Genomic DNA, 56,123 nt, shown 5'->3' with positions numbered 1-56,123 from the left:
TAGACCGAGGCTCACAGGGTCTCTATGCTTGCGCGACCCTCTGTAGGAGCTGGCTTGCCTGCGAAGCAGTCCCAGATAGCGGTGAAGTCTGGGACCGCTTTGCAGTCCTTTCGCGGTGGTTCGTCACACGACAAGCCACGCTCCTACAGGAACAATGCCGTCCGCCCTTCAAGGACATCCATGCGAATCATCGAAAAGAGCGCCAACCTGGTGCGCAGCCTTACCCCGGCCGAGGACGACCTGCTGCGCGGCTTCAACCGCGGTACCCTGGAAGGCCCGCGGCTGCTGCAGGCCAACCAGTTGCTGATGAAGATCCGCGCCGCCGGTCACTGGCTGGCCTGCGACTGCCAGGCCAGGGCCATGCCGGTGCTCAATGTCACCCTCAACAGCCATACCGGCACCCTGTTCCTCAAGAACAACCCCGGCACCGCCGAGCACGCCGACGATTGCCCGTTCATCAAGGACGAGCGCGACGGCACCGAGCAGGACGACCCGGACACCCCGCCCGCCGCCTGGCTGGCACCGGACACGCCACTGCGGCTGATCGGTGATTTCCGCCGGGCCAGCGAGGAAACTGCCGCGGGCAACGGCAGCGGCGACAAGCGCGAGCAGCAGCGCCTGCTCTCGCTGCTGCTGACCTGGATCGAAGCCAGCGGCCTCAACGTCTATGCCACCCACCTGAAGAAGGACCTCACCGGGCAATTCGCCGAACTGCGCGGTGTCGCCGGACGCTACCCGCTGATCGAGCGGGTACCGGCGAGCAACTACCTGGAAACCCGTCTGGACATGAAGCACATGATGATGCTCAAGGCGCGCCTGCGTGAGTCCACGGTGTTTGGCAACCACCGCCGCCACGGGCTGCTGCTCGATTGCGTCAGCCAGATCAAGGCCCGCAAGGTCTGCAACGAGCGCAGCGAGGACGGCTTCGACTTCCAGGGGCATCACCTGCTCTGGGGCGGTAGCCGCACCCCCGGTCCGCTGCTGGCCCTGGCGATCTATTCGCCGGCCAGCGCCGGCAGTCACTTCTACGAACTGATCCATGTCGCCAGCGTGCCGGTGCTGTCACGCGCCCAGCTGTTCCCGGTGTACCGCGACGAAGAGCGTGAGCCGCTGAAGATGCTGGTGTCGCTGATCGACTGGATGGCCAGCAAGGGCGTGCGGGTGATCATGCGCCGGCCGGTGATCGGTGGCCGGGTGATGGATGAACTGGTGCTCAGTTCGGACCAGGACCGGGTGCTGTCGGTGTCGCTGACCGAGCAGCCGCTGGGGCCGGAGCCGGAGGTGGAGAATTTCCGCCGCTACGCCGACTTCAAGAGCCTGGACACCTTCCGCAAGTACGTGGCCGGCTTCTTCATGCGCGGGCGGGAATAGACCTGCAGCGAAGCGCCATTGGTCGCCGCGGGGATCATCCCGATCGCACCTTGCGCCAGCGGGTGCGACCCAACCAGGGGTATCCCTCGCGAAAAAGGAGTTCGACCATGAAGCGCACAGCCTTCGCCGCGCTGCTCTTCAGCGCCGTGCTCGGCGGCCATGCCCTGGCCGATACCGGGCCGACCAACCCCAATCCGCCGACGCCGGGCACATCGGGCACGGGCTCCGGCGTACCACCGGAAATCCCCGTCCCGGGCAGCACCGATCCGCGCCTGCAGGGCAGCGACCCGGGGCGCCAGGGTGGCGCGACCACCGACGGCACCGATCGCAGCCGGCCAGCAACGCTGATGGATGGCAGCGGCTCCGAGCGCGGTAGCGAGCGCAAGGGCACGGATTCGGGTACTGGCTCGAGTGAAGGCAAGTAGATCTCAAGCCCGGACCAAAACCCAGTGGGCGCTGGCCGGGCGACACGCCTTGACGCTCAACGGCTCCGCCGGCAGAGAGCATTGGCAGTTCCCCCTCCAAAGCCATCAATCAATCCGCAACGGACGAGAGAGTTGCATGGTTATCAGATAGCGTTCCTCATCAGGCCGCTTCGAGTAATCGAAGCGATCTGCGTAGAGCTGGATTTCGTATTGATCCCCGGCAATCCAGTAAGTAGCTATCTTTCCATTCTCTCGTAATGCAGCCCTCCATTCGGGCGTATCTTCAAACACCGGAAACTCATCGGCACGAGTAGGCTGCCAGCCACTTCTGCGCCATTGATCTTGAAGCCCCAGAAGCACCTGCATCGTGTCTTCAAGCAAAAGTGGTTCAATTTGGGGGGATAAACGTACATTTCGTACTGTACCGGTTGGAGTGAACGCAACAATGAAGAAACGCGCTAATGGCGTGACGAAACCGTATTCCCTGTCAGCCAAACGCAATCGAGCATCCGTTCTCGGCATTTGATACCAATAAGTATCAGGTAGCACATCCGCTATTTCGGCAGTCGATCGTCTTTGCATGTCAATCCATGGTTCCCCGATGATTACCGAAATTTCTGGTTCATCCTTGAAAGCCGGGAAAAAAAACAATATAAGTACAGCAGTCATTGCAATCAAGACAAATAAAAAACGCCTAGAAATCGCAGCTCTAAAAATACGCATTACTGTACGCCACCTCCGCTGGCGATACTCTTTATAGATTTTTCGACCAGCCCCCGACTGGAGCTATGCAGCAGGTCATGAAATTGGTTTGCTGCTCGTATAACGAATTGCATCCGTTGCTCTGGATTAGCCAGGTTCGCAATTGGACTATCTTCGAACCCTACAGTACGCCCGTCATCTAGACCTCGACATTGCCCCGCAAGTGTCAATTCTACTGGCTGAGCAACACCGCTAGGAAAACCAGTGATATAAGAAGCCTGATTCCCCTGCAAGAGCAACACAAATACAGTGTCATTGTAAATGATACGCTGCAATACATTTACCTGCTCATGATACGCCAGCAACTTTACACCCCCAGGCAAATCTCCACTCTCAATACATTAAAACGCTAAAATTATCTCATCATAAGGCTTTCCAAATGGAAGCTTGCTTTCCGATACAGGCCAATAAATCCCCTTATTATGAGGCCATGTAAGCAATTGACGACGAATCAAGCACTTTTTCAACTCCTTGAGCCCACGCTTTGCATAAAACGCATGCAATGGAAAAATATCCAGAAACAAGGCCGTATTCCCCAGCACCAGCATCTCGTGTACGTACTGGAAGCCCCTTTGCATCTGCTTATAGAACTCCGACTGCGCCTTGTGCATACCTTCGCGTCCGGTCTGCTTCGCCACTTCTGAAGCAGTCATCCCGAGGCTCCAGGTATGGGAAACATCCTTGGTGTACATCGGATTCTGGCTGGCCACCTCCTGATACTGGCGAAGCGCTTCGTCGTCGGTGTAGCTCAGGCTGAATCCGAATGCGTCCACGCGCCGGGTACTGTCCAACATCCGCTGTGCCGCCTCGTCCTCGGCCTGCATCTTCATGACGATATCGGAAGCATGCAGCAGCCCACAGCCCACCTGCTTGGAGGCAAAGGCCGCCAGTCCGGCCCATTGAAAGCGATTGTCATGCAGCCAGAGGCGCGCGTAGGCGGCGTTGATAGCGCGGTTGCGCTCTTGAGGGTCGTGAATCAGCCGCCCACCCGGTGCGATGATCTCGTAGGCCTCGCGTTGATAGTCGAGCCAGACACTTTCGCATGTCGCAAAATCGACTTCGTAGGCAATGCCTTTACCCTCGTTCTCGGTATAGAGAACCTTGAGTTCGGACATCTGCTTGGACCCATACAGCCCCTGGGTATCGCTTTTGTGATCCTTGAAGCACTTCATCTTCGTCCCTCGATAGTCGTTCAAGGGGCGAGACTTTATTTTCAAGCGGATAATGACTCAATCGATTTTGCTGTAGAAAAACATCATGAAAAACATTCCTCACCAGCAAAATTTCACACCGAAAAAAGTAAAATCAGAATAATAAACAGCTTGTTTATTCAAATACCCTTGAAACCATCAAGCCAAGCGATAAACAACAAGACTGACTGCAAATTCCGCAGCCAGTCCGAGGAATTTTCCTACAAAAACTGGTTTCACCTATCGCATGCTCGGCCACCCCTGAAACGCCGGCACCACCGCCACACACCCCGGCAGTTGCCGACACGCCTTGACGCTCAACGGCTCCGCCGGCACCGAAAGCAGCACCGTCAGTACCACGGACACAAGAATCAGCAAGGGAACGCTATAGGCAAGAAGGCTTCTTGTTTTCATTGTCGGCTTTCTCCAGACCTGTGCTTCAGTGGCAAAAGCCCGCCAGACGCTGACGGGCCCTGGCTATTTCAACGCTCGTCGACCGTCACGAACTCGCGCCGCTCGGCCATGCTCGCCGGCACCTGCTCTTCATCGGTGAAGAACTGCTCGTACCACTCGCGCAGCTGGTAGACCGGTCCGTCGCTCTCGGCCAGCACCGGCCTGTCGATGCGGATCTTGTGCTTCCAGATATCGACGTCCTGGTAGAACGAGTCGCGGTTGCCCTGGACATAGGCCTTGGCCACTTCGCGGTTCTGCTCCTCGCTCCATTCCGGCACGCGCTTGACCATGCAGCCGAAGCGCAGCTCGAAGCTGTTGGGGCCGACCGGTACGTGGCTGTTGAGCAGGATGGCGTGGATGCGCACATCGCCGAACATCGAGCTGAGGTGGGTCAGGTGGGTCGCCGGGCCGTAGTAGGCCGATTCGGCGATCAGGTCGCCGCCCAGGCGCTCGGAGTCGCCATGGAAGATCTGGTGGCCGATATGCCCTTCGAAGATGTTCGAGAAGTACTTGGTCGGGGTGCCGTGCACCGGGCCGAAGTGCTGGGCGTCCACCAGGTTGTCGACCAGCTCGCGCGGGTTGGTCTCGATCAGCATGGTGTCGATGTTCCACTCATGAATCCATTCCGCGCTGTCCATGACGTCCAGGTGCGGGATGACCACGCCTTCCTTCGGCGGGTTGCCTTCGGGGTTGTTCCAGATGAACAGCAGGTCGTTTTCCTCGCAGGTCAGCCAGGCCCGGGTCTTGGCCTTCGGCGGGATGCGCTTGCAGTAGGGAATGTCCACGCACTTGCCGGCGGTATCGTATTTCCAGTGGTGGAACGGGCAGACCACACGGTCGTTCTCGATGGTGCCCTGGGACAGGTCGGCGCCCATGTGCGGGCAATAGGCATCGAGGATGCTGATGGCGCCCGCGCTGGTGGCGAACGCCACCAGGCGGGTGCCGAAGATGTTCAGGGTGTGCAGCTTGCCGTCACGGTAGTCGGCCGCATTGCCCAGGCAGTGCCAGCCGCGGGCGTAGCGGTGGGTGCGCTGGGCGCTGTCGAGGGAGATTTCTGCGAGTTTCGTCATTTTGTTGTTGTTCCTCGGGTGGAAACTCTTGGATGGCTTAACCCCAATAAAAGGGGGTGTATTCATGGGGGCATGATTGGGCAGAAGCGGCACTGCCTTCATCCTCCAATTGGACTAGGCGAGGTGGCGGGAGCTGAGTGCCCATGGGCCTGCCTTGCAGGCCTTCGCGAGCCAGCTCGCTCCCACCGGGAGGGCTGCAACCAGGCCCTTTACTGGCCGAAACGCCGCGCCGCCTCCGGGCCGAAGTCCTTCGGACTGAAGCCCGGGCGGTTCAGCTGGTAGCCGTTGCGCTGTTCGTTGATCAGGTTGAAGGCCAGGTAGGAGCCGGCGTTGAGGTCGTGGTACAGGCCCACCCCGGCCTGCTGCGCCTGGGTTTCGTAGGCGTAGAAGTAGTTGACCATGGAGGTGCGCCACAGCTCGCCACGGTTGTCGTAGTTGTCGGCGAGCATCGGGAACCAGGTGTCTTCGTCGATATACAGCTTGCGCTTGCCGTACAGGTGGCGGTAACCCGGCTTGAGGGTGCCTTCCAGCTCCCAGACCCGGTGCTTCTCGTAGCGCATGGCGTCCGGGTTGATATGCCCGGGGGTCAGCAGGTCGGCGTACTTCAGGCTCGGCGAGTGCAGGCGATAGGCGTTGTAGGGGATGTACATCTCGCGCTTGCCGACGATCTTCCAGTCGTAGCGCTGGCCGGAACCGTTGAACAGGCGCACCTCGTCGACGGTGATGGAACCACCGCTACCGGGGAACGACATGTCGAAACCATACCCCGGCGACTGCCGCACGCGACGGGTGCCCGGGTCGTAGCGCCAGGCCTGGCGCGGTTCGGTCTTGTCGTTCCAGAACTCGGTGCCGGTGTTGATCTCGCCCTTGTCGCGCTGCGGCAACAGGGTTTCGTTGAGGTAGAACGACGAGTTGCCCTGGGTGTCGCCGATCTTGCCCGGCTCCAGCGGCGGCGCCAGGTTGCGCGAATGCACCCGGCCCCAGTTGATGTTGCCGTCCTTGAGCACGTAGGCGTTGTCGGAGATGTATTCCTCGGTCCAGGCCCGCAGGGTGAAGGTCGAGGCGTTCTTCAGCAGTTCCAGGCCGCTGCGCGGTACCGGGAACGGCGTGCCGCCGGTCTTGCCGACCACGCCTTCGCCGTCGTCCACCAGCCTGGCGATGGCGGCGTTTTCCCGGGTCGCCTGGCACACCGCGTCGTTGTAGCGGAAGTCGCGGTGGCTGGGGTAGATCGGCATCCTGAAGGTGCTCGGGTACAGCTTGAACAGCGCCTTCTGCCCGTCGGAGAGCTGGTCGGCGTACTGCGCCAGGTTGCTCGCGGTGATCACGTACAGCGGTTTCTCGTCCGGGTACGGGTCGACCGGGTGGTTGCCGGTGCCCTTGAAGTCCACCTGGGGCGGCACACCCAGCCATTTGCCGGCGTACGGGGGGATGCTGCCGTCGGCATTGCCGCTCTTGTCCGCGCCGAGGCAGGTCAGTTCGCTGCCCAGACGCGCCACGTCTTCAGGGGCGGCCTGGGCCGGGCCGATGATGACGCTGCCCAGGGCTGCCGCCAGGGTGGCGCTGCGCGTCCACCAGGTCAGGCAACGGGGGGCGAGGATACTGCCGGTCATTGTTGTTCTCCTTGGATTACCGATAGCGGGAGCCCAGTATCGGCAGGGGCTGGAGCCGGCAGCATCGTCCGTGCGGACTAACGCATTTTTACCTGCCGCCGCACCCGCCCGAGGTGCTGGCGCCAGCCCTTCAAACCGCGCTCGCCGGCAGCGGCAGGCTGCCCGCCTGACCGAGGGCGACCACGCTGTTGAGCATGATCCGCACCAGCTCGGTCTGCCGGCGCACGCCGGTCTTGGAGAAGATCGAGCGCAGGTGCGCCCGCGCCGTGTTGCGGCGGATGTTCAGCAGCTCCGAGGCCTCCTCCAGCGACAGGCCGTTGGCCAGTTCCAGCGCCAGGGCGGTTTCCGCCGGGGTCAGGTGATAGAGCTGCGAGGTCACCACATTGCTGACCAGCGACTTGCCCACCGCATCGCGCACATAGACCATCACCGTCGGCTTGCCCTTGCCGTCGAGCAGTTCCTGGGACGGGATCAGTTCCACCACCACGCCCAGATTGACCTGCCCGGACGGCCGCGACACCGACATGGCTTCCGCGCCCTGCCCTGCGCCGTCGCCCTGGCGGGCACGGGTAAAGGCATTGCGCACCAGGCGGCTGAGTTCGCGGTTGTCGCTGGGATAGGTGGCCTCCAGGCGCCCGCCCACCAGCTTGAGGCCATCGTTGCTGTCGAGGATTTCCCGCGCCACCGGGTTGAGCTGCAGGACGCTGCCGCTCTCGTCGAGGACGATGGTGGCCACCGCCAGGCGGCTGATGGTCTGGCTGTACAGGCTGCCCAGGGACTCGCTGCGGTCCAGCAGCGAATGCATGTGCAGGGCCCGGCGCAGGTGCGGCATGAGCATCGCGCACATGGCCCGCTCGGCCTCGCCGAAACGCGCCTGGTCGCGCTGGCGATTGATGCGCAGGCGCAGGATGCCGCCGTCGGGCATGCCGATATCGACGCCGAGCATCTGGTGGCAGCCGTAGGGCTCGCAGTACAGCAGGTAGAAGGATGAACTCAGCCACTCGGCCTCGCTCATCAGATCCTCGATGGTGAACACCCGGTCGACGGGCAGCCTGTCGAACAGGGTGGACTTGGCGTAGTAGGCGTAGTGGTTGACCCCGCCCTCCTCCAGCTCGACATCGCCGGCGACCATCATCGGCGACAGGAACGGCTCGTCGGCGACACGCAGGATCAGGGTGACGAAATTGGCCTGGAACAGCGCGCGCAACTGCTGCAGGGCCTCGCTCATGCGCGGCGTGTCCAGCGCCGCGTCGTATATGGTGCCGATCAGCCGTTCGTAGTCGGCCAGCTCCAGCCCCATCGCTTCCAGGACCCGGGCATTGGGCATCGTGGTCTGCATGGTCAGTCCCCCACGGGCCCGGCCTCGCGGAGCCCGCATCATTGTTTTTATCGTGGTGACGTGCGCGGGCGGTTTCGCCTGACGGAAACACCCGGCGGCGTGATAGCAGGCTTCAGCGGGTGGCGGCAAGCGCGCCGGCGTCGCGGCCCTGGTAGACGCCGCGTTCGCCGGCGACCAGCAGGTGGCGGGCGTTGAGCACCACCGCCGAGGTCAGGGTGCCGAGGCCGAGGCGTTGCGAGCGGTCCTGCACGGCGCCATGGGCGTCGAGACGGATCAGGCGGCTGCCGGCGCCGACCAGGACCAGGCCCTGGTTACCCGGCAGCAGAGCGTGACCGTAGATCGGCTGGTTGCTGCCGACCTCGACGCGCTGCCAGCTGTCGCCGAAGTCGCTGCTGAGAAAGACATGGCCGCGCATGCCGTAGGCCAGCCAGCGCTGGGCGGAAAGCCGCACCACGCCGAACAGCGAGCCGTTGTAGAAGGCGTCGAGGCGCTGCCAGTGCTGCCCGCCATCACTGGAGCGCAGCACCAGGCCCTGCTCGCCCACCAGCATCTGGCGGCCGTCGCGGCCACCGTCGAGGCCGTTGAAGTGAGCGCCGTCGCCGGGCATTTCCCGCACCGTCCAGTGTTGCCCGGCGTCGCTGGATTCCAGGTATTTGCCGTAACTGCCGTAGGCCACCACGTGCTGGCCGTCGCTGCTCCAGACCCCCAGCAGCGGCTCGCCGAGTTCACTGTCGTAGCGCATTTCCCGCCAGCTCTGGCCGCCGTCCTCGGAGCGCAGGATCCAGCCATCATGCCCCACCGCCACCAGCAGGCCGGGCGCGAGGCGGGTGATCGCGGTGAGGGTCGTCTCGCGACCGCCGCCGACCTGGCTGGCCTGCCAGGTCAGGCCACCATCGTCGCTGCGCAGGAGGGTACCGCGCTCGCCCACACCCAGCAGTTGGGCGCCGTCGGCGAGCAAGGCATTGACCTGGACCCGGTCGGCGTTGATTCCGCTGTTCATCAGGGGCACCGGCTGGCGCGGGGCAAAGGCGAAGGCCACCGCGGCGATGACGATGGCGCTCATGACGTAACCGATCAGATTGCGCATGACAGGCTCCCGGACGAGAGATGCGGGCACGGTGCAGGCTTCATCGGGTGATCCTCTTGGTTTTGTTGTCGGGGGATCATCCGACCGGGTGGTCATGCCGGGCATCGTCCAAATGGGGTAGCCGGGCTCTGGCGTAGCTTTCCAGGCGGGCGACTCCGATTGTGGGAGCTCGCTCCCACAAAGGTCCGGAGCAAAATCGGGCTCAAGGCAGTTCGAACAACCCCGCCGCCCCCATGCCGCCACCGATGCACATGGCGACCACGACGAAGCGCACCCCGCGCCGGCGTCCTTCCAGCAGCGCATGGCCGACCATCCGCGCCCCGGACATGCCGAACGGATGACCGATGGCGATGGCACCGCCATTGACGTTCAGGCGCTCCGGCGGGATCTCCAGGGCATCACGGCAATGCAGGACCTGGCAGGCGAACGCCTCGTTGATCTCCCACAGGCCGATGTCCTCACTGCGCAGGCCAAAGCGGCGCAGCAGCTTGGGCACCGCCAGCACCGGACCGATGCCCATCTCCTCCGGCGCGCAGCCCGCCACGGCGATGCCGCGGTAGATGCCCAGCGGGGTCAGCCCGCGGCGCCTGGCCTCGCTGCGGCTCATCAGCAGGCAGGCGGCGGCGCCATCGGAAAACTGCGAGGCGTTGCCGGCAGTGATGAACTCGCCGCGTTCCACCCACTGGCCGTCCTTCCACACCGGCTGCAGCGCCTGCAGGTCCTCCAGGCGGGTAGTGGGCCGGTTGCACTCGTCACGCGCCACCCGCACCCGCTCGTGGCCGGCGGGCTGGCCGTCCTTGTCGAACAGCAGGCGCTCGACCTCGATCGGCACGATCTCGTCATCGAACAGCCCGGCACGCTGCGCCGCCGCGGTGCGCTGCTGGCTGTGCAGGCTGTATTCGTCCTGGGCGGCGCGACTGATGCCATAGCGCCGCGAGACGATCTCGGCGGTTTCCAGCATGGGGATGTAGGCTGCCGGCACCACCTCCAGCACCGCCCTGGACTGGGCGCGGTAGGTGTTCTTGTGCTTGGTCTGGGTCAGCGACAGCGACTCCACGCCGCCACCGACGGCGACGTCCATGTCCCCGGCCATGATGCCGCGGGCCGCCACGCCGATGCTCATCAGCCCCGAGGCGCACATGCGGTCCAGGGCCATGCCCGGCACGCTGTCCGGCAGGCCCGCGGTATAGGCGCAGAGCCGGCCGATGTTGTAGGCCTGGGTGCCCTGCTGCACCGCGGCGCCCATGATCACGTCCTCCACCGCGGCGGGCTCGACGCCGGCGCGCGCCACCACCGCGCGTACCACATGGCCGCCAAGCACCGGGGCCTCGGTATCGTTGAAGGATCCACGGAAGGACTTCGCCAGCGCGGTACGCGCCGTCGAGACGATTACGACTTCATTCATGACAGTTCACTCGGACAGGGGATTGAAGGTGTAGCGGCTGATGGTGTCGATCACGCAGCCCGGACGGCTTTCGCCCTCGATCTCGATACTGACCCGGACCACCACCTGGACCGCCTCGCCCAGTTCCTCGACACGCAGGATCAGGCCATGCCCGCGCACGCGCGAGCCGACCCGCACGGCGGCCGGAAAGCGCAGGCGGTCGGCGCCGTAGTTGACGCCCATGGCCATGTTTTCCAGGGTCATCAACTGCGGCAGGAACAGATTGGCCAGGGACTGGGTCAGGTAGCCGTGGGCGATGCACGCGCCGAACGGGCCGCTGGCGGCACGCTCGGGATCGACGTGAATCCACTGGTGATCGCCGGTGGCCTCGGCGAACAGGTCGATGCGTTGCTGGCTGATCGGCAGCCAGTCGGTATGGCCGAGGTCCAGGCCCTGGGCGTCGAGCAAGGCCCGGGCGCTGCTGAAGACGTGGCGCATGGCGATCTCCTTCAGGCCTGTTGCGAACTGACGGAGAGCACTTCGCCGACCATGTACGAGGCATAGTCGCTGGCGAGGAACATCATCACATTGGCCACCTCCCAGACCTCCGCGGCGCGGCCGAAGGCTTCGCGCCCGGCCAGACTGGCCAGCAGTTCTTCGCTGGAGGCCTTCTTGAGGAAGTCATGCAGGGCGATGGACGGCGACACCGCGTTGATGCGCACGCCGTGCTCGGCGGCTTCCAGGGCACTGCAGCGGGTCAGCGCCATCACCCCGGCCTTGGCCGCGGCGTAGTGGGCCTGCTCCTTCTGCGCCCGCCAGCCGAGCACCGAGGCGTTGTTGACGATGGCCCCGGCGCCGCGCCGCTGCATGTGCGGGAGCATGGCGCGGGTCATGCGGAAGGTGCCGGTGAGGGTGACGTCGAGCACCCGCGTCCACTCCTCGTCGCTCATCTGCACCACGGCCTTCTGCCCGCCGAGGCCGGCATTGTTGATCAGCACGTCGACACCGCCCAGTCGCTGCTCGGCGGCCGCGACCAGGGCCTGGACCTGCGCTTCGACGGTGACGTCGCACAGCTGGCCGTGGATGGCCTCCAGGCCGGTTTCCGCCTTCAGGCGCGCGACCGCCTCGTCCAGGCGACGCGGATGGACATCGGAGATCATCAGCGCCCGGCAGCCTTCCTCGGCACTGCGCCGGGCCGCCGAATAGCCGATGCCGGCACCGGCGGCGGCGGTGATCAGGACCGACTTGCCGGCCAGCAACTGGTGACCGGGTACATAGGGGGGAGCTTGTTTCACTGCGAATGCCTCCAGGAGAAAGAACCCGCTCAGGTATACGGCGGGCGGGCGGGAGGCACATCGTCAAAACGGGGTATGGGGCACAGCGTTCGCGCTACATGGGCGATCGGTGGGGAAATCTTTTGCGGATAAAACCGGGGGGACGTGGTCTAACGTCCATCAGCCGGTATCTGAGTCCAAAGGAGGTGAATCCCCATGCCCGCGGCCATCTCTCCCCGACCACAGACACTGCAGATCGATTTCACCCGCGACACGCTGTTCGGTGTTTCGACCCAGAGCGCCGAGTGCCAGGTGCAACTGGAAGCCCTGAATATCAATGGTCAACCGGGTGTGCAACTGCAGGTCACCCCGCCCCTGCCGCCACGCCTGGAGCATGCGCATACCCTGGTCTTCAGCTGGCGCGGACACACCTGCCGGGGCATCGTGCAGTCATCCCGGCAGTGTCATGACGGCAGCCTGCAACTGCGTCTGGAACTGCAGTGAAGGGCTAGCGTCCGGTCATCAGGCGCGCCGCGGGTCCGGATTTCAGCGCCTGCTGCTCGCGCTCATGACGTACCCGCGTCACCAACTCCGCCAGTGCCCGGCAGTCGGGCAGCGAGCTCAGGTGGACATCGCTGACAGTCATCGCCGCGCGCTGGGCGTCGGCGGGAAAATGCAGGGTCAGGGTCAGGCCGTCGGCGCAACTGACCTCACAGTGATCGGGGAGGAACGCCCCCTCGATCAATTGGCGCAATTCAAGATCGCACACACCATTCATGGGCATGATTCAACCCTCCGGATGAAAAGGATGGCCGTCCAAGTCAGAACCTGCCCGGCGCCGGAATCCAATTGAAAAAAGCCATCTGCCAGCGCTTGCCCCATTGAAGTCGAGCATCACCGCCTGCCGTCGCAACCTGTACGTCTCGAATGTGGGAGAGCGCCGCGGCGACGGGGGTTCAGGCGAATGTCGCGGGTGTCGGACGAAAGGTCGCGCAGTACCGTTCGTCCGTCATCGTCCGGCTCCGGGCAAACTTTTTGCGCGCGATTGTTTTCCGATGGGTAGAGCTGTGCGCAAACCACCCAGAGAAAGGACTTTCCCGCTCCATGATCAACGCCAAACTGTTCGTCATCGACTACCGCCTCAACGGCACGCCCCGTTCCTTCGTCATCCGTGCCGAAACCATGGACAACGCCGAGGCCTGGCACTGGGCCAGTTGCGATGCCGGGGTGGGCAGGATCGGCCGCTACGAGCGGGAGAAAGTCAGGAAGGTGACCCGGCCGGTGGCGGAGCGCTACGGGATCAGCGAGGTGAGTTGGCGGTTGAGCAAATGAACGGTCGTTGCGGTGCTCTCATCGCTGGCAAGCCAGCGATGAGAGCACCGCGATATCAACCCTGTCCCTGCATCCGCCCAAACTTCCCGGCCTGGAAGTCATCGAATGCCTGGACGATCTCTTCCTGGCTGTTCATCACGAACGGCCCATAGCCCACGATCGGCTCATCCAGCGGCTCGCCGCTGAGCCAGAGCAGCTTGGCCTCGCTGTCGGCCTCGATCAGCACCTCGTCGCCGTCACGCTCGAACAGCACCAGTTGCGCCGCGCCGACGGCCTTGCCGCCATTGACCCGCACGCTGCCGTGCAGCACCACCAGCGCCGCGTTGCGCCCGTCGCCACCCGGCAGCCGCACGGACTTGCCGGCCGCCAGTCGCATGTCCCAGACATCCATCGCGGTGAAGGTCCGCGCCGGCCCGGCATGCTCCAGGTAGTGCCCGGCGATCACCCGCAGACTGCCAGCCCCATCAGCCAGCGCCACGCGCGGAATGTCCGCGTCGAGCAAGGTCTGGTAGCCCGCCGGCGCGGATTTGTCCTTGGCCGGCAGATTGACCCAGAGCTGGACCATTTCCAGCATGCCGCCGCTCCTGGCGAACGACGGCGCATGGAACTCTTCGTGGATGATCCCGCCCGCGGCGGTCATCCATTGCACATCGCCCGGACCGATCAGGCCGCCGGCGCCGGTGGAGTCGCGGTGTTCCAGTTCGCCCTGGTAGACGATGGTCACCGTTTCGAAACCACGATGCGGATGCTGACCGACGCCGCGGCGGGCGCTGGTCGCCGGGAAATGCTGCGGTCCGGCATAGTCCAGCAGCAGGAACGGGCTGATGTGCCGGGCCAGGTCGTCGTAGCTGAACAGGCTGCGCACCGGAAAACCATCACCGACCCAGTGGGCCGGCGGGCTGTTGTAGATGCCTTGAATCTTCTTCATGAGAAACCTCCTCGTTGCATGGCAGCCACAATACCCATGCAACGAAAAAGGCGGTAGAGGGCGAAAAAAGCCCTCAGCGTTCCACTGATGGGACGGTCAGGCCGACTTGAACTGCGGCTCGCGGCCCTGCAACAGCCAGGCCTCGATCTGCCGGGCGCTTTCCTGCGGGTCTTCCTGCATGAAGCAATGCCCCCCGGCCACCCTGCGCGGTTCGACCTGCGCATTGAGGCGGGCCCAGCGCGCCAGCGACAGCGGCACGAAGGGATAGGTGCGCTCGCCATGCAGCACCAGGGTCGGGGTCTGTACCCGCGACAGGGAGGCCCACATGCGTTGCGGGAACGAGCTGAAAATCTCCACTTCGCGGCTCGGCCGGCATTTCAGCACCACGCCTTCGCCGCACTCGCCGATGGCGTGATCCACATAGGCCTGCAGCGCCGCCTCGCTCCAGCCCTTGAAGATGCCGCGGGCGTGCAGCGAATCATGCGCGGCCTGGCGGTCCGGCCAGTAGCTGCGGCGCGTCGCCGCCTTGCGTGCGAGGCCGTGGCGACGGTGCATGCCGAACCAGCTGGCGACGCCCATGACCCCGATCATCGAGCGGCTGAACACCACCGGATCGAGCAGCACCGCACGCTGGAACAGCTGCGGTGCGCAATCGAGCATCAGCCCGGTGAGTACCCCGCCGAAGCTGTGCCCGACGGCAAAGTACGGAACATCGCCATACTCCCCGCGACCGGCGTCGAACGCTTCCAGGGCCAGTTCGGCGCTGCGGTTCCAGCCGACGAAGGCGCCGCCGTGGTCGCTGTCGCCATGCCCCTGGACATCGCTCAGCCACAGGTCGAAATGCTCGGCGAGCAGTTCCAGCAGCGGCTGGTAGGCCAGGCAGCAGAAACCGTTGCCGTGGATGAAATGCAGCAGCGGCTTGCCAGTGGCCGGCGAACGCCAGCCGCGCAGGGTGAAGTGTTCGGCGCAATCATGCGTCCAGGGGATCAGTTCCATCGGGGCTCGCAGCGGGAGTCAGGAAAACCCCGATTCTACAAACAGCAGCGGATACAGAGAAAGCACCAGCAGGGCCGCCATCAGCAGGTTAAACAGCCGAAGCCAGCGGGGATTCTGCAAGACCCGGCGCAAGGCGCTGCCGAACATGACCCAGACGCACACCGACGGCAGGTTGACCAGGCAGAACACCAGGGCAATGACGATGACATTGACCAGGTATCCCTGGGCCGGGGTGTAGGTGGTGATCGCCCCCACCGCCATCACCCAGGCCTTGGGGTTGACCCACTGGAACGCCGCAGCGCCGAGGAAACTCAGGGGCTTGCGGCTTTGCGGACCGTCCGCCGCCATCGGCCCGGAAGTGGCGATCTTCCACGCCAGGTACAGCAGGTAGGCGGCCCCGGCGTAGCGCAGCACGGAGTAGATCGCCGGGTAGACCTTGAACACCTCACCCAGGCCAAGGCCCACCGCCAGCACCATCAGCATGAAACCGATGCTCACCCCCAGGGCGTGGGGCACGCTGCGCCGCACGCCGAAGTTGACCCCGGACGCGAGCAGCATGGTGTTGTTCGGGCCAGGCGTGATGGAAGAAACGAAAGCGAACAGCACGAAGGCTGAAAGCAGGTTCAGGGAGGTAAGCAACATGGCAGGCATTCCTGGTGGGGCGATCGTTCGAGTTATGCATCAACCCTACCGGGAAAGCCCGCTCGCCGACCGATACAGTTACCCACCATTACGCAGGTACACCACACTGTTATGCCTGCACGGCAGACTGCGTCCCTTACTGCCATAGCGGATCTGCACTACGATGTCGCCACCCTTTGCCTATCGGATACCCCGCCATGTCGCTGCACATCCGTCCTGCCCGTCGCGAAGACGCCGCGCAAATCCTCGCTTTCATCACCGAACTGGCCGACTACCAGCGTGCCCGCGATGAAGTGGTCGCCAGCCTCGACGATATCCAGCGCGGCCTGTTCGACCAAGACAGCACTGCCAAGGCACTGATCGCTGAACGCGACGGCCAGGCGATCGGTTTCGCCGTGTACTTCTTCAGCTACTCCACCTGGGTCGGCCGCCGCGGGATCTATCTGGAAGATCTCTACGTCACGCCACTGGCCCGCGGTACCGGCGCCGGCAAGCTGCTGCTGCGCCATCTGGCCCGACTGGCCTGCGAGCACGACTGCGCCCGTTTCGAATGGACCGTGCTGAACTGGAACCAGCCGGCCATCGATTTCTACCTTTCTCTCGGCGCCGAAGCCCTGGACGGTCGGGTGCGCTACCGGATGGAGGGTGAAACGCTTCGCGCTTTCGCCAACGGCTGAAACAGGGGAAAACGCCAGGCTCAACGGACTGAACCGAGGAGTACCGTCACATGGCAGTGAAAGCGAATACCCAGACCTTCACCATCATCGCCCAGGACCCGGCGATCGAAGGCACCCCGGGCCAGCCCCTGTTCGCCAGGGTCAGCGTGCCCCTAGAGCGGCTGGGCGACGGGCCGAGCGGCTACCGGCTCAAGGTGGTCGACTTCGACGCCTCGACCGATCGCCTGTACCTCCCTCACTCCTACCAGCAAGAGAGCGGCGACAGGGCCGTCGACCCCTTCACCGCAGGCCATGGCTGCCTGCTGCGCGAGCCTAACTTCCACTGCCAGCACGCCTACGCGGTGGTCATGCGCACCCTGGCGCGCTTCGAACTGGCCCTGGGCCGGCGGGTGCCCTGGGGCTTCGACGGTCATCAGCTGTACATCGTCCCGCACGCCTTCGCCGGGGCCAACGCCTTCTATTCCCGGGAAGACCGCGCGCTGATGTTCGGTTACTTCCACGACGGCGAAGCGTGGGTGTTCACCTGCCTGTCCCACGACATCGTCGTGCACGAAGCCACCCACGCCATCCTCGATGGCCTGCGCGGCGGCCTGGTGCAGGCCTCCGGCCCGGACCAGGCGGCGTTCCACGAAGGCTTCGCCGATGTCGTGGCGCTGCTCTCGGTGTTCTCCCTGCGCGAGGTCATCGCGTTCGCCCTGACCCGGCAGCGTTGCCCGGCCGTCCATGACGACGACGGCATCCGCCTGATCGACGGCGCCGCGCTGAGCCACGACGCCCTGGCCGAGACCCTGCTGTTCGGCCTCGGCGAGCAGTTCGGCGGGGTCATCAGCGGCGTGCGCGGCAATCCGCTGCGGCGCTCGGTGCGGATCGCCCCGTCCGGCAGCTTGCTGGACAGCGCCGAGTACGCCGATCCGCACCGGCGCGGCGAGATCTTCGCCGCGGCCATGCTGCGCGCCATGCTCGACCTGTGGGTGGCGCGCTGCAGCACCCTCGGCCGCTTCGGCAGCGACCTCTACAGCCTCGACGCGGTGATCGACGAAGGGGTCAAGGCCGCCGACCAGTTGCTGACCATCGCCATCCGCGCACTCGACTATTCGCCGCCGCTGGACCTGGAGTTCGGCGACTACCTCGCGGCGCTGCTCACCGTCGACGCCGAGGTGGCGCCCGACGACTCGCGCTACAGCTACCGGCGGATCATCCGCGACAGCTTCGCCGCGTATGGCATCGAGGTCCCCGTCGAGCGTACCGACAAGGACGGTTGCTGGCTGACCTTCGACGACAACGACAAGGTGCGCTACCAGCACTGTCATTTCGATTCGATGCTGCACGACACCGAGGAAGTCTTCCGTTTTCTCTGGGAAAACCGCGCCGTACTGAAGATCGACGAACGCGCGCATACCCAGGTGCTCTCGGTGCGCCCGAGCCTGCGCTTCGGCCCGGATGGCTTCATCCTGCGCGAGACGGTCTGCGAATTCGTCAGCGAGCTCAGGCTGTTCGGTTCCGAGTTCCGCTCGGTGTTCCGCCAGGCGCGTCCGGGGTGGCTGAAGCCGGTCGACGAAGTGACCGTGTTTGGCGCCGGCACGCTGATCTTCGACCAGTACGGCCGCATCAAGTACTACATCCAGCGCCCGCTGACCGACACCGCCTGGCAGATTCGCCGTCTGCAGTGGATGTACGACATCGATGCGCAGGAGCCCCCTGCCGATGCCGACGCCGACAGTGCGCCGTCGGGGCCGTCGGAGCCAGGCATGCCTGACAATACCCGCGCCACGGCCAAGGCCTCGCCGTTTCCGCGGGCGCCCTACGTGCGTGGCCGCAAACTGCCGCACAATACCCGCTGGATTGCCGAGCGGGTACGCCAGATCTTCGGTGATCAACCGCTGCCTGAGCCCAGCGAGCAAGAGACCCTCGTAGCCCTGTAAGGAGTCGTCATGCTCTACCGCATCGCCGCCGACGGCCTGGTCCTGCTGCACCTGCTGTTCATCCTGTTCGCCGTCGGCGGCGCTGTGTTGCTCATCAAATGGCCACGCCTGTGCTGGCTGCACCTGCCGGCGGCGGGCTGGGGCTTCCTGGTGGAGGTGATGCACTGGCCCTGCCCGTTGACCGACTGGGAAAACCGCATGCGCCAGGCCGCCGGGGAACAGGGGTATGCCCAGGGCTTCATCGAGCATTACCTGTTGCCGGTGATCTACCCGGCGGGGCTCACCCCGGGGATCCAGGTGGCGCTGGGCATCACCGTGCTGCTGGTGAACCTGGGCCTGTACACCTGGCTGTACCGGCGGCGCCGCTGAAGCCCGCTCACTCCCGACGGGCGTAGCGCTGCGCGAGTACCGCGCAGACCATCAGCTGAATCTGGTGAAACAGCATCAACGGCAGGATCAGCACCCCCAGCGTGCTTCCGGCAAACAGCAACTGCGCCATCGGCACCCCGGTGGCCATGCTCTTCTTCGACGCGGCGAACAGCAGCGTGATGCGGTCCTCGACACTGAAGCCCAGCCAGCGCCCCAGGCTGCGGGTCAAACACAGCACCAGCGCGAGCAGGCCGCAGCACACCAGCGTCAGGCCCAGCAAGCGCGATGGCGGCACCGCATGCCACAGGCCACTGAGCACCGCATCGCTGAACGCCGTGTACACCACCAGCAGGATCGAGCCCTGGTCCACCGACTTCAGCCAGCCGGCGTTGCGCGCGACCCAGGCGCCGATCCAGCGCCGCGCCAGTTGCCCGGCGACGAAGGGCACCAGCAGTTGCAGGACGATCGCCAGCAGCGCATCCCGCTGCGAACCGCTGCCACCCTCCACGCCCATCAGCAGCATCACCAGCAATGGCGTCAGCACGATCCCCAGCAGGCTCGACGCCGCCGCGCTGCAGATCGCCGCCGGGACGTTGCCGCGGGCCAGCGAGGTAAAGGCGATCGCCGATTGCACCGTGGCCGGCAAGGCGCACAGGTAGAGCACGCCCAGGTACAGGGCATCGCCCACCAGCGGCAGGATCAGCGGCTTGAGCAGCAGGCCCAGCACAGGAAAGAGCACGAAGGTGCAGGCAAACACCAGCAGGTGCAGACGCCAGTGCCCAGCACCGGCGATCACCGCTTCGCGGGACAGCTTGGCGCCATGCAGGAAGAACAGCAGGGCGATGGCCAGGTGGGTCAGGCCGCTGAAGAACGCCGCGCCGACCCCGGAAGCAGGCAGCCAGGTGGCGACGGCGATGACCGCAAGCAGGGCCAGGGTGAAAGTGTCGAACAGTGCGCGCAGGTGTTTCATCGCCGGTTTCCGTCGGGTTGTGCTGGGGACGACGGAGACGATAAGGTGTCGCGGCCTTTCCGACTAACGCGAGAACGCCAGCAATGTCGTCGAATGGACACAACCCGCTCCACCTGGACGACCTGCCCAGCCTGCCGCGCCCGCTCTACGGTCAGCGCGCGAGCCTGCCGAACATCGCCCTGGAGTACCGCCATCGCCATCCCTGGGGGCAGCTGTCCCACGCCCTGCACGGGGTGCTGCAGGTGCACACCGACAACGCCCGCCTGGTGCTGCCGCCACACCGCGCGGTATGGATCGCGCCACACCTGATGCACCGGGTGCACTGCACCCCCGGCGCCTGCATCCGCAGCCTCTACGTCGACCCCGCGCTGCAACTGTGGCCCGCGGCGGATCTGCGGGTGATCGCGGTCGACCCGCTGTTGCGCGAGCTGATTCGCGCCTTCGGCGAGCTGCCGGTGGAGTACGACCGTGACAGCGCCGACGGACGTCTGGTCGAGGTGCTGGTGGATCGCCTGCGCCTGGCCGACGAGCTCGACCTGGTCCTGCCCCAGCCCCGCGATGCGCGCCTGCGCGCGTTGTGCCGCAAGGCCCAGGCGCGCCCCCACGAGCCGCTCGGCCTGGGCGATGCCAGCCGCAAGGCCGGGGTCAGCGAAAAGACCCTGAGCCGCTTGTTCCTCAAGGAAACCGGCATGACCTACCGCACCTGGCGCCAGCGCATGCGCCTGGCCAGCGCGCTGCCGGCGCTGGAGCGCGGCGAGCGGGTCACCGATGTCGCCCTGGCCTGCGGCTATGACTCGCTGTCGGCGTTCAGCGCCGCGTTTCGCCGCCTGTTCGGCCTGTCACCGGGAGAACTGGGCCGGGGCGGCAGCCTGTCGCATGCCTGAAGCGCAGGGGCTTGCTATGCTGCGCGACTGCTGCATCCCCTCTTCCCACACTGCAAGGATTCGACCCTGTGAAAGCTGCCTGCGTACTGCTGCTGGGCCTGCTGCCCTTCATGGCCAACGCCGCCGAAGTCGGCGAGCGCCTGACGCCCTTCACCCTCGCTGACCAGCACGACCACACCTTCACCCTCGATGCCAGCACCCGGGTGCTGCTGGCCGCCGGTGACATGGACGGGGCGAAGCTGGTCAAGGCCGCGCTGGCCGAACAGCCCAAGGGCTGGCTGGAAGCCCGGCATGCCGCCTTCGTCGCCGATATCCAGGGCATGCCGGCGCTGATCAGCAAGCTGTTCGCCATTCCCAAGATGCGCGACTACAGCTACCGCGTGATCCTCGACCGCGAAGGCCAGGTGGTGCCTGGCTATGCCGTGGCGCCGGGCCAGGTGCAATGGCTGCAACTGGACAACGGCACGCTGCTGGCCAAGCGCTCGTTCAGCGATGCCGAAACCCTGCGCAAGGCCCTCGCCGAGCTGCCGCAGGACTGAGCTTCAACTCTCCAGGCCGCGATCGACGTACCAGGTCAGCGGCAGGGTCAACAGCAGGGTCGCCGCCAGCGCCATCAATGCCAGCGGCACCCCGCTGACATCGCCCAGGCGGCCGAAGACGATGGGCGCCAGTGCGCCGCCGCCGATGGTGCCGGTATAGAACAGGGCGAACGCCTGTTCGCGACGGCCCGCGGCCGCCAGTTCCGGTACCACGCCATACAGCACCGACGACGTGCCATTGAGTACCAGGCCCAGCAGCGGCAGCAGGATCATCAGCGCGGTCAGCGGCAGGAACACCGCGGCGACGATCGCCGCCGCGGTCAATGATTCACTGAGCCAGACCGTCTTCAGCAGGCCGATGCGCGCGCCGAGGTAGCCACAGATCAGCTTGCCGAAGGCGCCACCGATGAACAGCAGGGTCAGGGCCAGGCCGATACCGGCGGTGCCGGCGCCCTTGTCGCTGAGCAAAAACGGCAGGAAGGTGAGGAAACCCATGCGCACCGCGCTATCGAGAAAACCGGTGGCCAGCAGCGCGCGCAGGCCACTGGCCGAGCCGCTGCCCTCGCCGGCCCCCGCCTTGCCTGCGGCCACCGCGTGGCGCTCGACGTTGCGCGGAATCAACAGGTACATCGCCAGCGCCGCCAGCAGGCCGAGCACACCGGCCAGGCTGACACTCAGGCGCCAGCTCATCACCGTCAGCGACAGCCCCACCAGCGCCGGGATCAGGGTCTTGCCGATATCGCCGGCGAAGTTGTACTGCGACAGCGCCTGCTTGACCTCGCGGCCCGGCTCGTGGGTATCGCTGACCAGCGACGAGGCCAGTGGATGCTGGGTGCTGGCGCCCAGACCGCCGAGAATCAACGCCGCCATCAGGGCGATCAGGCCGGCAGCCTGCCCGGCCAGCAGATAGGCCACGCCCACCAGCGCGGTGCCACCAATCAGCAGGGTTTCCCGGCCGTAGCGACGTGCGGCGCGGCTGGCGAGCAACTGGAAACCGGCCATGGTCGCCGAGTAGGCGCCGCGCATCAGGCCGATCTGCGCATAGCTCAGGCCGAACTGGGCCTGCCAGATCGGCAGCAGCACGTAGATAAGATCGGTGAGGCCGTCGTTGACGGCATGTGCGCCGCACGCCGCCAGCAAGGCACGGCGGCGCGGGGACGCAGCGGTGGACGGAGGGGAAACGGCAGCCGGGTTGGCATCGTGCATGATCGGAACGCCGGTAGAAATTGGATCCAATCATTAAAACAGTAACAAAAAGTTAAAGCGACCACCTTTTCTCTTGACGGTGCATCAACCCGGAATTTCGGGCTCTACCAGATTGGCCAGCTGGTTCAACGAGTCCTGCCAGCCCAGATAGCAGCCCTCCAGCGGGATCACCTCCGGCAGGCCCTCCTGGACGATATGCACTTCGGTGCCGCACGACACGCTCTTGAAGGTGATGGTGGCGGTGATTTCGCCCGGCAGGTTGGGGTCGTCGAAACGATCGGTGTAGCGAATCAGCTCGTTCAGCAGGAGTTCCTTGTACTCGCCGCCGAAGGCATGGCGCTGGCCGGCGGAGAAGTTGCAGAACGACATCTTGTAGGTTCCGCCAACCCGGGCGTCGAGATGATCGACGTGACAGGTGAAGCCATGGGGTGGCAGCCATTTGGCCATGGCGTCGGCATCGAGAAAAGCACGGTAGACCCGCTCCACGGGTGCCTTGAAGACACGGTGCAGGCGGACGGTATTGCTGGTCATGGGATTATCCTTGTGAATTACTCAGGCATGTGCAGTCAAGACCAGCCCGGCACTCACGTCCAGCGCGTCCGCCTGTAGCGTGACGCGGTTAGCGTTCGTCGCCGAAGTGATCGCTGACCAGGATCGCCCGCGCCAGTTCTTCATCGCTGGCCTGCAGGCCCGGGTGCTCGGCACGTACCTTCTGCAGTACCGCTTCGAGGTAGGCACCGCGGATCGCGCCGCCGCTGGCGACGAAGCTGGAGGCCTCGTCACGGGCCGGGATCAGGCGCTTGTCATCCTTGAAGGTCGAATACAGCGAAGCGGAAACCCCCGCCGAAGTGGCGACATCGCCAGCGTCGACCCGGGCCAGCGCCGAGCCGAAAGGCAGGCACAGCAATAATGAAGAAACAAGCAATGTACGCCGCATGACGGAATCCTCCGGTCAGCCCGAGATAAAAAAGTCAGGTACTACTCAACCTAGGATCCGTTTGGCCGGGTCGGAGTTCCCTTGCAGCCTGTAGAGCCAGCGCCGGGTTGTTCTGCTAGGGTGCAGGTTTTTCCATCCCGGATGTTCTCCATGCGTTTTCCCGCCCTTCTCCTGCTCTGCGCCAGCCCCCTGCTCGCCTGGGCCAGCCCCGACCTCGAAGAACAGGTCCGCGACGTCGCGCAGCAGGTCATGCGTGACAACGGCATCCCCGGCCTGGCGATCGCCATCAGCGACAACGGCAAGCAGTACTTCTACGAATTCGGCGTCGCCGACCAGGCCAGCGGCCGGGCCGTGAGCCGCGACACCCTGTTCGAACTGGGCTCGATCAGCAAGACCTTCAGCGCCAGCCTGGCCGCCAGGGCCGCGCTCGACGGCAAGCTGGCGCTGCAGGCGCAGACCGCCGACTACCTGCCGGAACTGGCCGGCACGCCGTTCGGCAAGCTGACCCTGCTCAACCTGGCGACCCACACCAACGGCGGCATGCCCCTGCAACTGCCCGACGCGATCCATGACAACGCGCAGTTGCTGGCCTGGCTCAGGCAGTGGCAGCCGCAACACAGTCCCGATACCTGGCGTGCCTATGCCAATCCGAGCATCGGCATGCTCGGCGTGATCACCGCCAAGCAGTTGCAGGTGCCCTTCGCCAGCGCCCTGCAGGAGCAACTGCTGCCGGCGCTGGGGCTGCAGCACACCTTCGTGCAGGTACCGGCGCAGCAGCAGGCGCTGTATGCCTGGGGTTACGACAAGGATGGCAAGCCGGTACGGGTCAATCCCGGGGTACTGGCCGACGAGGCCTACGGGGTGAAGAGCAGCAGCCGCGACATGCTGCGTTTCGTCGAGGCCAACCTGGGCCGGCTGGATTTGCCGGCGCCCCTGCAGCAGGCGCTGGACGACACCCGCCGCGGCCACTACCAGCGCGGCGAGATGACCCAGGACCTGGTCTGGGAGCAGTACGATTACCCGCTGGCCCTGCAGACCCTGATCGATGGCAACGACAACCGCTACGCCCTGGAGGGCACCCCGGTGACCGCGTTGCGGCCGCCGCTGGCGCCGCAGTCGAAAGTCTGGGTGAACAAGACCGGGGCCACCAACGGTTTTGGCGCCTATGTGGCGTTCGTGCCGCAGTTGCAGCGCGGGGTGGTGTTGCTGGCCAACCGGAATTATCCAAATGGCGAGCGGGTGAAGCTGGCGTGGCGGTTGTTCGAGTTGCTGGATCAGGCGAGGTGAACGCCATGGAGGGTACGCTGCCCCCTGCTCAGCGCCCCAGCGCCTCGGCAATGAACCCCAGGCGATCCTGGCCAAAGAACATCTCATCCCCGACAAAGCATGTCGGCGCACCGAACACCCCGCGCGCCACCGCTTCCTCGGTCACCGCCTTCAGCGCCGCCTTGACCTCGGGATCGCTCACCTGGGCTTCGAACCCGCCGGCATCGAAGCCTGCCTTGTCCAGCACCTCGGCCACCACCTGGGGATCCCCCAGGTTGCGCCCTTCCCCCCACAGCGCCTGGTACATCGCCGCCAGCCACGCCTCGAAGCGCTCGGGCTCGCGCAGTTGCACCGCGGTCGCGGCGCGCATCAGGGCCAGGGTGTTGATCGGGAAATGCTCGCTGAACTTCAGCGCCACGCCATAACGCTCGGCATGCCGATGCAGGTCGCCGAAGAAGTAACGCGCCTTGGCCGGAATCATCACCGGCGAACTGTTGCCGGTGGCCTGGAACACCCCGCCCAGCAGCATCGGCCGCAGCACCAGGCGCGCACCGTGCTCGGCGCACAGGGCTGGCAACTGGGTCCACGCCAGGTAGCTGGCCGGGCTGCCCAGATCGAAAAAGAATTCAACGGTCTTGCTCATCTCATCAGGTCCTTTTGTACAGGTGGGCGATTTACCAGCGTTCCATCCACGGACGCAGGTCGAGTTCGAAGGTCCAGGCATCCCGGGGCTGGGCATGCAGGTGCCAGTAGTTGTCGGCGATATGCGCGGGATCGAGGATGCCGTCCTGTTCCTTCAGCGCGTAGCGCTCGGGGAAACTGTCGCGGATGAAGGCGGTGTCGATGGCACCGTCCACCACCACATGGGCGACATGGATGTTCCGCGGGCCCAGCTCCCGCGCCATGCTCTGGGCCAGTGCGCGAATCCCGTGCTTGGCCCCGGCGAAGGCGGCGAAACCGGCGGCGCCCCGCAAGCCCGCGGTGGCGCCGGTGAAGAGGATAGTGCCGCGCTCGCGCACGACCATGCGCCGCGCGACCGCCTGCGCGGTGAGGAAGCCGGCGAAGCAGGCCATTTCCCAGATCTTGAAGTACTTGCGCGGGGTCTCCTCGAGAATGCTGCACGGCACATTGGCGCCGATATTGAAGACCATCGCCTCGATCGGCCCGAGGCTGCTCTCGATCTGCTCCACCAGCGCCGTCACCTCTTCTTCCTTGCGTGCATCGGACGCAAAGCCATGGGCCTGGCCGCCTTGCGCGCGGATTTCCTCGAGCAGCGGTTGCAGCTTGTCGGCGCTGCGCCGGGTCACGCAGGCGATATAGCCTTCGCGGGCGAAGCGCTTGGCAATCGCGCCTCCCGTGGCGTCGCCGGCGCCAATCACCAGTACGACTTTGTTGTTCTCGGTCATGGGTGTCGCCTCATTGATGAATGATCGTTTAGTAAACGAACGCTATGCTATGATCCGCCCATTCGTCAAGCGTGGTCATCGAGGATTCGCAGGTGCGCTATTCCACCGAACACAAGGAACAGACCCGGCAGAAGCTGGTGCAGAGCAGCGGCGCCATCGCCAAGCAGGGGGGCTTTTCCGCCACCGGGGTGGCCGGGCTGATGAAGGCCATCGGCCTCACCGGCGGCGCCTTCTACAACCACTTTCCATCCAAGGACGATCTGTTCAGCGAGATCGTGCGCCAGGAACTGTCCGGCAGCTACCTCCACCTGCGCACGCAGTCTGGCGAACTGACCCGCGACAAGCTGCGCCACTGCCTGGACCAGTACCTGAGCCTGGCCCATCTGCACAATCCGCAAAGCGGCTGCGCCATCCCGACCCTGGGCGCGGAGATCGCCCGGGCCGATATCAGCGTGCGCGAGGAAGCCGAGCACTGGCTGAGCACCCTGCACCAGGCCTGGGCCAGCACGCTGGAAGACGAGGCCCTGGCCTGGGCCATGCTCTGCCAATGCGTGGGAGCCCTGCTGGTGGCGCGGATGCTGGCGGGGGAAGACACCCGGCTGGCGGTGCTGCAGGCCAGCCGCGGTTTTCTGGAGAAGGCCATGGAACAGCCCTGACAGGCTGATGCCCGTCAATAGGCGCCTGGCGGCGCCATTGAGCGACGATCAGTGCAGGTCGTTGCGTCGATACAGGCTCAGGCCCACCGCCAGCACCGCGAGCATGCCGGCGCAGCCGCGGTTGATCCATTGCATCACCCGCGCCGAGAACGCGCGCACGGCATGCCGGCCACCAAGGGCATAGACGATCATCACCAGGCAATCCAGGGATGCGGTCACCAGCGCGAGGATCACGTACTGCTGCAGGACCGGCTGTTCGGGGCGGATGAACTGCGGCAGGAACGCCGAGAAGAACAGCAGCCCCTTGGGATTGGACAGGCCGACGATCAAGGCGCGCAGGAAGGTCGAGCGGGCACTGACCGCAGACCCAGCGCCACTGACCCCGAGGGCCTTGACCGGCGCGCGCCAGAGCACCACCGCCAGGTACAGCAGGTATGCCGCGCCGATCCATTTCACCAGGCTGAACAACTGCTCCGACGCCTGCAGCAGCGCCCCCAGGCCACAGCCTACGGCAGCGATCAGGACCAGGTCGGACAGCATCGCCCCGGCCATGCCGAAGCCGGCCACGCGCATGCCGTGGCTGGCACCGTTGTTCAACGCCAGCAGCATGGCCGGGCCGGGGGTGATCATCACCGCGCTGGCGGCGATGATGTAGAGCAGAAGAGTCGAGGCGTCCATGACGGCTCCAGGCAGATCAAAGGGCGAAGGATGCCTGTGCGACCGATCCGCCTCAAGCCCCGAAAGAAATTGTCCGTTGTCGCCAACCAAACCGAGAAATGCCGGTCAAACTGCGCATCCCCGGTTTTCCGCCCCATCGGCAGGAGTTTCATGGTTATCCGCGCTATTTCCACGGCTTCGCTGTGCCTGGCCCTGCTCGTCGCCACGCCGGTGCAGGCCGAGAGCCCGCCACCCAGCGGCGGCCAGGACCTGTTCAGCCTGCTGAACGATGTCGCACGCATGGCCTCCTCCGGCCTGGCCAATTGGCTCAAGCTGTCGCGCGACAGCGCGGTGAGCACCGGGGTCGCGCCGATCCCGCTGGACATCCGCGTGCAACTGGAGCCCTGGTACGACTTCCAGGTCCTCGACGCCGCGCGCTATCAGGTCGGCAATGCGCAGCAGCTGGATGCCGCCAGCGCCTTCCTGCAGAACCCCGATGTCGCCGCGGTAACCCTCATCGACGTGATCGTCTTTCGCAACGCCGAGGAAGCCCGCGACAACGTCGCCCTCTGGGCCCACGAGCTCAAGCATGTGCAGCAGTACCAGCAATGGGGCGTGGAGGATTTCGCCGCGCGCTACACGCGCAACTACGAGGCGGTGGAAGCACCCGCCTATGCGATCCAGGCGCAAGTGAGCAAAGCCCTGCGTCTGGCACCCGGCGGTACCCTGGCGAGCCATTGAGCCGGGCCTTTCCTACACCCGACTAAACACATCCTTCAGTTCATTTCCTACCCAGGTGTCAGGCAAGCGCTCGGCGTCCAGCATTCCGGGTGCCCGCCCTGCGGCACCATCCCAGGCAAGTCTTGTAGGACTTTTCATCTAATCAGCCCGAAATGTTCCACAGCTCTATACTCCTCGTACTCATCGAACCTGATTCGACGTATCGTGAGCGGCCCGTCCAGAGCGGCGGTCGCCCCTCCTGAGTGACTCGGGAACCCTCAATTCCTGATGCAGGAGTTTCACACGCAATGAACAAGATCCTGATCGTCGACGATCACCCCACCATCCGTTTTGCCGCCCGCCAGGTGCTGTTGGAGGCAGGCTACGACGTGATCGGCGAGGCCCACGATGGCGTGAGCGCGGTCAGCATGTGCCAGGACGATCCTCCCGATGTGGTGATCCTCGACCTCGGCCTGCCTCGCCTCGACGGCCTGAGCGTCCTCGAACGCCTGCGCGCGCTGAATCCCAGCCCGCGCATCATGGTCTTCACCGGTCTGCCGCCACGCCTGTTCGCCAATCGCTGCATCGAGGCCGGCGCCTCGGCCTTCGTGCGCAAGGACGAAGACATGCATATCCTCGTCGGCGCCCTCAAGGCCGTGCTCAGCGGCTACTCGTACCTGCCGGATGCCCAGCGTCTGTCGTCACGCTCGCACTCCGAGAGCGATCGCCTGGACCGCCTGTCCAACCGCGAATTCGAAGTGATGCGCCAACTGGCCAGGGGCGCGAGCAACAACGAGATCGCCGAGGCGATGATCCTCAGTTCCAAGACCATCAGCACCTACAAGACCCGCATCATGGACAAGCTGCAGGTGCAATCGCTGGCGGAACTGCTCGATCTGGCCAATCGCCATGGCATGATCTGAAGCTGGCATGAACCTTCGTCTGTTCGCCGCCTGCGGTATCGGCGGCCTGCTTCTGCTGAGCGCGCCCGCCCCTGGCGCGGCGCAGGAAGCTGCCCGCCGCGAGCTGCTCGGGCGCTCCCTGAGCAGCAGCGCGCCGCCAGCCCTGAGCCACGCCGATCGCCGCTGGCTGGAGCAGAGGAAGGTCCTGCGCCTGGGCACTTCCGCGCCGGACTACCCGCCGTTCGACATCAATGTCAGCCAGCACGACTACGAAGGCCTGAGCGCCGACTACGCCGGGTTGATCGGCGAACAGCTGAAGACCCCCGTGGAAGTGCGCCACTACCCCAGCCGCGGCCAGGCGATCCAGGCCCTGCAACGGGGCGAGATCGACCTGCTGGGCAGTGCCAACGGTTACGAGGGCGCCAATACCGAACTGCTGCTGAGCCTGCCCTACGCCGATGACCAGGCGATCGTCGCCACGCCGCTGGGCAAGCCACGCAACCCGGACGACGACCTGGCCGGTGCGCGCCTGGCGATGGTCGACCACTACCTGCCGGTGGAGCGCATCCGCCAGGTCTATCCGCGCGCGACCCTGCAGCTCTACGCCTCGAGCATGGCCGCGCTGTCCGCCCTGACCCAGGGCGATGCCGACGCCTTCATCGGCGACGCCATCAGTTCCGACTACCTGATCGGCAATCACTACCGCGACAGCGTGCAGATCGCCTGGTACGTCAAAGCCCTGCGCTCTTCCTTCAGCTTCGCGCTGGAACATGACAACAGCACCCTGCTGCGGGTCGTCGACCAGGCGCTGGCGAGTCTCTCGGAAAGCGACCGGATCAATGTCGCCAGGCGCTGGAGCAGTGGCCTGAACAGCCCGCTGCTCAACCGCGGCGTGCTGGAGCTGAACGCCACGGAGCAAGCCTGGATCCGCCAGCATCCCGAGGTACGGGTGGTGATCAACAAGTACTTCGCGCCGTTGACCTTCCTCGACGACAAGCAGCAGTTTCGCGGTATCACCGCCGACCTGCTGGAGCAGATCAGCCTGCGCACCGGCCTGCACTTCCAGATCATCGAAGCCGACAGCGTGGCGCAGATGATCCGCCTGGTGGAAAACGGCGAAGCCGAGCTGATCGGCGCCCTGCCCTACGGCGGCGAACGGGCGCGCACCCTGGACTTCACCCGGCCCTACCTGACCACGCCGCGGGTGCTGGTCACCTCGACCCACCCGCAGGCGCCGGATACCGCCGAGGCCCTGAAGGGCAAGCGCGTGGCGCTGATCCGCGGCACGCCATTCAGCGCAACCCTGCGCCGCGAGCATCCCGGCATCGAGCTGGTCGAGGTGGACGACCCGCTGGCCCTCATGGAATACGTCGCCCAGGGCCGCGCCGATGCGGCGATCAGTTCGCAGATCAACGCCGCCTATTTCATCAGCCGGCTGTTCAAGGACCGCCTGCGCATCGCCGCACTGCTCGACGACAGCCCGGCCATCGCGGCCTTCGCCACCGCCCGCGGCAACGACGTCCTGCACGCCATCCTCGACAAGACCCTGCTGAGCATCGAGCCGGACGAAATGACCCTGCTCGCCAACCGCTGGCGCACCAACGCGCTGATCAGCGACAACCCGTGGCGCAACTACCGCGGGCTGGTGCTGCAGATTCTCCTGGTCGCCGGCCTGGCGATCGCCGCGGTGGTGCTGTGGAACCGCTACCTGCGCCGCCTGATCGGCCAGCGCGAGGCGGCGGAACAGGCCCTGCAGCGCCAGCTGAAGATCAGCGAGGGCCTGCTCGACGAACTGCGCCAGGCCAAGGAACAGGCCGACAGCGCCAACCACGCCAAGAGCAGCTTTCTCGCCACCATGAGCCATGAGATCCGCACGCCGATGAACGCGGTGATCGGCCTGCTGGAGCTGGCCCTGAAGGACGCCGCGCAGGGCCGGGTCGACCAGCCGTCGCTGCAGGTGGCGTTCGATTCGGCCAGTGGCCTGCTGGAGTTGATTGGCGATGTGCTGGATATCGCCCGGATCGAGTCAGGGCACATGGCCCTGGCCCCGCAGCCGACCGACCTGCATGCGCTGATCCGCGGCACCGCCCAGGTGTTCGAGAGCAGCGCCCGCCTCAAGGGCCTGGCGCTGCACCTGGCGCTGCCCGCGCCGACCCGGCCGCTGGCGGTGGACCCGCTGCGCCTGCGCCAGGTGCTGGCAAACCTGCTGAGCAATGCGTTGAAGTTCACCGAGCAGGGTGAGTTGCGGATCAGCCTGCGCCTGGAAGCCGAGGGGGATGGCGCGCGGATCGAACTCAGCGTGGAAGACAGCGGCATCGGCATCAGCGCGGCGGACCAGGCGCGCCTGTTCAGCCCCTTCGTCCAGGCCGGGCAGCAGGCGCCGCGCCAGGGCACCGGGCTGGGCCTGGTGATCAGCCGAACCCTGTGCGAACTGATGGGCGGCACCCTGCACCTGAGCAGCCAACCGGGGCACGGCACCTGCGCCACGGTGTCGCTGCACCTGCCCTGGGCCGGCAGCCTGCCGGTCGCGGCGCCCGGTGCAGTGGAAACGCCGGACAACGCCACCAGCCTGAAAATCCTCGTGGTGGACGACTATCCCGCCAACCTGATGCTGCTGGACAAGCAACTGACCCTCCTCGGGCACCGCGTCAGCCAGGCCGGCGATGGCGCCACGGCCCTGCAGCTGTGGCGCGATGGCGATTTCGACGTGCTGATCAGCGACTGCAACATGCCGGGCATGGACGGCCATGAACTGACCCGTGCGGTGCGCGCCGAAGAACGTGGCGAACGGCGGCGCTGCCTGATTCTCGGCCTGACCGCCAATGCCCAGGCCGAAGAGCGCGAGCGCTGCCTGGCCTCGGGAATGGACGATTGCCTGTTCAAGCCGATCGGACTGGGGGCGCTGCGCAGCCACCTGGGCGGGCTGGCGGTGGCCAGCAGCGATGACAGCGGCTTCGACCTCAACGAACTGCGCCATCTGACCCGGGACGATCCGCAGGTGATCGAGCGTCTGCTGGCGCAACTGACCGAAAGTACCGAAGAAGACCTCACCGCCCTGCGCGCCCTGGGGCCGACGTCGCCGCGACCGGCGCTGAAGGCCCTCACCCATCGGATTCGCGGGGGGATGAAGATCCTCAAGGCGCGGGGGCTGGTGGCGCACTGCGATGCACTGGAGCAAGGGTGTGCGAGGAGTGTCGGGGATCAGGAATTGCAGGTGCTGAAGGCGCGGCTGGAAAAGAGTCTGGAGCAATTGCTCAAGCGCCTGGAACTGCGCTGACGCTGTCATTGGATGGACTCGCCCCCGCCGAGGCGTCTGTGCGCCACGGTGGCATCCTATAGATGTCAGCGACAGCGAGGGCGAGACCATGAGCAAGAATACGTCGAAGAACAATTCCTTGTCTGCAACCGATCTTTCAGCCTGCACCACCGTAGGAGCGCGGCTTGCCCGCGAAAGGACCGCGCTAGCTGTCCCCGACAACGGTTGGGTTCGGGACCGCTAGCGCGGTCCTTTCGCGGGCAAGCCGCGCTCCTACGGGTTCTTCGCGGGCGAACCAGGCGCCTAACGCATAGTGGGCAAGCGCACCAGCGACCACCCCGTCTCCGACTCCGACAAGGTCAGGCGGATCTCGTCCAACTGCAGGGTATTGAGCAAGGTCGCCACCAGGTCGCCGACCATCCAGTTCGCCGTGTTCGAGGCGATCACCCGGCCATCCGCCGAGAGCAGCACCGCCTCGTGATCCAGCTTCATCAGGCTGCGCACCAGCAGACGCTCGAGGTTGTGCAGCGACAGGTCCAGCCCGGCCACGCCAATGAAACGCCCCTGCACCAGGATCGGCATGGTGAAGGTCAGCACGTACAGGTTGGTGCCATACAGGTCGACATAAGGCCCCTCCACCACGCACTTGCCGGTATCCCGCGGCCGCCGGTACCAGGGCATCTCGGTGTAGTCGTAGTAGTTCTCCCGGCGCCGGTCGAAGTTCGGCCGCAACGGCAGGGTCTTGCCGGCATCGGCCAGGTACCACCATTCCAGGTGCATTTCCCGGTCGGCCAGGCCGTTGGGCTCGACGATCACCCCGCCACCACAGCCGAAGGCGCCGGTGGCCAGCAGTTGCCGGTCGATGGCCGGGCGCAGCGAGGCCAGGTCCCGCGCCAGCGGCTGGCGGCCTTCGGCCAGGACCCGTTCCCACAGTGCACGGGTTTCCTCGACCAGTTCGCGGACCTGGCTGAAGATGCTTCCCAGGGTGCTGTCCAGCTGCTGCGCGCAGGCGGAAAAGCAAGCGTTGTCGCTCGGAGCAAACATGGCATTACCTCACACAGGTTCGGCTTTTCTTCTTGTCTAGTGCTGCTTCACTCGGCGCCGGCCAACAGCTCCAGGCGCAGGCTGATCAGGCGCTTGATGCCGCGGTTGACGTGGGCCTCGGCCAGAGCCCCGGCCAGCACCGCGTCGCCGGCGACCAGGGCCTGGAGAATCGCCTGGTGCTCCTGCTCGACCAGGGTGATATCGCCGCCACCGGCCGCTTCCATCCACAACAGCTCGCCGACTTCCGACTGCAGGCGCATCTCCGCGTGGGTCAGGCGCAGGGACTGCGCGGCCGCCGCCACTTCGATGTGGAAACGCGCGTCGGCACGGTGCCGGGCCAGACGCGAACCGGCCTGGCGCAGCATGTCGATGTGATGGGCGATGCGCCCCTGCTGCTCCGGCGAACTGCGCTTGGCCGCCAGGCGCGCGGCGGTGCCGGAGATGGCCGTCTGTTCGTCGCCGAGGTCGCGCAGGTCCGGCCCGCTCATGTCGCGCAGGCGTTGCAGGAGCAGCGCCTCGGGCAACTCCACCGGCGCGCAGACGAAGCTGCCGCCATTGCGCCCGCGGCGAGTCTCGATCAGGCCGCGCTGACGCAGCACCACCAGGGCCTCGCGCAGGGTGACCGTGGCCACCCCCAACTGCAGGGCAAGCTCCGATTCGCTGGGCAACTGCTGGCCTTCGGCGAACAGGCCCAGTTCGATGGCTTCCACCAGGCGCCGTGCCACTTCATCGGTGCGCCCCTCCTGGCGCAGCCGGATGAACGCGGTGTTACGTGCACTGTTCAGGGCAGTCATTGCCTCTCCCTCTCGAGCGTCTGGCAGGCTCGGCTAAAAAATCGGTTTCGCATCTTATAGCGAAGCACAGTCGTCTTGATAGCGCCTTATGACCTTATGGTCAGGGCAATTCTGTCTTTTCAGGCTAGCAAGCAAATTTAAGATATGGTTTTATATGTTTAAGCCTTGCGCAGGCCCCGTGAACCGAAGCGCCTGTATTCATCAATAACTCCAAGCAGGAATACGCAATGCAAACCAGACTCCTGATCAACGGCCAGCTGGTCGATGGCCAAGGCGACCCCTACGCCGTGTACAACCCGTCCGAGGGCGCCGTGCTGGTCGCCATCGCCGAGGCCAGCAGCGCCCAGGTGGATGCCGCGGTACAGGCCGCCGACCAGGCCTTCGCCGGCTGGGCGCAGACCCCGCCGAAAGAGCGTGCGCAGTTCCTGCTGAAGCTGGCCGACCTGATCGAGGCCAACGCCGAGCACCTGGCGCGCCTGGAGTCGCTGAACTGCGGCAAGCCCTACCAGGCCGCGCTGAACGATGAAATCCCGGCCATCGCCGACGTCTTCCGCTACTTCGCCGGCGCCAGCCGCTGCCTGTCGGGCTCGGCCGGTGGCGAATACCTGGCCGGCCACACCTCGATGATCCGCCGCGACCCGCTGGGAGTGATCGCCTCCATCGCACCGTGGAACTACCCGTTGATGATGGTCGCGTGGAAACTCGCGCCGGCCCTCGCCGCCGGCAACACCGTGGTGCTCAAGCCGTCCGAGCAGACCCCGCTGACCGCCCTGGCCCTGGGCGAACTGATCGCCGGGCTGTTCCCTGCCGGCGTGGTCAACATCCTCTTCGGCCGCGGCCCGAGCGTCGGCGAACCGCTGGTCAATCATTCGAAAGTGCGCATGGTCTCGCTGACCGGCTCGGTGGCCACCGGCGCACGGATCATCGCCGGCACCGCCAGCAGCGTGAAGCGCACGCACATGGAGCTGGGCGGCAAGGCGCCGGTGCTGATCTTCGACGACGCCGATATCGACGCCGCGGTCGAGGGCATCCGCGCCTTCGCCTTCTACAACGCCGGCCAGGACTGCACCGCCGCCTGCCGCCTGTACGTGCAGCGCGGTATCTACGCGCGCTTCGTCGAGCAACTGGGCGCGGCCGTCGCCAGCCTGCGCATGGGCCTGCAGGACGATCCGCAGACCGAACTCGGCCCGCTGATCACCCGCGACCACCTGGAGCGTGTCGAAGGCTTCGTCAACCGCGCCAAGGCGCAGCCGCATATCCGCGTGATCACCGGCGGCCAGCGGGTCGACGGCCCGGGCTTCTTCTTCGAGCCGACGGTGCTGGCCGATGCCCGCCAGGACGACGAGATCGTCCAGCGCGAGGTGTTCGGGCCGGTCCTCAGCATCACCCCGTTCGACGACGAAGCGCAGGCCCTGGCCTGGGCCAACGACTCCGACTACGGCCTGGCCTCCTCGGTCTGGACCCGCGATGTCGGCCGCGCCAACCGCCTCGCCGCGCGCCTGCAGTACGGCTGCACCTGGGTCAACACGCACTTCATGCTGGTCAGCGAAATGCCCCATGGCGGCATGAAGCAGTCCGGCTACGGCAAGGACATGTCGATGTACGGGCTGGAGGACTACACCTGCGTCCGTCATGTGATGTTCAAGCACTGATTCACCTGATGAACCACGCCTTTCTGGCGGCCGACACAAAACATATAAAATCATAGGCAATATGGCTCAGGCTTGACCGCCGACCGCCATAGCCGTCCCGGTTCGCCGGGGCGGCGACTTACGAGGTCTGATCATGCTTATCACCGGCATCAAGAGCCGTCCGGTCTATGACCGGCTGCAACCCATGGCAGGCGGCCAGCGCCACCTGATCGCGGGCCAGGGCAGCGGCGGCGCGGCGATGCTGCGCCTGATCGCGGACATGTCCGCCGAGCAGCGCCAGCACAGCACCCTGCTCTACTCCACCGAATCCTTCTCCGGGCACAACCACCTGAGCGAACTGCTGGAAGTCCAGGCCGACGGCCTGGAGGTGTACGCCAGCAACCAGGCGCTGATCGCCGCCCTGCGCGAGCGCCTTGGCGCCGCGCGGATGGGCCTGCGCCTGTACCTGAGCGGCTCGGAAAGCTTCATCGGCACGGCCATGCAGGCGGCCAACGCGGTCGACCTCAACCGCGACGAAGTCCTGCGCGAACACAGCGGCACCCTGGTCCGCCGGGTCTGGTGCGCGCACTGCGACACCTACACGGAAAACGTCACCCACCGCGTCTTCACCTGCCCCGGTTGCCAGCTCGACCTGGTGGTGCGCGACCACTATTCCCGTCGTCTGGCCGCCTTCCAGGGCATCAAGGCCGATGGCGAAGTCCCGGGTGAACTGCCCGCCGCCGAGGAGCTCGATACATGAATACCCATAATGGCACCCTGAGCGTGCGCGTCGCGCGCATCGAGCCGCTGACCCCGGAAATCACCCGCTTCACCTTCGTCGATCCGAACGGCACACACCTGCCCGCCTTCTCCGGCGGCAGCCATGTGGTGGTGGTCCTCGAAGACGGCGACAAGACCCACCGCAACGCCTATTCGCTGATGAGTTCGCCCTACGACTCCAGCGCCTACCAGATCGCCGTGCGCCGGGTCGCCGACGGCCGTGGCGGCTCGCGTTTCCTGCATGACAACGTCAGCGAAGGCGACCTGCTGCAGATCCTCCAGCCGGCCAACCTGTTCCCCCTGGCCAAGCATGCCCGCCAGCACCTGTTCATCGCCGGTGGCGTGGGCATCACCCCGGTGTACTCGCAACTGGAAGAGCTGGAGCTGAAGAAGGCCGCGTTCGAACTGCACCTGGCCGTGCGCGGCCCTGAGCACATAGCCCTGGGTCGCGAGCTGCAGGCGAAGTACGGTTCCCGCGTGCACCTCTACGTGCAGGGCGAAGACGAGCGTATGGACATCGCGGCGATCCTCGCCGGCCGTCCGCTGGGCAGCCACGTCTATGTGTGCGGTCCGGACAGCATGATCGACGACACGATCGAGAGCGCCCATGCCCTCGGCTGGACCGACAGCCATATCCACTACGAACGCTTCGTCGAGCAGGGCTCCAGCGGCCAGCCGTTCAGCGTCACCCTGGCGCGTCAGGGCGTAACCATAGAAGTGCCCGCGGAGCAGTCGCTGCTCGAAGCCGCCGAACAGGCCGGCTACAAGGTGCCCTATCTGTGCCGCGGTGGTGCCTGCGGTTATTGCGAGACCGAAGTGCTGGACGTCGAGGGCGAGCTGGATCACCGCGACGACTGGCTCAGCGAGGAAGACAAGCTGAGCAAGCGCAAATTCATGCCGTGTGTATCCCGGGCCAACTGCAGCCGCCTGGTCGTGGACCTCTGAAACAGGACAACAACAAATGACCGTATTCAAACCGATCGAAAGCTACGCCGACCTCGATACCAGGGGCTTCACCTACGCCAACAGCCGCGAGGCGGTGCTGCGCCTGCCCTTCCCCTATCCGGAAGACCAGTACATGTACTCGATGAACGTCGAGCCCCATGTGCCGTTCGGCAGTGGCGCCCTGCGTGCCCAGTTCGATATCGACGAGCACTACATCTCCGAGTGCCATCACCGCGCGCAGATCCTCGAGAGCCAGCCGGGCATCCACTACGCCGCCCTGCCGCACATGATGGAAGCGCAGTGGGACCTGCTGGAGCTGCTGATGGAGTCGTACTCCCGCGATTTCCCCGAGCACTTCAGCCTGGAGAAGAACGGCAGCCAGTGGCACTGGATCAACCGGCCGCTGGGGCTCGACCAGCGCTTCGTGTTCGGCGACGCCAGCACCCTGCCGATGGACCCGATGGAATACATCACCCGCCAGGCCCAGGGCGAGTTCATCCTCCTCGAAGAGCGCGACGACACCCTGGTGATGGGCGCCGGCATGGCCACCCAGCGCGCCGACTACTCGCTGCGCTTCAACCTCGGCATGAGCTTCATGGAGTTCCATGGCCCGGTACCCAAGCTGCATGAAATGGGCATCCTGCAGCGCGCGCTGAAGTTCCTCCTGCGCCTGCGTCCGGGCCACCCGGTGCGTCGCACCAACTGGTCGATCACCGTCAACCCGCGCCTGGAAACCTCCGCCGAGACCCTGCCGGACTGGGCCCCGGACCGCACCACGGTGACCGCGGAAAACGCCGGCGAGCGGGTCAACCTGCGCATCGAGCTGCAGCCGCTGCACCGCCTGCCGCGCAGCAACGCCGTGCTGTTCCCGGTGCGCACCTACCTGGTGAGCCTGCAACAGCTGGCCGAGTTCGCCCCGCAATGGGCCAAGCGCATGCACCGGGTGATCCGCGACCTGGACCAGGAACTGGTGGACTACAAGGGCTTTACCCGTTACCGCGAGGCCATGGTCACCTGGCTGTCGCAGTACGACGACGGAACGCCAGTCGACGAAAGTCAGCAATAAAACTCTACGAGCGCGCCGATAATGGCGCGCTTTTTTTGCGTGCAATCCGGGAAAACCACAATGAAAACAATACGCAATTTCCTGCCTGAGAGCTGGAGCCTGGTGTTCTCCGCGGCCGCGTCCGCCTACGGTGTCGGTCTGCTCGGCCTGTGGGCCTTGCCGTTCCTGATCAGCGCGATCATCCACGACCTGCAGTTGAACGAGGCCCAGGCCGGGCTGCTGATGTCGGCGGAATTCGGCTTCACCATGCTCGCCTCGCTGCTGGTCGCGCCGTTCATGGGCCGCGCGCCGCGGCGCACCCTGGCCATTGCCGGCACCTTGCTCGCAGTCGCCGCCAACCTGGTCAGCGCCAATGTCGACAGCCTCTACACCCTGGCCGCGGTGCGCTGCATCGCCGGGATCGGCGCCGGCCTGGCCCTGGCCTGCGGCAATGCCGCGGTGTCCAGCGCGAAGCAGCCGGACCGGATCGCCGGGCACATGAACGTGCTGTCGGTGCTGCTGATGATCGTGGTGATGCTCGGCTACGCCAAGGTCATGGCACTGTATGGCCTGTCCGGGCTGTACTACGCCATGGCCGGCACCATGGCGGTGATGCTCCTGGCGATCCCGGCCATGGCCCAGCGCGCGCCGGTGGTGGAAACCCTGGTGGTCTCGAAGGGTGACAAGGGCAATGTCCTGCTGACCCTGCCGGCGATCTGCATGATGCTGGCGATGTTCGTGTTCCAGGCCCGCGACACCATGGGCTGGGCCTTCGTCGAGCGGATCGGGACCATGGTCGGCTACAGCGGTGACGAGCTGGGTGTACTGCTCTCGGTGCAATCGGTGGTCGGCCTGATCGGCCCGCTGCTGGCGGCGCTGATCGGCAAGCGCTTCGGCATGAGCACGCCGGTGATCCTCGCGGTGCTGCTGACCGGGGCCACCAGCCTGAGCTATGTGCTCGGTGAACACTCGAAGACGCTGTACACCGCGGGAGTGATGACCATCTGCATCACCTACTTCTATGCCCTGAGCTACCTGACCGGATTGGCGGCGGAGCTGGATCGCGAGGGCCGGGTGGTGGCGGCGGCCGGCAGCTTCCTCAGCCTGGGCCTGGCGGTGGGGCCGGCGATTTCCGGTGGCTTGATTTCGTTGGGTGGGTTTACGTTGGCTGCCTGGGGGATTGCGGTGACCGTGGTGCTGACCCTGGCGCTGGTGAGCGTGCCGTTGGCACGGATTCGCCGGGAGCATGTGGTGGCGCAACTGGCTGCGGCGGTCTGATCGACCTTGGTGGCCTCATCGCGGGCAATCGGAACGCCGCCCGGCCCGCTCCCACAGGGTTCGGTGTCGCCGCGGACATTGTGGGAGCAACTGTCTTGGGGCTTGGGGCTTGGTGCTGGTGCTGGTGCTGGTGCTGGTGCTGGTGCTGGTGCTGGTGCTGGTGCTGGTGCTGGTGCTGGTGCTGGTGCTGAGGTTTGCGTGCATATCCATTGGCCAAGGCGACCTTGAGTCACCTTTTCGCCCTTACGGCGACCCACTTTTGAAAAGCGCAAAAGTGGGCAAAACGCTTTCGCTCCTGCATCCGGCCCTCCGCTGCGCTGCGGGTTCCCTCCCTCCGCACTGATTCCGGGGGCCGCGCCATACGGGCTCCTGCCCTATGGCGCTTTCCGGGCCATCCATGGCCCTCCACCCCCTCCATCAGCGCTCCACTCGGCCTCCTGATGTCGCACGTAGATCAAGATCAAAAGCACAATTCGCTGCGCTCTTGCCGGGCGAGGGTGCTCTCAGGAAGGTGACGGCTACGCTCTGGATTTTGCTTTTGCTTTTGCTTTTGCTCTGGCTCTTGATCTGCCGGCGACATCAGGAGGCTGAGTGGAGCGCTGATGGAGGGGGTGTAGGGCCATGGATGGCCCGGAAAGCGCCATCGGGCAGGAGCCCGTATGGCGCGGCCCCCGGAGTCAGTGCGGAGGGAAGGAACCCGGAGCGAAGCGTAGGGCCGGATGCAGGAGCAAGAGCGTTTTGCCCACTTTTGCGCTTTTCAAAAGTGGGTCGCCGTAAGGGCGAAAAGGTGACTTGGCGTCGCCTTGGCAAATGGATCAACACACGATATCTCGCACCCGCACCCGCAGCGCTCAACACAAAGCATCTGATCACCGTACCTCTGGTTCAAGACACAAGCGGGCATTGCCCGCGATGAGGCCCGCACAGGCCCTAATGCAATTGCAGGGTCGAGTTGATCTGACTGATCGCATCCACCACATGCCGCGACCCCTGCTGGATCTCCAGGATCACCTCCCCCGCCTCGTTCGCCAATTCCACCCCGAGCCCGGTGCGGCTCAGGCTGGACTGCATGCTGGCCACCGCATTCAGCGACAGGTCATGGTTCTGCCGAACCACCTCGACGATCTCCAGGGTCGCCTTGCTGGTGCGTGCCGCCAGGTTGCGCACTTCCTCCGCCACCACGGCGAAACCACGCCCGTGCTCGCCGGCCCGCGCTGCTTCGATCGCCGCGTTGAGCGCCAGCAGGTTGGTCTGGTCGGCAATCCCGCGGATGGTCAGGACGATCTGCCCGATCAGCTCCGACTGGCGGTTCACCGCGTCGATGCTGCGCGCCGCCTCGTTGAGGTCGTTGGAAATCTCCTCGATCACGTGCACGGTCTGCTGCACCACCTCCGAGCCCTTGCGCGCGCAGGCGTCGTTCTGCACCGAGGTGGCATGGGCAGCCTCGGCGGCGGATTGCTGGGTGCAGACCTGGTGGGTGATGTCGCTGGCGAACTTGACCACCTTGTACAGGCGGCCCTTGGTGTCGAAGATCGGGTTGTACGAGGCCTCCAGGTAGACCATCTGCCCCAGCTTGTTGACCCGTTCGAAGCGGTGCGAGTGGTACTCGCCACGGTTGAGCGAGGCCCAGAACGCCTTGTAGGCGGGCGATTCGCTTTCGCTCTTGTGGCAGAACAGGCTGTGGTGCTGGCCGACCACCTCGTCGAGGCGATAGTGCATGGTGTTGAGGAAGTTGTCGTTGGCGGTGATCACCCGCCCTTCCGGGGTGAACTCGATCACCGCCATGGAGCGGCCGATGGCGTTGAGCAGGCAGTCGGCTTCATGTTCGTGAACCACGCGCCGGGAGATATCGCTGGCCACCTTGATGATGCTGCTGACCGCACCATTGCCGCCGAACACCGGCATGTAGCTGGCTTCCAGCCAGATGTCCTCGCGCTTGCGGTTCAGGCGCAGGAAGGTGCCGCTGCGCGGCTGCCCCTGGCCCAGGTCGCGCCACAGCTGGCGGTATCCCTCGGTCTTGGTGTAGGTCTCCTCGCAGAAGATCCGGTGATGCTGACCGCGAATCTCCTCGAGCTTGTAGCCCATGGCGTTGCAAAAGTGCTCGTTAGCGTCGAGTACCACTCCATCGGGGCTGAATTCGATCATGGCCATGGAACGGCTGATCGCTGCCAGTTTTGCGTTGGCTTGCGCCAGCGCCCGATTACACCGCTCGATTTCTGCCAGATCCGATTTGCGATGGGAGTCGAACATGGTTACGCACACTCCATTGGCGGAATTGTGCTCAGCATAGATGCGGCAAGGCGCCTAGCAAGCCTTCTGCCACCACCATTTATCGGCTGATCTTCAACTGCTTTCGCGGATCATCAGTTCGAACCCCAGGTCCCGCGACGCGCCCTGCCGGCGCCGACCGTCGAGCAGATCGAGCAGGGCCTGTGCCGCGTGGTGACCGACGGCGGCCAGCGGCGTGCGGATCGAGGTCAGGCGCGGGACCGTGTGCGCCGAGGCCGGCAGGTCGTTGAAACCGACCATGGCCACCTGCTGCGGCACCCGGATGCCCTGGCGCTGGGCCTGGAAAATGGCGCCGTGGGCCAGATCGTCGTTGCAGAAGAAGATCCCGTCGAGGTCGCCGTGGCGCGCCAGCAACTGGCTGAACAGCTCGCCGCCCAGACCGATGGCAGAGGGTTGCGGCACCAGCAGTTCCAGGCTCGGGTCATGCAGGCCTGCTTCGCGCAAGGCCCGGCGAAAGCCCGCGGCGCGCTGCAGCACGCGCTGATCCAGCTGCGCGGCGATGAAGCCGAGGCGCCGCCGGCCGCGTTCGAGCAGGTGGCGGGCCGCGGCGTAGCCGGCCTCTTCCTGGGAGAAGCCGACGCAGACGCTGCCGTCGTGGTTGTCCAGTTCCATCATGTGCACCCGCGGTACGCCGCTGACGGCGAGCATCTGCCGGGCGCCATCGCTGCGTTCCAGACCGGTGAGCAGCAGGCCGCGGGGCTGGCAGGCCAGGTAGCTGCGAATCAGGTTCTCTTCCACCGCGGGATCGTAGTGGTAGTTGCCGATCAGCACTTCCAGGCCGCGCGGGCGCAGGACATCGTGGATGGCGTCGAGGGTTTCGACGAACAGCTGGTTGGACAGCGAGGGGATCAGCACCACCACCGACTGGCTCTGTGCCGAGGCCAGGGCGCGGGCGGCGGGATTGGCGACATAGCCCAGCTCGGCGGCGGCGGCCTTGACCCGGGTCACCAGGTCTGGCGCCACCGTGGCCACGCCCCTCAGGGCGCGGGACACGGTGATCGGCGAGACGCCGCAAAGCCGGGCGACTTCGGCGAGGGTGGGACGTCCGGTGGTACGGGAGCCGGTGCGGGTCATGGGATCTCGGGTGGGGCGGGAAACCGGCTAGGTTAGTGGCGCGCCCCCAGACTGGCAACTTGCGAATGACCGGACGGTCGCCCTCCCTCCTCCCGCCCGCCTGCCCACCTGCCCACCTGCCCCCGTAGGAGCGAGGCTTGCCCGCGAAGGAGCGCGCAGCGTTCCCAACCCAGGCACCACCGTGGACCAGCAGGCCCCCTGTCATCCGGGTTTGGGACCGCTGCGCGCTCCTTCGCGGGCAAGCCTCGCTCCTACGGGGGGGCGTGGGGTGTCCAGTCACTTGGGCTAGAACGCCGCCTTGAACACCGCCTCGATCTCCGCCTGGCTCGCCGGCCGTGGATTGGTCAGGCCGCAGGCGTCCTTCAGGGCATTGGCCGCCAGGATCGGCACGTCCTCGACCCTGGCCCCGAGCACCGCCAGCCCCTGCGGAATCTCGATATCCCGACTCAACGCCTCGATCGCCGCGATGGCCGCGCCGGCGCCCTGCTGCGCATCCAGCTCACGGATCTCCACCCCCAGCGCCCCCGCCACGTCCCGCAGCCGCGCCGCGCAGACCTTGGCATTGAAGCGCTGTACATGGGGCAGCAGCACCGCGTTGCACACCCCGTGCGGCAGGTCGTAGAAACCGCCGAGCTGGTGCGCCATGGCATGCACGTAGCCCAGCGAGGCATTGTTGAACGCCATCCCCGCCAGGAACTGGGCATAGGCCATGGCCTCCCGCGCCTGCAGGTCCTTGCCGTCGGCCACGGCCTGGCGCAGGTTGGCGCTGATCAGCTCAATGGCTTTCAAGGCGCAGGCATCGGTGATCGGCGTCGCCGCCGTGGAGACATAGGCCTCCACCGCATGGGTCAGCGCATCCATGCCCGTGGCCGCGGTCAGCGACTTCGGCATGCCGACCATCAGCGCCGGGTCGTTCACCGAGAGGATCGGCGTGACGTTGCGGTCGACGATGGCCATTTTCACGTGACGCGCTTCGTCAGTGATGATGCAGAACCGGGTCATCTCGCTGGCAGTGCCGGCGGTGGTGTTGATCGCCACCAGCGGCAACTGCGGCCTGGCCGAACGGTCCACGCCCTCGTAGTCGGCGATCGTGCCGCCATTGGTGGCGCACAGGGCAATGCCCTTGGCGCAGTCATGGGGCGAGCCGCCGCCGAGGGAAATGACGAAGTCGCACTGCTCGCGCCGCAACATCGCCAGGCCCTGCTCGACATTGGCGATGCTCGGGTTCGGCCTGGCGCCGTCGAACACCCGCGAATCGATGTCGCGCACCGCCAGTTGCTCGGCGATCCGCTCGGCCACGCCAGCCTTGGCCAGGCCGCTGTCGGTGACGATCAGCGCCTTGCGAAAACCGTGGCCAACGATGGCGTTCAGCGCTTCTTCCAGGCAATCGATGCCCATGATGTTCACGGCGGGGATGAAAAACGTGCTGCTCATGGCGGGTACCTCATCTGGCGTCTCTCGATACCTTCAGCATCCGCCGCTCATGGGCAGCCCGTGTTGATCCAGGGCAAGCTCAGCCGAGGAACAGGCGATAGGCCGGATTGTCGGTCTCGTCCCAGTAGCGATAACCCATGGCATCGAGCAGGCCCGGCAGCTCGGCGCGTTCGTCCGCCGGCACTTCCAGGGCGGCGAACACCCGGGCGTCGGCGGCGCCGTGGTTGCGGTAGTGGAACAGGCTGATGTTCCAGCGCTTGCCCAGGCTCTCCAGGAAGCCCAGCAGCGCCCCCGGCCGCTCGGGGAATTCGAAGCGCAGCACACGCTCCTCGGCCCCCGGCCCGGCATGGCCGCCGACGGTATGGCGGATATGCAGCTTGGCCAGTTCGTTGTCGGTCAGGTCGAGCACTTCGTAGCCCTGCTCGCGCAGGCTGGCCAGCAGCGCTTCGCGCGGGTCGTTGACGGGATGGGTCTGCACGCCGACGAACAGCCGCGCTTCCTTGCCCGGGTAGTAGCGGTAGTTGAACTCGGTGATCTGGCGGCGGCCGAGGGCCTGGCAGAAGGCCCGGAAACTGCCCGGACGCTCGGGGATGGTCACCGCGATCACCGCCTCGCGCTGCTCGCCCAGCTCGGCGCGCTCGGCGACATGGCGCAGGCGGTCGAAATTGACATTGGCCCCGGAGTCGATCGCCACCAGGGTCTGCCCGCTCACCCCGCGGGCGGCCACGTACTTCTTGATCCCGGCCACGGCCAGGGCGCCGGACGGCTCGGTGATGGAACGGGTGTCGTCGTAGATGTCCTTGATCGCCGCGCACAGTTCGTCGCTGCTGACGGTGATCACTTCATCGACGTAGTGCCGGCAGATCTCGAAGCAATGCGCACCGATCTGCGCCACCGCCACGCCGTCGGCGAAGGTGCCGACCTGCGGCAGCACTACGCGCTCGCCCGCGGCCAGGGCTGCCTGCAGGCAGTTGGAATCCTGCGGTTCGACGCCGATCACCTTGACCTCGGGACGCAGGTATTTGACATACGCGGCGATCCCCGAGATCAGCCCGCCGCCGCCCACCGGCACGAAGATCGCATCCAGCGCCCCCGGTTGCTGGCGGAGGATTTCCATGGCCACGGTGCCCTGCCCGGCGATCACATCCTGGTCGTCGAACGGCGGGACGAAGGTGGCGCCATCGCGCTGCGCCAGGTGCAGGGCATGGGCCAGAGCGCGGGGGAAGGCATCGCCGTGCAGCACCGCGTGACCGCCCCGGGAGCGCACGCCTTCGACCTTCAGCGCCGGGGTGGTCTCGGGCATGACGATGGTGGCCTTGATCCCCAGCTCGCGGGCGGCCAGGGCGACCCCCTGGGCATGGTTGCCGGCGGACGCGGTGATCACGCCGCGCGCGCGCTGCTCGGCGGTCAGCTGGCTGAGGCGGTTGTAGGCGCCGCGGATCTTGAAGGAGAAGGTCGGCTGCAGGTCTTCACGCTTGAGCAGCACGTTGTTGCCCAGTTGCGCCGACAGCGCGCGAGCCGCTTGCAGCGGGGTTTCAATGGCCAGGTCGTACACCGGTGCGGACAGAATCCGGCGCACGTAGTCCGACAGCAGGTTGGGTGCGCTGACAGGTGCGGTGGGGCAGGCGGTGAGGCTGGTCATCGGTAACTCCTGGTTTTTTCAAAGAGCCCAGGAGTCGAGAGAAAGAACCCGCCTCCAGGGCGGGTTCGGTGCAAGTGCCAGCTAGCCCGCCAATCCGATAATGGCGGTAATAATGCTGCTGGTCGGCAAATGCGGGAAGGTATTCATGGAGGTCGAAACTAGCTAAACGTTTTTGCCAAGTCAACGACTGATTCAAAAAGTTGCTGCGACAGGCGTCGCAACCCTTTCGACAGTGCACCCAAAAAGCCCAGCCCTGATTGGACAAGGGTTGAGTCCGCTGCTTGTATCTAGTTCCTGCACCCATGCACCCCGCGTATGACTCACTCAACTGAGAGGCCGGACCATGAGCGAAGGAATGCCCTACAAAGTCATGATGGTGTTCGGCACCCGCCCGGAAGCGATCAAGATGGCCCCGCTGGCCCGGGTACTGCGCGAATGGCCCGGGATCGAGCTGAACATCTGCTCCACCGGCCAGCACCGGGAAATGCTCCAGCAGGTCCTGCATGACTTCGGTCTCAAGGTCGACGAAGACCTGCAGGTGATGACCCAGAACCAGACCCTCAACGGCCTCTCGCAACAGTTGCTCGCGCATATCGACGCCGCCTACGAACGTTTCCAGCCGCGCATCGTGCTGGTTCATGGCGACACCACCACCAGCTTCATCGCCGCCCTCGCCGCCTTCAACCGACAGATTGCCATCGGCCATGTCGAAGCCGGCCTGCGCACCGGCAACCTGCGCCAGCCCTGGCCGGAGGAAGCCAACCGGCGCCTGACCGGGGTCATCGCCGACCTGCATTTCCCGCCGACCCGGGATTCGCGCGACAACCTGCTGCGCGAAGGCGTGCCCCTGGAGCACATGGAGGTCACCGGCAACACGGTGATCGATGCCCTGCTGTGGATGCGCGAGGACCTCAAGCGCAACCGCTGGCAGCCCGCCGCCGACTCGCCGCTGGCCGCCCTGCGCGACGACCAGCGGCTGATCCTGATCACCGGGCACCGGCGGGAAAACTTCGGCCCGGGCTTCGAGCGCATCTGCCTGGCCCTGGCCGAACTGGCCCTGCGCTACCCCGACGTGCAGTTCGTCTACCCGGTGCACCTCAACCCGCAGGTACAGAAGGCGGTGTACTCGGTGCTGTCGCACCAGCCCAACATCCACCTGATCGCACCGCAGAACTACCGGCATTTCGTCTGGCTGATGGACCGCGCCTACCTGATCCTCACCGACTCCGGCGGCGTCCAGGAGGAAGCCCCGGCCCTGGGCAAGCCGGTACTGGTGCTGCGCAAGGTCACCGAACGCCCGGCGGTGCTGGAGGGCGGCACGGTGCGGCTGGTCGGTACCCAGACCGAACGCATCGTCAGGGAGACCGGCCACCTGCTGGACGACCCGGCGACCTACGCACGCATGAGCAAGGTGTTCTTCCCGGTCGGTGACGGCCACGCCAGCCAGCGCATCGCCGAGCGCCTGCAGCGCTGGCTGGAAGAAACCGCCACCGGGCATGCGGCCTCATGAGTCTGTTCTGGGTCGATGTCCTCACCTACATCCTGTTCGGCCTCAAGTGGCTGGCGATCATCCTCGCCAGCCTGATGTTCCTCCTCGGCCTCGATGACCTGTTCATCGATATCGTCTACTGGGGACGCAAGCTGATCCGTCGCTTTCGCATCTACGACAAGCACGAACGGGCCGACGAGAAACGCCTGTTCGAGGTCAAGGAAAAGCCCCTGGCGATCATGGTCCCGGCCTGGAACGAGGTCGGCGTGGTCGGCGAGATGGCGCGCCTGGCGGCCTCGACCCTGGACTACGAGAACTACCAGATCTTCGTCGGCACCTACCCCAACGACCCGCAGACCCAGGCCGACGTCGACGCCGTGTGCCTGCACTACCCCAACGTGCACAAGGTGGTCTGCGCCCGCCCCGGCCCGACCAGCAAGGCCGACTGCCTGAACAATGTGATCGACGCGATCCTGCGTTTCGAACGTGACGCGCGCATCGAATTCGCCGGATTCATCCTGCATGACGCCGAAGACGTGATCTCGCCCATGGAGCTGCGCCTGTACAACTACCTGCTGCCGAACAAGGACATGATCCAGATCCCGGTCTACCCCTTCGCCCCCGAGTGGCAGGGCTTCACCGCCGGGCACTATGTCGACGAGTTCGCCGAGAACCACGGCAAGGACGTCATCGTCCGCGAAGCCCTGACCGGCCAGGTGCCCAGCGCCGGGGTCGGCACCTGCTTCAGTCGGCGCGCCATCGGCGCCCTGCTGGAAGACGGCGACGGCATCGCCTTCGACGTGCAGAGCCTGACCGAGGATTACGACATCGGTTTTCGCCTGAAGCAGAAAGGCATGAAGTGCATCTTCGCCCGCTACTCCATCAGCGACCCGCAACTGGCCCTGCCGCAGACCTGGGTGCCGGGCATGAGCCGGGCGTTCGCCCAGGTGATCTGCGTGCGCGAGCACTTCCCGCGCGACTGGCAGCACGCGATCCGGCAGAAGTCGCGGTGGATCGTCGGCATCGTCTTCCAGGGCACCCGCAACCTCGGCTGGAGCCGCACGGGCGCGCTCAACTATTTCCTCTGGCGGGATCGTCGCGGGCTGTTCGCCTACCTGCTGAGCTTCCTGGTCAACCTGCTGCTCCTGGTGCTGCTGAGCATGTGGCTGATCACCCTGGTGTTCCCCGAGGCCTGGCGCTTCCCGTCGATCCTCTCCGATAGCGTCCTGCTCAGTACCCTGCTCTGGCTCAACGGTTTTCTCCTGCTCAACCGGCTGTTCCAGCGCGGCTGGTTCGTCACCCGCTACTACGGGATCTTCCAGGGCCTGCTGTCGGCGCCGCGGATGATGTGGAGCAACTTCGTCAACTTCTTCGCCAACGTCCGCGCCCTGCGCCAGGTCCTGGAAATGGGCGACTCGCGGCGCGTGGCCTGGGACAAGACCACCCACGAATTCCCCGCCCTCACCGCCCCGGCCCGCACCCCGCTGGGTCATCGCCTGGTGGAGAGGCAGCGATCACCGCGCCGGAGCGTCGCCGCCTGGGGCGCGAGCTGCTGGTGCGTGGGCTGATCGACAGCGAGCAACTGGTGCAGGCGCTGTCCGAACAGCTGGATATCCCCTGGGCGCCCCTGAACCCGTTCCAGATCGATGCCCACCTGATCGCCCAGTTGCCGCGCCGGCTCGCCGTGCACTACGGCGTGCTGCCGGTGGCCGAGGACGGCGCGACCCTGGTGCTGGCCAGCGAAAGCCCGGTCAGCCAGGTGTCGCTGGGGGCCATCGCCCGTCAGCTCAAGCGCCCGGTCAGTTGCCGCCTGGCGCCGCAGGGACGGGTCACCCTGGGCCTGCGCTACAACTACCCGAGCCCCTGGCAGAAGGAGGAAACCCGGCAGATGCTCGCGGTCCTCGAACGCCACCAGCACGACGCCGGGCTGATCGAGCGGGTCAGCCATCACCAGGTCCTGCTCGGCACGCTGCTGCAGACCCGCGGCATGGTCCCCGCGACCCTGTTCAACCAGGTGATGATCGACTTCCATCCGGAGCAGACCAGCCTCGGCGACTACCTGATCGAACGCGGCATCATCAGCGAGAAAGTGCTGGAAGAAGCCCTGGCCGAACAGGCCGCCGAACAGCAGGCGGCGCACCGTATCATCCAGGAGGTGGCATGAGCACACGCCTGCCCCTGGCCGCCACCGGCCTGTTGCTGTGCCTGTCCGGCCTGCACGCCACCGCCGCGCCGATGAGCGATTTCGAGCGTTTTCGCAGCTATCCGTACATGGACCGCAGCTACCGCGAAGCGAAGAAAGACAACTGGGCCGAGGTAGAACGCCTGACCCGCTACCTGCTCGAACGGGTGCCCAACAACGACGAGGCCCGCAGCCTGCTGATCCAGGCCCTGGCCCATCAGGGGCGCTATCGCGACGCCGAGAAAATGGCCGAGGCGCAAGGCAAGGACAGCGCGGCCCTGCTCGAACTGCGCCTGACCCGGATCGAGCAGGACCCGCCCGACGCCGCGGTGGTCGAACGCTGGATGGACGAAAGCCAGATCAACCCGCGCATTCGCCTGCGCCAGGCCTACAGCCTGAGCCTGGGCACGCACTACGGACCGCAGCGGGCGCTGGACTGGCTGAACCAGTTGCGTCCTGGGCATGACGACAACATCCTGCGCCAGTCCCGGGCGACCTGGGCGGAACAGGTCGGCGACTGGGACGAGACGGTGCGGCAACTGGCGCCGCTGGCCAGCCGCGGACAGCTCGGCGACGACGACTGGCAACGCCTGGCCAACGCCTATGTGCAACGGCTCGACGAGGCGCCCCTGCAGGCCCTGCTCAAGCAGGCGCCCTCCGAGCAGGCCGCGCGCCAGACGCGCCTGGCCATGGTCGACCGCGCCGTCGCCATGGGCCATGAGCAACAGGCCCGACGCTGGCTGCAGAGCCTGCCGGAGGCCGATCGCGACCAGCCGCAGCACCGCGAGCAACTGCTGGAACTGGCCCGCCAGAGCGAGGACGGCGCGCTGGTCCGGGAGCTCAGCAACGACCTCGGCAAGTCCTGCCTGGAAACCGCCGAATGGCTCTCGCGCAACGCCCCGGAGCACGCCCTGGAGCAGTTGCGCCAGTGCCGCGCCGAGGACGATCCGCAGACCTGGCTGCTGCTCGCCCAGCGCCTGCATGCCGCCGACCTGCTGCAACAGCAGCGCCTGCCGCAGCCCTGGGACAGCCAGCGCCAGCAGCGGCTGCTCGAAGTCTGGCGCGAGGAAGGCCGCAACGACCAGGTCATGGCCTGGCTCGCCAGCCAGCCGCAGACCCCGGCGATCCTCCAGCAGCGTGCCGAGCTGCTGCAGCACAGCGGCCGCAACACTGATGCCAGCGCGGCCTGGGAGCGCCTGTACCGCCAGACCGGCAGCCTGACCGCGCTGGACCAGGCCAGCTACCTGATGCTCAAGGGCGGACGCGACGAGGCGGCTCGGGCCCTGCTGGAGCAAGCCTACGACCGCCATCAGGGACGTCTGTCCGCGCCCTTGCTGCAGCGCCTGGCCGGGCTCTACAGCCAGAACGACGCGGCGCTGGACGTCCGGCGCAGCAGCGGCCTGATTCCACGGGTCGATGCCGCCAGCCGTGCCCTGCTGCTCGCCCGTCTCGCCGAGGCGGGACACTGCGATGCCGTGCGCGCGGCGATCCCCGGCGAACCGCGCGAGGTCGGCCAGTTGCGCGCCCTCGGCCGTTGCGCCATGCCCGAGCGTCCGGGCGAAGCGGTGGTCTATTACCAGGCCGCCGAACGCCTGGGCGATCGCGGCAGCCGCCTGCCCCTGGCCTATGCCCTCGAAGCCGCCGGCGATTCCCGAGGCGCCACGCGGATCTTCGACAGCCTGTCCGCCAGCGAATGGACCGACAACGCCCGCCTCACCGCCGCCCGCAGCGCGCTGAGCGCCGGCAATGCCGAGCGTGCCGAGCAGCACTGGCAGGCCGCCGGCCATCCCGGTGCCGACGACTGGGCCCTCGGCGCCAGCATCGCCCAGCGTCGCGGCGATCTGCCCGCCGCGCTGGAGCGCCAGCGCCAGGCCCTGCAGCGCCAGCCGCGCGCCGAGCACTACTACGACGCCTCGATTCTCGCCCAGCGCAACGGCGACCTCGCGCAAAGCGACGCCTGGCTGGCCGAAGCCGTGCGCCTGGCCCCGGACCATCCGCGCTATCGCGCCGACTACGGCATGCGCCTGGCCGGGTCTCGGGACAAGGCCCAGCGCCGTCAGTCCATCCCACTGCTGCAGCGTGCGACCCGCGACTTCCCCGAGGACTATCGACTCGGCGAAACCCTGGCCTGGCGCTACGCCGAAGTGGAAGACAGCGCCGCCGCGCGCCAGGAACTGCGCCGGGTGCTCGATGTGGAACAGGACCTGGTGGATGGCGACGACGAATACGGCAGCCTCGAAGCGCGCAAGTACCGCCAGCGCCGCGCCCACGAAGCGCTGTCGCGGCGCGATACGGTGACCCTGGCCAGCACCTGGTCGCCGGCTGGCGTCTCGACCAACGACAACTTCCGCAACGACAGCGACGACCCCGGACGCCGCGCCCGCTCGCAGAACGTGCAACTGGCAATGTGGGACCACGCCCTCGGCGAGGAGCCCAGCCGCAACGGCAGCACCCTGTCGGTGTACGGCCGCGTGCTGTTCGGCGCCAGCGGGCGCAGCGACTACGCGCAGAGCATGGGCACCGGCGTCGGTCTGCGCTACAAGCCGCTGGGCCAGGCCAACCTCAACCTGTACGCCGAGCTGTATCACCAGCGCCAGATCGACGACGCGCACTACGATGGCCTGAGCCTCGGCCAACTGTTCAGCCCGGGCAGGGTCGGCGGCAACTGGCGCGACCTGCGCAGCCATGCCGAGAGCAGCAACGACCTGCTGCTGCGGGCCACGGCGTCGTTCTTCGACCAGGGCGACTACCGCGCCGACTGGCGGGTCGACGAGGATGACTGGGACGAGCGCTTCCTCTACCTGGACGCCGCCTGGTGGACCCGCGCCGGCGATCATCAATGGCTGTCGCGCTACCAGCAGGGGCACACCTGGAAACTGGATACCCGCTCGCCGCAGACCGTCATGCCCTACGGCTTCGTCGAATTCGGCAGCCAGGACCCGAGCAACGACTGGCGCCAGGACCTGCGCGCCGGGGTCGGTCTGCGCTGGCAGTGGTGGTTCGACGACGATCGCTACAACGCCTACCGCGGCTCGCTCAAGGTACGTACCGAGTACCAGCAGTCCCTGGGCGGCAATCTTTATGAGCGCGCCAATGGCGTGCTGCTGGGCGTGGAGCTGACCTTCTGATGCGCCGAATCCTGCTCGTGCTGCTGTTCGCCTGCCTGCCGGCCGTTGCCGACCAGCGCGTCATCTATCAACCGCTGAACCGCGACGCGGTGCTCAGCGCCGAACAATGGCGCCAGTTGTGGGCCGACACTGTGCGCAATGGCGGACGCACCCTGATCGTGCAGTGGACCCGCTACGGCGACGAGCGCTTCGGCGGTGCCGACGGCTGGCTGGCCAGCAGCCTGCGCCTGGCGCACGAGCAGGGGCTGGAGTTGGTGCTCGGGCTGCACCTGGACAGTGCCTACTACACCCGTATCGACGAGCTGGACAGCACGGGGCTGGCGGCCTACTGGAAGGTCCAGCTGGGCGAGTCCCTGGCCCAGCAGCGCGAGGTGCGTACCTGGAAGCTGCCGGTGGCGGGCTGGTATCTGCCGATGGAGCTGGATGACGTGCATTTCTGGCAGGAGGAACGTCGCGCGGCATTGTTCACCCAGTTGCAGGAATTCAATCGAAAGCTGGATGCACCGCTGCACCTGAGCGCGTTCAGCGCCGGCAGGCTGGCGCCGGGAATACAGTCGGAGTGGTTCACCCAATTGGCCGGACTGGGCCTGAAGCTGTGGTGGCAGGACGGTGAAGGGACCGGGCGCCTGCCGGCGGAGGTTCGTGAGCACTATGCGAATGTGCTGCCCTGTGAAGTGGGGATCATCCGCGAGGCGTTTCGCCAGGTGAGCAAAGACGGCGAGCCGTTCCGGGCGGTGCCGATGAAGCCGGGAACCGGGGCCGGGTGTCATGCCGAAGCGGTGTTCGCCCTGAACTACCGGCCGTGGGCGAAGGTGCTGCCGAGTGCGCCCAGATAGCAGCCCTACACTGACCGCGTCGATCCGCCAACTCTGGACACAGCATGTACAAAACCATCGAAGCCCAGGTCCGCCAACACATCCCTTCCCCCGCCGTGCGCGCCGAATTCCGCCAGCACGACTTCGAACGCCTGCGCGGGTTCTGCATCCTGATCTTCTGCCTGAGCATCGCCATCTGGCTGATCTTCGACCTGCTGGTGAGCTTTATCGGCAGCCAGGGCTTCACCTGGCGCTCGGTGGCGCTGCTGGCGCTGATGGGCATTCTCACCGTGGTCTTGCTGTTCGTGCGCAATGCCGGGCAGTTCAGCCTGCTCAACCTGCTGTTCGTCAGCCTCATGGCCTTCGCCGTACGCCTGGTGGTCGATGGCACCCCGGAGGACTTCCAGGCCGGCTGGCTGATCATGGCCGCCTCGAGCATTCTCTATTCCATCTCGGTACTGCCGGTGCGGCGCTGGTCGTTCTTCGCCTCGGCCCTGATCACCTGGCTGCTGCTCAATCCGTTCCAGGCCGAAGGCACCGAGCCCCTCGACCTGCGCGGCTTCATGATCATCAGCTATGCCGCCTTCATCACCGGCCTGACCCTGCACAGCTACATTGTGCTGCGCCAGGCCAAGCTGCAGAACTTCCACATGTCGCGCCTGCTGCTGGACCAGGCCTATATCGACGTGCTCACCGAAATCCCCAACCGCCGCTCCTTTGTTGCCCAGGCCGAACGTCACCTGAACGATACCCGCCAGGGTCAGGGTCACTACCTGGCGATGATCGACGTGGACAACTTCAAGAAGGTCAACGACCAGTTCGGCCATGACAGCGGCGACGTGGTGCTCAAGCGCATCGCCGCCAACATCAAGGCGAGCATGAGCGAGTTCGTCTATGCGCGGCTGGGCGGCGAGGAGTTCGTCATCTACCTCTGGGGCCTGGACCAGGCCGCCACCGAAGCGCGGGTCGCGGCGTTGTGCACGTTGGTACGGGAATCACCGGGCGAACACCCGGTCACGGTCAGCATCGGCCTGACCCGCATGGACCCGGGCGACAGCCTGAGCAACGCCCTGGCCCGCGCCGACGCCGCGCTGTACGACGCCAAGCATGCGGGGAAGGATCGTTATGTGTTGTGGCGTGAGTCGGTTTCGGTGGTTTAGGCGAGGTTTGGCGGGAAACCGTACCGAGGCACCAACAAGCCCTGACGCAATCTAGACCAGCCCACCAAAGCGCCTGTAGAACGCCTCACCCGCCTCCGGCAGCGGCCCGTCGGCGGTCTCCATCGCCGCTTCCAGCCACTGTTCGGCAGCACCATGGATCAGCCGATAGATATTGCGGCACAGCTGCCGCGCCGCGCGCCCTTCCCAATCCCCCGGCAGCAGCTCATCCGGCAACTGCGGATCGCGCAGCAACAGCTTGCGGTATTCGTGGATCAGCAGCACCCGGGCGAGGAAACAGGCCTTGGGATCGAGGTTGTCCTGCTCCTTGAGGCTCTGCCACAACGGGCGGAACAACTGGATGAACTCGCTGTAGTGCTCGGCCAGTTCGTCGATCTTCCAGCTCTCGCGCACCTGCATGCGCAGCGCCTTGGACGCCAGCACGTCCTGGGCGGTGGTTTCGAAGAGGATGGTTTCCTCCTGCACGCCAAGGTCCTGCAGGGTGGCGTTGACATCGGCGCGCTCGTAGCGCGGGCACCCCAGCACCCCCGGGGAAATGGCGCCGAAGCCCTGCCATTCCAGTTCCTCGCGGACTTCCTTGCGCTTGTCCTGGGGCACCTGTGTCAGCATCGCCAGGCACCAGGAGCCGTCCCAGGCCGGCGGGTTGGCCGCATAGACGCGCTTGAAGGCTTTCTCGAAGCGCCGCCGGCCGGTGCCGGTCAGGCTGTAGTAGCTGCGCCGGCCGACCTTCTCGGCGGTCAGCCAGTTTTCCTTGGTCAGGCGAAAGATCGAGGTACGGATCAGCCGCTCGTTGATGCCCATCGGCTCCAGCAACTGGATCAGGCTGCCCAGCCACACCGTGCCGCCACGGGGTTCGATGGCATCGCCATAGAGAGTGATGATCAGGGAGCTGGCGCGAATCGGGGTCTGTTGCTGGAAACGGTCGATCAGGTGGTCCAGCGGGGTGAGGGACGACATAGGCGTTCCGGTCGCAAAAGGAAGGAATATACCCGTGCGCCCGCGGCATGACCATGCTCCGGGCGCTGCGGCGGCTCAGGCGCCGCCCGGGACTTTCGGCCGCACCGCGTCGTCGCGATAGCGCCCGCGATCCGCCTCGATCTCGCTCAGCGGCGCGCATTCGCGCATGCTCTCCAGGCAGCGCCGGG

52 protein-coding genes and 3 pseudogenes (1 of these 55 only partly in view) are annotated in these 56,123 nt (G+C 65.9%); 25 read left to right on the top strand and 30 right to left on the bottom strand.

The window, feature by feature from the left end; genetic code table 11:
• Positions 1-180 precede the first annotated feature (180 nt).
• The gene (locus RTI28_RS20625) at positions 181-1,371 is read left to right on the top strand and encodes a hypothetical protein (RefSeq protein WP_316922139.1); all 1,191 of its coding nucleotides are present in this window, start codon (positions 181-183) and stop codon (positions 1,369-1,371) included.
• A gap of 107 nt (positions 1,372-1,478) precedes the next feature.
• A complete protein-coding gene (locus tag RTI28_RS20620; protein ID WP_316922138.1) occupies positions 1,479-1,796 on the top strand; it encodes a hypothetical protein in 318 nt (105 codons plus the stop codon).
• Positions 1,797-1,901: 105 nt separating this feature from the next.
• Here the strand turns inward: RTI28_RS20620 and RTI28_RS20615 are convergent, their stop codons facing one another.
• The 10 genes from RTI28_RS20615 to RTI28_RS20575 form a co-directional block, all read right to left on the bottom strand.
• On the bottom strand, positions 1,902-2,519 hold the full coding sequence (locus RTI28_RS20615) for a hypothetical protein (RefSeq protein ID WP_316922137.1): 618 nt from the start codon (positions 2,517-2,519) through the stop codon (positions 1,902-1,904).
• Positions 2,519-2,863, bottom strand: coding sequence for a DUF2515 family protein (locus RTI28_RS30455; RefSeq protein WP_410479020.1), 345 nt, complete (start codon positions 2,861-2,863; stop codon positions 2,519-2,521). The genes RTI28_RS20615 and RTI28_RS30455 overlap by 1 nt, the downstream gene beginning before the upstream one ends.
• Positions 2,864-2,899: 36 nt before the next feature.
• The gene (locus tag RTI28_RS20610; protein ID WP_316922136.1) at positions 2,900-3,730 is read right to left on the bottom strand and encodes a DUF2515 family protein; all 831 of its coding nucleotides are present in this window, start codon (positions 3,728-3,730) and stop codon (positions 2,900-2,902) included.
• Positions 3,731-4,230: 500 nt separating this feature from the next.
• Positions 4,231-5,271: a Rieske 2Fe-2S domain-containing protein gene (locus RTI28_RS20605; protein WP_316922135.1), complete on the bottom strand. Its 1,041-nt coding sequence runs from the start codon at positions 5,269-5,271 to the stop codon at positions 4,231-4,233.
• A gap of 209 nt (positions 5,272-5,480) precedes the next feature.
• Positions 5,481-6,881 carry a DUF1329 domain-containing protein gene (locus RTI28_RS20600; RefSeq protein WP_316922134.1) on the bottom strand — a complete coding sequence of 467 codons (1,401 nt, stop codon included), beginning with the start codon at positions 6,879-6,881 and terminating at the stop codon, positions 5,481-5,483.
• Between the two features lie 130 nt (positions 6,882-7,011).
• Positions 7,012-8,220 (bottom strand): helix-turn-helix transcriptional regulator, encoded by a 1,209-nt coding sequence (locus tag RTI28_RS20595; RefSeq protein ID WP_316922133.1) that lies wholly within the window; start codon positions 8,218-8,220, stop codon positions 7,012-7,014.
• A 112-nt stretch (positions 8,221-8,332) separates the two neighbouring features.
• Positions 8,333-9,307 (bottom strand): WD40/YVTN/BNR-like repeat-containing protein, encoded by a 975-nt coding sequence (locus RTI28_RS20590; protein ID WP_316922132.1) that lies wholly within the window; start codon positions 9,305-9,307, stop codon positions 8,333-8,335.
• 202 nt (positions 9,308-9,509) lie between these two features.
• Positions 9,510-10,712 (bottom strand): acetyl-CoA C-acyltransferase, encoded by a 1,203-nt coding sequence (locus RTI28_RS20585; protein WP_316922131.1) that lies wholly within the window; start codon positions 10,710-10,712, stop codon positions 9,510-9,512.
• A gap of 6 nt (positions 10,713-10,718) precedes the next feature.
• On the bottom strand, positions 10,719-11,189 hold the full coding sequence (locus tag RTI28_RS20580; RefSeq protein WP_316922130.1) for a MaoC family dehydratase: 471 nt from the start codon (positions 11,187-11,189) through the stop codon (positions 10,719-10,721).
• An 11-nt stretch (positions 11,190-11,200) separates the two neighbouring features.
• Positions 11,201-11,986 carry an SDR family oxidoreductase gene (locus RTI28_RS20575; protein WP_316922129.1) on the bottom strand — a complete coding sequence of 262 codons (786 nt, stop codon included), beginning with the start codon at positions 11,984-11,986 and terminating at the stop codon, positions 11,201-11,203.
• Between the two features lie 195 nt (positions 11,987-12,181).
• Between RTI28_RS20575 and RTI28_RS20570 the strand changes: the two genes are divergently transcribed.
• The gene (locus RTI28_RS20570) at positions 12,182-12,469 is read left to right on the top strand and encodes a hypothetical protein (RefSeq protein ID WP_316922128.1); all 288 of its coding nucleotides are present in this window, start codon (positions 12,182-12,184) and stop codon (positions 12,467-12,469) included.
• A gap of 4 nt (positions 12,470-12,473) precedes the next feature.
• On the opposite strand, the gene RTI28_RS20565 is transcribed toward RTI28_RS20570, so the two are convergent.
• Complete coding sequence (locus RTI28_RS20565; protein WP_316922127.1) at positions 12,474-12,749, bottom strand: DUF1652 domain-containing protein; 276 nt, start codon at positions 12,747-12,749, stop codon at positions 12,474-12,476.
• Positions 12,750-13,069: 320 nt separating this feature from the next.
• Here RTI28_RS20565 and RTI28_RS20560 point away from each other — a divergent pair, with 320 nt between their 5' ends.
• A complete protein-coding gene (locus RTI28_RS20560) occupies positions 13,070-13,297 on the top strand; it encodes a DUF6555 family protein (protein WP_316922126.1) in 228 nt (75 codons plus the stop codon).
• Between the two features lie 55 nt (positions 13,298-13,352).
• On the opposite strand, the gene RTI28_RS20555 is transcribed toward RTI28_RS20560, so the two are convergent.
• The 3 genes from RTI28_RS20555 to RTI28_RS20545 form a co-directional block, all read right to left on the bottom strand.
• Entirely contained in the window at positions 13,353-14,225 is an 873-nt protein-coding gene (locus tag RTI28_RS20555) for a pirin family protein (protein WP_316922125.1), read from the bottom strand.
• A 96-nt stretch (positions 14,226-14,321) separates the two neighbouring features.
• Positions 14,322-15,221 carry an alpha/beta hydrolase gene (locus tag RTI28_RS20550; RefSeq protein ID WP_316922124.1) on the bottom strand — a complete coding sequence of 300 codons (900 nt, stop codon included), beginning with the start codon at positions 15,219-15,221 and terminating at the stop codon, positions 14,322-14,324.
• 18 nt (positions 15,222-15,239) lie between these two features.
• Entirely contained in the window at positions 15,240-15,872 is a 633-nt protein-coding gene (locus RTI28_RS20545) for a LysE family translocator (protein WP_316922123.1), read from the bottom strand.
• Positions 15,873-16,060: 188 nt separating this feature from the next.
• On the opposite strand from RTI28_RS20545, the gene RTI28_RS20540 reads away from it, so the two are divergent.
• From RTI28_RS20540 to RTI28_RS20530, 3 genes are read left to right on the top strand one after another with little or no spacing between them, the layout of a single operon-like run.
• Positions 16,061-16,540 (top strand): GNAT family N-acetyltransferase, encoded by a 480-nt coding sequence (locus RTI28_RS20540; protein WP_316922122.1) that lies wholly within the window; start codon positions 16,061-16,063, stop codon positions 16,538-16,540.
• A 50-nt stretch (positions 16,541-16,590) separates the two neighbouring features.
• Entirely contained in the window at positions 16,591-18,462 is a 1,872-nt protein-coding gene (locus RTI28_RS20535) for a hypothetical protein (protein ID WP_316922121.1), read from the top strand.
• A gap of 9 nt (positions 18,463-18,471) precedes the next feature.
• On the top strand, positions 18,472-18,831 hold the full coding sequence (locus RTI28_RS20530; protein WP_316922120.1) for a DUF2784 domain-containing protein: 360 nt from the start codon (positions 18,472-18,474) through the stop codon (positions 18,829-18,831).
• A gap of 7 nt (positions 18,832-18,838) precedes the next feature.
• Here the strand turns inward: RTI28_RS20530 and RTI28_RS20525 are convergent, their stop codons facing one another.
• Complete coding sequence (locus tag RTI28_RS20525) at positions 18,839-19,801, bottom strand: bile acid:sodium symporter family protein (RefSeq protein ID WP_316922119.1); 963 nt, start codon at positions 19,799-19,801, stop codon at positions 18,839-18,841.
• An 83-nt stretch (positions 19,802-19,884) separates the two neighbouring features.
• On the opposite strand from RTI28_RS20525, the gene RTI28_RS20520 reads away from it, so the two are divergent.
• Both RTI28_RS20520 and RTI28_RS20515 read left to right on the top strand, forming a co-directional pair.
• Positions 19,885-20,685 carry a helix-turn-helix transcriptional regulator gene (locus RTI28_RS20520; protein WP_316922118.1) on the top strand — a complete coding sequence of 267 codons (801 nt, stop codon included), beginning with the start codon at positions 19,885-19,887 and terminating at the stop codon, positions 20,683-20,685.
• A 68-nt stretch (positions 20,686-20,753) separates the two neighbouring features.
• The gene (locus tag RTI28_RS20515; RefSeq protein ID WP_316922117.1) at positions 20,754-21,224 is read left to right on the top strand and encodes an FAD/FMN-containing dehydrogenase; all 471 of its coding nucleotides are present in this window, start codon (positions 20,754-20,756) and stop codon (positions 21,222-21,224) included.
• A gap of 3 nt (positions 21,225-21,227) precedes the next feature.
• On the opposite strand, the gene RTI28_RS20510 is transcribed toward RTI28_RS20515, so the two are convergent.
• The 3 genes from RTI28_RS20510 to RTI28_RS20500 form a co-directional block, all read right to left on the bottom strand.
• Positions 21,228-22,430: an MFS transporter gene (locus tag RTI28_RS20510; protein WP_316922116.1), complete on the bottom strand. Its 1,203-nt coding sequence runs from the start codon at positions 22,428-22,430 to the stop codon at positions 21,228-21,230.
• Between the two features lie 84 nt (positions 22,431-22,514).
• Entirely contained in the window at positions 22,515-22,961 is a 447-nt protein-coding gene (locus RTI28_RS20505; protein WP_316922115.1) for an SRPBCC family protein, read from the bottom strand.
• 88 nt (positions 22,962-23,049) lie between these two features.
• Positions 23,050-23,367 (bottom strand): DUF2388 domain-containing protein, encoded by a 318-nt coding sequence (locus tag RTI28_RS20500; RefSeq protein ID WP_316922114.1) that lies wholly within the window; start codon positions 23,365-23,367, stop codon positions 23,050-23,052.
• Between the two features lie 150 nt (positions 23,368-23,517).
• Between RTI28_RS20500 and ampC the strand changes: the two genes are divergently transcribed.
• Positions 23,518-24,654: a class C beta-lactamase gene (gene ampC, locus RTI28_RS20495; protein ID WP_316922113.1), complete on the top strand. Its 1,137-nt coding sequence runs from the start codon at positions 23,518-23,520 to the stop codon at positions 24,652-24,654.
• A gap of 28 nt (positions 24,655-24,682) precedes the next feature.
• Here the strand turns inward: ampC and RTI28_RS20490 are convergent, their stop codons facing one another.
• Positions 24,683-25,276, bottom strand: coding sequence for a 2-hydroxychromene-2-carboxylate isomerase (locus RTI28_RS20490; RefSeq protein WP_316922112.1), 594 nt, complete (start codon positions 25,274-25,276; stop codon positions 24,683-24,685).
• A gap of 31 nt (positions 25,277-25,307) precedes the next feature.
• On the bottom strand, positions 25,308-26,039 hold the full coding sequence (locus RTI28_RS20485) for an SDR family oxidoreductase (RefSeq protein WP_316922111.1): 732 nt from the start codon (positions 26,037-26,039) through the stop codon (positions 25,308-25,310).
• Positions 26,040-26,131: 92 nt separating this feature from the next.
• On the opposite strand from RTI28_RS20485, the gene RTI28_RS20480 reads away from it, so the two are divergent.
• On the top strand, positions 26,132-26,695 hold the full coding sequence (locus tag RTI28_RS20480) for a TetR/AcrR family transcriptional regulator (RefSeq protein WP_316922110.1): 564 nt from the start codon (positions 26,132-26,134) through the stop codon (positions 26,693-26,695).
• Positions 26,696-26,743: 48 nt separating this feature from the next.
• Here the strand turns inward: RTI28_RS20480 and RTI28_RS20475 are convergent, their stop codons facing one another.
• Complete coding sequence (locus RTI28_RS20475; protein WP_316922109.1) at positions 26,744-27,373, bottom strand: LysE family translocator; 630 nt, start codon at positions 27,371-27,373, stop codon at positions 26,744-26,746.
• 150 nt (positions 27,374-27,523) lie between these two features.
• On the opposite strand from RTI28_RS20475, the gene RTI28_RS20470 reads away from it, so the two are divergent.
• The 3 genes from RTI28_RS20470 to RTI28_RS20460 all read left to right on the top strand — a co-directional run bounded on the left by RTI28_RS20470 (position 27,524) and on the right by RTI28_RS20460 (position 32,251).
• The gene (locus RTI28_RS20470; RefSeq protein WP_316922108.1) at positions 27,524-28,093 is read left to right on the top strand and encodes a DUF4157 domain-containing protein; all 570 of its coding nucleotides are present in this window, start codon (positions 27,524-27,526) and stop codon (positions 28,091-28,093) included.
• Between the two features lie 287 nt (positions 28,094-28,380).
• Positions 28,381-28,995 carry a response regulator transcription factor gene (locus RTI28_RS20465; protein WP_316922107.1) on the top strand — a complete coding sequence of 205 codons (615 nt, stop codon included), beginning with the start codon at positions 28,381-28,383 and terminating at the stop codon, positions 28,993-28,995.
• Between the two features lie 7 nt (positions 28,996-29,002).
• Positions 29,003-32,251 (top strand): ATP-binding protein, encoded by a 3,249-nt coding sequence (locus RTI28_RS20460; RefSeq protein WP_316922106.1) that lies wholly within the window; start codon positions 29,003-29,005, stop codon positions 32,249-32,251.
• 282 nt (positions 32,252-32,533) lie between these two features.
• On the opposite strand, the gene RTI28_RS20455 is transcribed toward RTI28_RS20460, so the two are convergent.
• The gene (locus tag RTI28_RS20455; RefSeq protein ID WP_316922105.1) at positions 32,534-33,274 is read right to left on the bottom strand and encodes a cache domain-containing protein; all 741 of its coding nucleotides are present in this window, start codon (positions 33,272-33,274) and stop codon (positions 32,534-32,536) included.
• Between the two features lie 47 nt (positions 33,275-33,321).
• Positions 33,322-34,068, bottom strand: a complete 747-nt coding sequence (locus tag RTI28_RS20450; protein WP_316922104.1) for a FadR/GntR family transcriptional regulator — start codon at positions 34,066-34,068, stop codon at positions 33,322-33,324.
• Positions 34,069-34,295: 227 nt separating this feature from the next.
• Here RTI28_RS20450 and RTI28_RS20445 point away from each other — a divergent pair, with 227 nt between their 5' ends.
• The 6 genes from RTI28_RS20445 to RTI28_RS20420 all read left to right on the top strand — a co-directional run bounded on the left by RTI28_RS20445 (position 34,296) and on the right by RTI28_RS20420 (position 40,090).
• On the top strand, positions 34,296-35,720 hold the full coding sequence (locus RTI28_RS20445; RefSeq protein ID WP_316922103.1) for a gamma-aminobutyraldehyde dehydrogenase: 1,425 nt from the start codon (positions 34,296-34,298) through the stop codon (positions 35,718-35,720).
• Positions 35,721-35,853: 133 nt separating this feature from the next.
• A complete protein-coding gene (locus RTI28_RS20440) occupies positions 35,854-36,459 on the top strand; it encodes a dimethylamine monooxygenase subunit DmmA family protein (RefSeq protein WP_316922102.1) in 606 nt (201 codons plus the stop codon).
• Complete coding sequence (locus RTI28_RS20435) at positions 36,456-37,424, top strand: PDR/VanB family oxidoreductase (RefSeq protein WP_316922101.1); 969 nt, start codon at positions 36,456-36,458, stop codon at positions 37,422-37,424. Before RTI28_RS20440 ends, RTI28_RS20435 begins: the two co-directional genes overlap by 4 nt.
• A 16-nt stretch (positions 37,425-37,440) precedes the next feature.
• Positions 37,441-38,490 (top strand): DUF3445 domain-containing protein, encoded by a 1,050-nt coding sequence (locus RTI28_RS20430; protein WP_316922100.1) that lies wholly within the window; start codon positions 37,441-37,443, stop codon positions 38,488-38,490.
• Between the two features lie 60 nt (positions 38,491-38,550).
• Positions 38,551-39,747 (top strand): MFS transporter, encoded by a 1,197-nt coding sequence (locus RTI28_RS20425; RefSeq protein ID WP_316922099.1) that lies wholly within the window; start codon positions 38,551-38,553, stop codon positions 39,745-39,747.
• 109 nt (positions 39,748-39,856) lie between these two features.
• Entirely contained in the window at positions 39,857-40,090 is a 234-nt protein-coding gene (locus RTI28_RS20420; protein WP_316922098.1) for a hypothetical protein, read from the top strand.
• Between the two features lie 587 nt (positions 40,091-40,677).
• Here the strand turns inward: RTI28_RS20420 and RTI28_RS30450 are convergent.
• The 5 genes and pseudogenes from RTI28_RS30450 to ilvA all read right to left on the bottom strand — a co-directional run.
• A pseudogene (locus RTI28_RS30450) lies at positions 40,678-41,106 on the bottom strand (methyl-accepting chemotaxis protein); the annotation flags it as partial.
• Positions 41,107-41,214: 108 nt separating this feature from the next.
• Positions 41,215-41,997, bottom strand: a pseudogene (locus RTI28_RS30445) (PAS domain-containing protein); the annotation flags it as partial.
• A gap of 93 nt (positions 41,998-42,090) precedes the next feature.
• Entirely contained in the window at positions 42,091-43,110 is a 1,020-nt protein-coding gene (locus RTI28_RS20410) for a LacI family DNA-binding transcriptional regulator (protein ID WP_316922096.1), read from the bottom strand.
• 285 nt (positions 43,111-43,395) lie between these two features.
• The gene (gene yiaY, locus RTI28_RS20405) at positions 43,396-44,544 is read right to left on the bottom strand and encodes an L-threonine dehydrogenase (protein WP_316922095.1); all 1,149 of its coding nucleotides are present in this window, start codon (positions 44,542-44,544) and stop codon (positions 43,396-43,398) included.
• Between the two features lie 79 nt (positions 44,545-44,623).
• Complete coding sequence (ilvA, locus tag RTI28_RS20400) at positions 44,624-46,186, bottom strand: threonine ammonia-lyase, biosynthetic (protein ID WP_316922094.1); 1,563 nt, start codon at positions 46,184-46,186, stop codon at positions 44,624-44,626.
• 355 nt (positions 46,187-46,541) lie between these two features.
• On the opposite strand from ilvA, the gene wecB reads away from it, so the two are divergent.
• The 5 genes and pseudogenes from wecB to RTI28_RS20375 all read left to right on the top strand — a co-directional run bounded on the left by wecB (position 46,542) and on the right by RTI28_RS20375 (position 54,960).
• On the top strand, positions 46,542-47,696 hold the full coding sequence (wecB, locus tag RTI28_RS20395; protein ID WP_316922093.1) for a non-hydrolyzing UDP-N-acetylglucosamine 2-epimerase: 1,155 nt from the start codon (positions 46,542-46,544) through the stop codon (positions 47,694-47,696).
• Positions 47,693-49,839 (top strand): annotated as a pseudogene (nrfB, locus tag RTI28_RS20390) (cyclic di-3',5'-guanylate-activated glycosyltransferase NrfB). The gene wecB and the pseudogene nrfB overlap by 4 nt, the downstream one beginning before the upstream one ends.
• Entirely contained in the window at positions 49,836-52,985 is a 3,150-nt protein-coding gene (locus RTI28_RS20385; protein ID WP_316922092.1) for an NfrA family protein, read from the top strand. Before nrfB ends, RTI28_RS20385 begins: the two are co-directional and overlap by 4 nt.
• A complete protein-coding gene (locus RTI28_RS20380) occupies positions 52,985-53,821 on the top strand; it encodes a DUF4434 domain-containing protein (protein WP_316922091.1) in 837 nt (278 codons plus the stop codon). Before RTI28_RS20385 ends, RTI28_RS20380 begins: the two co-directional genes overlap by 1 nt.
• A 44-nt stretch (positions 53,822-53,865) precedes the next feature.
• Positions 53,866-54,960, top strand: coding sequence for a GGDEF domain-containing protein (locus RTI28_RS20375; protein WP_316922090.1), 1,095 nt, complete (start codon positions 53,866-53,868; stop codon positions 54,958-54,960).
• A gap of 51 nt (positions 54,961-55,011) precedes the next feature.
• Here the strand turns inward: RTI28_RS20375 and paaX are convergent, their stop codons facing one another.
• Together paaX and paaY are read right to left on the bottom strand one after the other, a co-directional pair.
• Positions 55,012-55,935: a phenylacetic acid degradation operon negative regulatory protein PaaX gene (gene paaX, locus RTI28_RS20370; RefSeq protein WP_316922089.1), complete on the bottom strand. Its 924-nt coding sequence runs from the start codon at positions 55,933-55,935 to the stop codon at positions 55,012-55,014.
• A gap of 75 nt (positions 55,936-56,010) precedes the next feature.
• Positions 56,011-56,123, bottom strand: partial view of a phenylacetic acid degradation protein PaaY gene (gene paaY / locus RTI28_RS20365; RefSeq protein WP_316922088.1) — the 3' end only. The gene runs 487 nt beyond the window's last position; 113 of the gene's 600 nt are visible here — the last part of the coding sequence; its start codon lies beyond the right edge, outside the window; it ends in the stop codon at positions 56,011-56,013.

The sequence above is a fragment of the Pseudomonas sp. zfem002 genome, from assembly GCF_032621685.1.
GTDB classification, from domain to species: Bacteria; Pseudomonadota; Gammaproteobacteria; order Pseudomonadales; family Pseudomonadaceae; genus Aquipseudomonas; species Aquipseudomonas japonica.
Note: the sequence above shows the minus strand (reverse complement) of the source record. Positions and strands in the feature narration are given on the sequence as shown.

Excerpts from the sequence above, each read along its gene's own strand:
- RTI28_RS20460 (WP_316922106.1), top strand. The coding sequence starts at position 29,003 with ATGAACCTTCGTCTGTTCGCCGCCTGCGGTATCGGCGGCCTGCTTCTG.
- RTI28_RS20410 (WP_316922096.1), bottom strand. The coding sequence starts at position 43,110 with ATGACCCGCACCGGCTCCCGTACCACCGGACGTCCCACCCTCGCCGAA.
- RTI28_RS20550 (WP_316922124.1), bottom strand. The coding sequence starts at position 15,221 with ATGGAACTGATCCCCTGGACGCATGATTGCGCCGAACACTTCACCCTG.
- ilvA (WP_316922094.1), bottom strand. The coding sequence starts at position 46,186 with ATGACCAGCCTCACCGCCTGCCCCACCGCACCTGTCAGCGCACCCAAC.
- RTI28_RS20440 (WP_316922102.1), top strand. The coding sequence starts at position 35,854 with ATGCTTATCACCGGCATCAAGAGCCGTCCGGTCTATGACCGGCTGCAA.
- RTI28_RS20465 (WP_316922107.1), top strand. The coding sequence starts at position 28,381 with ATGAACAAGATCCTGATCGTCGACGATCACCCCACCATCCGTTTTGCC.
- RTI28_RS20600 (WP_316922134.1), bottom strand. The coding sequence starts at position 6,881 with ATGACCGGCAGTATCCTCGCCCCCCGTTGCCTGACCTGGTGGACGCGC.
- RTI28_RS20540 (WP_316922122.1), top strand. The coding sequence starts at position 16,061 with ATGTCGCTGCACATCCGTCCTGCCCGTCGCGAAGACGCCGCGCAAATC.
- RTI28_RS20375 (WP_316922090.1), top strand. The coding sequence starts at position 53,866 with ATGTACAAAACCATCGAAGCCCAGGTCCGCCAACACATCCCTTCCCCC.
- RTI28_RS20450 (WP_316922104.1), bottom strand. The coding sequence starts at position 34,068 with ATGACTGCCCTGAACAGTGCACGTAACACCGCGTTCATCCGGCTGCGC.
- RTI28_RS20555 (WP_316922125.1), bottom strand. The coding sequence starts at position 14,225 with ATGAAGAAGATTCAAGGCATCTACAACAGCCCGCCGGCCCACTGGGTC.
- RTI28_RS20455 (WP_316922105.1), bottom strand. The coding sequence starts at position 33,274 with ATGTTTGCTCCGAGCGACAACGCTTGCTTTTCCGCCTGCGCGCAGCAG.
- RTI28_RS20625 (WP_316922139.1), top strand. The coding sequence starts at position 181 with ATGCGAATCATCGAAAAGAGCGCCAACCTGGTGCGCAGCCTTACCCCG.
- RTI28_RS20585 (WP_316922131.1), bottom strand. The coding sequence starts at position 10,712 with ATGAATGAAGTCGTAATCGTCTCGACGGCGCGTACCGCGCTGGCGAAG.
- RTI28_RS20570 (WP_316922128.1), top strand. The coding sequence starts at position 12,182 with ATGCCCGCGGCCATCTCTCCCCGACCACAGACACTGCAGATCGATTTC.
- RTI28_RS20445 (WP_316922103.1), top strand. The coding sequence starts at position 34,296 with ATGCAAACCAGACTCCTGATCAACGGCCAGCTGGTCGATGGCCAAGGC.
- RTI28_RS20545 (WP_316922123.1), bottom strand. The coding sequence starts at position 15,872 with ATGCCTGCCATGTTGCTTACCTCCCTGAACCTGCTTTCAGCCTTCGTG.
- RTI28_RS20560 (WP_316922126.1), top strand. The coding sequence starts at position 13,070 with ATGATCAACGCCAAACTGTTCGTCATCGACTACCGCCTCAACGGCACG.
- paaX (WP_316922089.1), bottom strand. The coding sequence starts at position 55,935 with ATGTCGTCCCTCACCCCGCTGGACCACCTGATCGACCGTTTCCAGCAA.
- RTI28_RS20520 (WP_316922118.1), top strand. The coding sequence starts at position 19,885 with ATGTCGTCGAATGGACACAACCCGCTCCACCTGGACGACCTGCCCAGC.
- RTI28_RS20605 (WP_316922135.1), bottom strand. The coding sequence starts at position 5,271 with ATGACGAAACTCGCAGAAATCTCCCTCGACAGCGCCCAGCGCACCCAC.
- RTI28_RS20470 (WP_316922108.1), top strand. The coding sequence starts at position 27,524 with ATGGTTATCCGCGCTATTTCCACGGCTTCGCTGTGCCTGGCCCTGCTC.
- RTI28_RS20485 (WP_316922111.1), bottom strand. The coding sequence starts at position 26,039 with ATGACCGAGAACAACAAAGTCGTACTGGTGATTGGCGCCGGCGACGCC.
- RTI28_RS20525 (WP_316922119.1), bottom strand. The coding sequence starts at position 19,801 with ATGAAACACCTGCGCGCACTGTTCGACACTTTCACCCTGGCCCTGCTT.
- RTI28_RS20380 (WP_316922091.1), top strand. The coding sequence starts at position 52,985 with ATGCGCCGAATCCTGCTCGTGCTGCTGTTCGCCTGCCTGCCGGCCGTT.
- RTI28_RS20385 (WP_316922092.1), top strand. The coding sequence starts at position 49,836 with ATGAGCACACGCCTGCCCCTGGCCGCCACCGGCCTGTTGCTGTGCCTG.
- RTI28_RS20425 (WP_316922099.1), top strand. The coding sequence starts at position 38,551 with ATGAAAACAATACGCAATTTCCTGCCTGAGAGCTGGAGCCTGGTGTTC.
- RTI28_RS20535 (WP_316922121.1), top strand. The coding sequence starts at position 16,591 with ATGGCAGTGAAAGCGAATACCCAGACCTTCACCATCATCGCCCAGGAC.
- RTI28_RS20590 (WP_316922132.1), bottom strand. The coding sequence starts at position 9,307 with ATGCGCAATCTGATCGGTTACGTCATGAGCGCCATCGTCATCGCCGCG.
- RTI28_RS20430 (WP_316922100.1), top strand. The coding sequence starts at position 37,441 with ATGACCGTATTCAAACCGATCGAAAGCTACGCCGACCTCGATACCAGG.
- RTI28_RS20435 (WP_316922101.1), top strand. The coding sequence starts at position 36,456 with ATGAATACCCATAATGGCACCCTGAGCGTGCGCGTCGCGCGCATCGAG.
- RTI28_RS20500 (WP_316922114.1), bottom strand. The coding sequence starts at position 23,367 with ATGCGGCGTACATTGCTTGTTTCTTCATTATTGCTGTGCCTGCCTTTC.
- RTI28_RS20505 (WP_316922115.1), bottom strand. The coding sequence starts at position 22,961 with ATGACCAGCAATACCGTCCGCCTGCACCGTGTCTTCAAGGCACCCGTG.
- RTI28_RS20475 (WP_316922109.1), bottom strand. The coding sequence starts at position 27,373 with ATGGACGCCTCGACTCTTCTGCTCTACATCATCGCCGCCAGCGCGGTG.
- RTI28_RS20510 (WP_316922116.1), bottom strand. The coding sequence starts at position 22,430 with ATGCACGATGCCAACCCGGCTGCCGTTTCCCCTCCGTCCACCGCTGCG.
- wecB (WP_316922093.1), top strand. The coding sequence starts at position 46,542 with ATGCCCTACAAAGTCATGATGGTGTTCGGCACCCGCCCGGAAGCGATC.
- RTI28_RS20610 (WP_316922136.1), bottom strand. The coding sequence starts at position 3,730 with ATGAAGTGCTTCAAGGATCACAAAAGCGATACCCAGGGGCTGTATGGG.
- RTI28_RS20620 (WP_316922138.1), top strand. The coding sequence starts at position 1,479 with ATGAAGCGCACAGCCTTCGCCGCGCTGCTCTTCAGCGCCGTGCTCGGC.
- yiaY (WP_316922095.1), bottom strand. The coding sequence starts at position 44,544 with ATGAGCAGCACGTTTTTCATCCCCGCCGTGAACATCATGGGCATCGAT.
- RTI28_RS20615 (WP_316922137.1), bottom strand. The coding sequence starts at position 2,519 with ATGCGTATTTTTAGAGCTGCGATTTCTAGGCGTTTTTTATTTGTCTTG.
- ampC (WP_316922113.1), top strand. The coding sequence starts at position 23,518 with ATGCGTTTTCCCGCCCTTCTCCTGCTCTGCGCCAGCCCCCTGCTCGCC.
- RTI28_RS20580 (WP_316922130.1), bottom strand. The coding sequence starts at position 11,189 with ATGCGCCACGTCTTCAGCAGCGCCCGGGCCTTGCTCGACGCCCAGGGC.
- RTI28_RS20530 (WP_316922120.1), top strand. The coding sequence starts at position 18,472 with ATGCTCTACCGCATCGCCGCCGACGGCCTGGTCCTGCTGCACCTGCTG.
- RTI28_RS20565 (WP_316922127.1), bottom strand. The coding sequence starts at position 12,749 with ATGCCCATGAATGGTGTGTGCGATCTTGAATTGCGCCAATTGATCGAG.
- RTI28_RS20490 (WP_316922112.1), bottom strand. The coding sequence starts at position 25,276 with ATGAGCAAGACCGTTGAATTCTTTTTCGATCTGGGCAGCCCGGCCAGC.
- RTI28_RS20595 (WP_316922133.1), bottom strand. The coding sequence starts at position 8,220 with ATGCAGACCACGATGCCCAATGCCCGGGTCCTGGAAGCGATGGGGCTG.